Origin of the sequence: Paraburkholderia sp. GAS32, from assembly GCF_050434225.1 — a bacterium.
GTDB classification, from domain to species: Bacteria; Pseudomonadota; Gammaproteobacteria; order Burkholderiales; family Burkholderiaceae; genus Paraburkholderia; species Paraburkholderia madseniana.
In genome coordinates, this window is the sequence record NZ_JBNPVS010000007.1 from 173,015 (window position 1) to 230,685 (window position 57,671).

The 57,671-nt window shown below is 62.5% G+C and carries 54 protein-coding genes, 1 pseudogene and 1 riboswitch (2 of these 56 running past the window's edge); of the genes and pseudogenes, 33 read left to right on the forward strand and 22 right to left on the reverse strand.

What is annotated here, in order from left to right:
* A protein-coding gene (locus P3T25_RS11420; RefSeq protein WP_429358118.1) for a hypothetical protein crosses the window boundary here: on the forward strand, positions 1-7 show its end. It extends 296 nt beyond the left edge of the window; 7 of the gene's 303 nt are visible here — the last part of the coding sequence; its start codon lies beyond the left edge, outside the window; its stop codon occupies positions 5-7.
* 59 nt (positions 8-66) lie between these two features.
* On the opposite strand, the gene P3T25_RS11425 is transcribed toward P3T25_RS11420, so the two are convergent.
* Positions 67-1,086, reverse strand: coding sequence for an NADP-dependent oxidoreductase (locus tag P3T25_RS11425; protein WP_154566462.1), 1,020 nt, complete (start codon positions 1,084-1,086; stop codon positions 67-69).
* A gap of 164 nt (positions 1,087-1,250) precedes the next feature.
* A riboswitch (yybP-ykoY riboswitch) is annotated at positions 1,251-1,422 on the forward strand.
* Between the two features lie 100 nt (positions 1,423-1,522).
* Between P3T25_RS11425 and P3T25_RS11430 the strand changes: the two genes are divergently transcribed.
* Positions 1,523-2,533, forward strand: a complete 1,011-nt coding sequence (locus tag P3T25_RS11430) for a sodium:calcium antiporter (RefSeq protein ID WP_154566461.1) — start codon at positions 1,523-1,525, stop codon at positions 2,531-2,533.
* A 69-nt stretch (positions 2,534-2,602) separates the two neighbouring features.
* Here the strand turns inward: P3T25_RS11430 and P3T25_RS11435 are convergent, their stop codons facing one another.
* On the reverse strand, positions 2,603-3,664 hold the full coding sequence (locus P3T25_RS11435) for an HAD family hydrolase (protein ID WP_429358119.1): 1,062 nt from the start codon (positions 3,662-3,664) through the stop codon (positions 2,603-2,605).
* A 794-nt stretch (positions 3,665-4,458) separates the two neighbouring features.
* Between P3T25_RS11435 and P3T25_RS11440 the strand changes: the two genes are divergently transcribed.
* The 6 genes and pseudogenes from P3T25_RS11440 (at position 4,459) to P3T25_RS11465 (ending at position 12,823) form a co-directional block, all read left to right on the forward strand.
* Positions 4,459-5,028, forward strand: coding sequence for a hypothetical protein (locus P3T25_RS11440; protein ID WP_429358120.1), 570 nt, complete (start codon positions 4,459-4,461; stop codon positions 5,026-5,028).
* Between the two features lie 105 nt (positions 5,029-5,133).
* On the forward strand, positions 5,134-5,346 hold the full coding sequence (locus tag P3T25_RS11445) for a hypothetical protein (protein WP_199203090.1): 213 nt from the start codon (positions 5,134-5,136) through the stop codon (positions 5,344-5,346).
* Positions 5,347-5,373: 27 nt separating this feature from the next.
* On the forward strand, positions 5,374-8,073 hold the full coding sequence (locus P3T25_RS11450; protein WP_429358121.1) for a DUF1254 domain-containing protein: 2,700 nt from the start codon (positions 5,374-5,376) through the stop codon (positions 8,071-8,073).
* A 101-nt stretch (positions 8,074-8,174) separates the two neighbouring features.
* Positions 8,175-8,447, forward strand: a complete 273-nt coding sequence (locus P3T25_RS11455) for a hypothetical protein (RefSeq protein WP_429358122.1) — start codon at positions 8,175-8,177, stop codon at positions 8,445-8,447.
* Between the two features lie 25 nt (positions 8,448-8,472).
* Entirely contained in the window at positions 8,473-10,248 is a 1,776-nt protein-coding gene (locus P3T25_RS11460; RefSeq protein WP_429358123.1) for a SphA family protein, read from the forward strand.
* A 222-nt stretch (positions 10,249-10,470) separates the two neighbouring features.
* A pseudogene (locus P3T25_RS11465) lies at positions 10,471-12,823 on the forward strand (carbohydrate-binding family V/XII).
* A gap of 30 nt (positions 12,824-12,853) precedes the next feature.
* Here the strand turns inward: P3T25_RS11465 and P3T25_RS11470 are convergent.
* The 10 genes from P3T25_RS11470 to P3T25_RS11515 form a co-directional block, all read right to left on the reverse strand.
* Positions 12,854-13,585: a class I SAM-dependent methyltransferase gene (locus P3T25_RS11470; protein ID WP_429358124.1), complete on the reverse strand. Its 732-nt coding sequence runs from the start codon at positions 13,583-13,585 to the stop codon at positions 12,854-12,856.
* Between the two features lie 4 nt (positions 13,586-13,589).
* The gene (locus P3T25_RS11475; RefSeq protein ID WP_429358125.1) at positions 13,590-14,375 is read right to left on the reverse strand and encodes a phytanoyl-CoA dioxygenase family protein; all 786 of its coding nucleotides are present in this window, start codon (positions 14,373-14,375) and stop codon (positions 13,590-13,592) included.
* 43 nt (positions 14,376-14,418) lie between these two features.
* A complete protein-coding gene (locus P3T25_RS11480; RefSeq protein WP_429358126.1) occupies positions 14,419-14,940 on the reverse strand; it encodes a GNAT family N-acetyltransferase in 522 nt (173 codons plus the stop codon).
* Entirely contained in the window at positions 14,937-15,914 is a 978-nt protein-coding gene (locus P3T25_RS11485; protein WP_429358127.1) for a hypothetical protein, read from the reverse strand. Before P3T25_RS11485 ends, P3T25_RS11480 begins: the two co-directional genes overlap by 4 nt.
* Positions 15,911-16,609 carry a WbqC family protein gene (locus P3T25_RS11490; protein ID WP_154559883.1) on the reverse strand — a complete coding sequence of 233 codons (699 nt, stop codon included), beginning with the start codon at positions 16,607-16,609 and terminating at the stop codon, positions 15,911-15,913. The genes P3T25_RS11485 and P3T25_RS11490 overlap by 4 nt, the downstream gene beginning before the upstream one ends.
* A 5-nt stretch (positions 16,610-16,614) precedes the next feature.
* On the reverse strand, positions 16,615-17,760 hold the full coding sequence (gene vioA, locus P3T25_RS11495) for a dTDP-4-amino-4,6-dideoxy-D-glucose aminotransferase VioA (RefSeq protein WP_429358128.1): 1,146 nt from the start codon (positions 17,758-17,760) through the stop codon (positions 16,615-16,617).
* Between the two features lie 24 nt (positions 17,761-17,784).
* Positions 17,785-20,178 carry a tetratricopeptide repeat protein gene (locus P3T25_RS11500; RefSeq protein WP_429358129.1) on the reverse strand — a complete coding sequence of 798 codons (2,394 nt, stop codon included), beginning with the start codon at positions 20,176-20,178 and terminating at the stop codon, positions 17,785-17,787.
* A gap of 335 nt (positions 20,179-20,513) precedes the next feature.
* Positions 20,514-20,813 carry a flagellar protein FliT gene (locus P3T25_RS11505; protein ID WP_429358130.1) on the reverse strand — a complete coding sequence of 100 codons (300 nt, stop codon included), beginning with the start codon at positions 20,811-20,813 and terminating at the stop codon, positions 20,514-20,516.
* Positions 20,814-20,833: 20 nt separating this feature from the next.
* A complete protein-coding gene (gene fliD, locus P3T25_RS11510) occupies positions 20,834-22,342 on the reverse strand; it encodes a flagellar filament capping protein FliD (protein WP_429358131.1) in 1,509 nt (502 codons plus the stop codon).
* A 144-nt stretch (positions 22,343-22,486) separates the two neighbouring features.
* Positions 22,487-23,908, reverse strand: a complete 1,422-nt coding sequence (locus tag P3T25_RS11515) for a flagellin (RefSeq protein ID WP_429358132.1) — start codon at positions 23,906-23,908, stop codon at positions 22,487-22,489.
* A 267-nt stretch (positions 23,909-24,175) separates the two neighbouring features.
* Between P3T25_RS11515 and P3T25_RS11520 the strand changes: the two genes are divergently transcribed.
* Positions 24,176-25,117 (forward strand): aldo/keto reductase, encoded by a 942-nt coding sequence (locus P3T25_RS11520; protein ID WP_429358133.1) that lies wholly within the window; start codon positions 24,176-24,178, stop codon positions 25,115-25,117.
* 359 nt (positions 25,118-25,476) lie between these two features.
* Positions 25,477-25,689 (forward strand): 30S ribosomal protein S21, encoded by a 213-nt coding sequence (gene rpsU / locus P3T25_RS11525; RefSeq protein WP_006050883.1) that lies wholly within the window; start codon positions 25,477-25,479, stop codon positions 25,687-25,689.
* A 130-nt stretch (positions 25,690-25,819) separates the two neighbouring features.
* On the opposite strand, the gene P3T25_RS11530 is transcribed toward rpsU, so the two are convergent.
* Together P3T25_RS11530 and P3T25_RS11535 are read right to left on the reverse strand one after the other, a co-directional pair.
* Positions 25,820-26,245: a hypothetical protein gene (locus tag P3T25_RS11530; protein ID WP_429358134.1), complete on the reverse strand. Its 426-nt coding sequence runs from the start codon at positions 26,243-26,245 to the stop codon at positions 25,820-25,822.
* A gap of 148 nt (positions 26,246-26,393) precedes the next feature.
* A complete protein-coding gene (locus tag P3T25_RS11535) occupies positions 26,394-26,990 on the reverse strand; it encodes a DNA-3-methyladenine glycosylase I (RefSeq protein WP_429358135.1) in 597 nt (198 codons plus the stop codon).
* 152 nt (positions 26,991-27,142) lie between these two features.
* On the opposite strand from P3T25_RS11535, the gene P3T25_RS11540 reads away from it, so the two are divergent.
* Positions 27,143-28,024 (forward strand): BadF/BadG/BcrA/BcrD ATPase family protein, encoded by an 882-nt coding sequence (locus tag P3T25_RS11540; RefSeq protein WP_429358136.1) that lies wholly within the window; start codon positions 27,143-27,145, stop codon positions 28,022-28,024.
* 86 nt (positions 28,025-28,110) lie between these two features.
* Complete coding sequence (locus P3T25_RS11545; RefSeq protein ID WP_171927647.1) at positions 28,111-28,932, forward strand: Cof-type HAD-IIB family hydrolase; 822 nt, start codon at positions 28,111-28,113, stop codon at positions 28,930-28,932.
* Between the two features lie 82 nt (positions 28,933-29,014).
* Here P3T25_RS11545 and P3T25_RS11550 read toward each other — a convergent pair whose 3' ends face one another.
* From P3T25_RS11550 to aqpZ, 3 genes are all read right to left on the reverse strand, one after another.
* Entirely contained in the window at positions 29,015-29,317 is a 303-nt protein-coding gene (locus P3T25_RS11550; RefSeq protein ID WP_429358137.1) for a PXPV repeat protein, read from the reverse strand.
* Between the two features lie 284 nt (positions 29,318-29,601).
* Positions 29,602-30,297 (reverse strand): histidine phosphatase family protein, encoded by a 696-nt coding sequence (locus tag P3T25_RS11555; RefSeq protein ID WP_429358138.1) that lies wholly within the window; start codon positions 30,295-30,297, stop codon positions 29,602-29,604.
* Between the two features lie 172 nt (positions 30,298-30,469).
* On the reverse strand, positions 30,470-31,210 hold the full coding sequence (aqpZ, locus tag P3T25_RS11560; protein WP_171927644.1) for an aquaporin Z: 741 nt from the start codon (positions 31,208-31,210) through the stop codon (positions 30,470-30,472).
* A gap of 290 nt (positions 31,211-31,500) precedes the next feature.
* Between aqpZ and P3T25_RS11565 the strand changes: the two genes are divergently transcribed.
* The gene (locus P3T25_RS11565; protein ID WP_054038506.1) at positions 31,501-31,803 is read left to right on the forward strand and encodes an H-NS family nucleoid-associated regulatory protein; all 303 of its coding nucleotides are present in this window, start codon (positions 31,501-31,503) and stop codon (positions 31,801-31,803) included.
* A gap of 302 nt (positions 31,804-32,105) precedes the next feature.
* Here the strand turns inward: P3T25_RS11565 and P3T25_RS11570 are convergent, their stop codons facing one another.
* Entirely contained in the window at positions 32,106-33,170 is a 1,065-nt protein-coding gene (locus tag P3T25_RS11570) for a glycosyltransferase family 4 protein (protein ID WP_154559871.1), read from the reverse strand.
* Between the two features lie 704 nt (positions 33,171-33,874).
* Between P3T25_RS11570 and flhD the strand changes: the two genes are divergently transcribed.
* The 20 genes from flhD (at position 33,875) to P3T25_RS11670 (ending at position 56,122) form a co-directional block, all read left to right on the forward strand.
* Complete coding sequence (gene flhD / locus P3T25_RS11575; RefSeq protein WP_006050893.1) at positions 33,875-34,195, forward strand: flagellar transcriptional regulator FlhD; 321 nt, start codon at positions 33,875-33,877, stop codon at positions 34,193-34,195.
* A 51-nt stretch (positions 34,196-34,246) separates the two neighbouring features.
* Complete coding sequence (gene flhC, locus P3T25_RS11580; protein WP_171927643.1) at positions 34,247-34,807, forward strand: flagellar transcriptional regulator FlhC; 561 nt, start codon at positions 34,247-34,249, stop codon at positions 34,805-34,807.
* A gap of 238 nt (positions 34,808-35,045) precedes the next feature.
* A complete protein-coding gene (gene motA / locus P3T25_RS11585) occupies positions 35,046-35,906 on the forward strand; it encodes a flagellar motor stator protein MotA (RefSeq protein WP_006050895.1) in 861 nt (286 codons plus the stop codon).
* A 21-nt stretch (positions 35,907-35,927) separates the two neighbouring features.
* Positions 35,928-36,935 carry a flagellar motor protein MotB gene (gene motB, locus P3T25_RS11590; RefSeq protein ID WP_154559868.1) on the forward strand — a complete coding sequence of 336 codons (1,008 nt, stop codon included), beginning with the start codon at positions 35,928-35,930 and terminating at the stop codon, positions 36,933-36,935.
* An 84-nt stretch (positions 36,936-37,019) separates the two neighbouring features.
* Complete coding sequence (locus tag P3T25_RS11595) at positions 37,020-37,397, forward strand: response regulator (RefSeq protein WP_154559867.1); 378 nt, start codon at positions 37,020-37,022, stop codon at positions 37,395-37,397.
* A gap of 98 nt (positions 37,398-37,495) precedes the next feature.
* Complete coding sequence (gene cheA / locus P3T25_RS11600) at positions 37,496-39,826, forward strand: chemotaxis protein CheA (RefSeq protein ID WP_429358139.1); 2,331 nt, start codon at positions 37,496-37,498, stop codon at positions 39,824-39,826.
* A gap of 51 nt (positions 39,827-39,877) precedes the next feature.
* Positions 39,878-40,414, forward strand: a complete 537-nt coding sequence (gene cheW, locus P3T25_RS11605; RefSeq protein WP_097390704.1) for a chemotaxis protein CheW — start codon at positions 39,878-39,880, stop codon at positions 40,412-40,414.
* A gap of 49 nt (positions 40,415-40,463) precedes the next feature.
* On the forward strand, positions 40,464-42,350 hold the full coding sequence (locus P3T25_RS11610; RefSeq protein WP_154559864.1) for a methyl-accepting chemotaxis protein: 1,887 nt from the start codon (positions 40,464-40,466) through the stop codon (positions 42,348-42,350).
* 204 nt (positions 42,351-42,554) lie between these two features.
* Entirely contained in the window at positions 42,555-43,496 is a 942-nt protein-coding gene (locus P3T25_RS11615) for a CheR family methyltransferase (protein ID WP_171927657.1), read from the forward strand.
* A complete protein-coding gene (gene cheD / locus P3T25_RS11620; RefSeq protein WP_154559862.1) occupies positions 43,493-44,263 on the forward strand; it encodes a chemoreceptor glutamine deamidase CheD in 771 nt (256 codons plus the stop codon). The genes P3T25_RS11615 and cheD overlap by 4 nt, the downstream gene beginning before the upstream one ends.
* Positions 44,264-44,268: 5 nt before the next feature.
* A complete protein-coding gene (locus P3T25_RS11625; RefSeq protein ID WP_168435652.1) occupies positions 44,269-45,357 on the forward strand; it encodes a protein-glutamate methylesterase/protein-glutamine glutaminase in 1,089 nt (362 codons plus the stop codon).
* Between the two features lie 117 nt (positions 45,358-45,474).
* On the forward strand, positions 45,475-45,870 hold the full coding sequence (gene cheY / locus P3T25_RS11630; RefSeq protein ID WP_093640812.1) for a chemotaxis response regulator CheY: 396 nt from the start codon (positions 45,475-45,477) through the stop codon (positions 45,868-45,870).
* Between the two features lies 1 nt (position 45,871).
* The gene (gene cheZ / locus P3T25_RS11635) at positions 45,872-46,582 is read left to right on the forward strand and encodes a protein phosphatase CheZ (protein WP_168435651.1); all 711 of its coding nucleotides are present in this window, start codon (positions 45,872-45,874) and stop codon (positions 46,580-46,582) included.
* Positions 46,583-46,861: 279 nt separating this feature from the next.
* Positions 46,862-47,407 (forward strand): DUF2844 domain-containing protein, encoded by a 546-nt coding sequence (locus P3T25_RS11640; RefSeq protein WP_429358140.1) that lies wholly within the window; start codon positions 46,862-46,864, stop codon positions 47,405-47,407.
* Between the two features lie 15 nt (positions 47,408-47,422).
* Complete coding sequence (locus tag P3T25_RS11645) at positions 47,423-48,712, forward strand: DUF3443 domain-containing protein (protein WP_171927637.1); 1,290 nt, start codon at positions 47,423-47,425, stop codon at positions 48,710-48,712.
* Between the two features lie 207 nt (positions 48,713-48,919).
* Entirely contained in the window at positions 48,920-50,143 is a 1,224-nt protein-coding gene (gene flhB, locus P3T25_RS11650) for a flagellar biosynthesis protein FlhB (protein WP_429358141.1), read from the forward strand.
* Positions 50,140-52,242: a flagellar biosynthesis protein FlhA gene (gene flhA, locus P3T25_RS11655; protein WP_154559859.1), complete on the forward strand. Its 2,103-nt coding sequence runs from the start codon at positions 50,140-50,142 to the stop codon at positions 52,240-52,242. Before flhB ends, flhA begins: the two co-directional genes overlap by 4 nt.
* 350 nt (positions 52,243-52,592) lie before the next feature.
* On the forward strand, positions 52,593-54,497 hold the full coding sequence (gene flhF, locus P3T25_RS11660; protein WP_266258889.1) for a flagellar biosynthesis protein FlhF: 1,905 nt from the start codon (positions 52,593-52,595) through the stop codon (positions 54,495-54,497).
* On the forward strand, positions 54,490-55,359 hold the full coding sequence (locus P3T25_RS11665; RefSeq protein ID WP_429358142.1) for a MinD/ParA family ATP-binding protein: 870 nt from the start codon (positions 54,490-54,492) through the stop codon (positions 55,357-55,359). The genes flhF and P3T25_RS11665 overlap by 8 nt, the downstream gene beginning before the upstream one ends.
* Before the next feature lie 28 nt (positions 55,360-55,387).
* Entirely contained in the window at positions 55,388-56,122 is a 735-nt protein-coding gene (locus P3T25_RS11670) for an RNA polymerase sigma factor FliA (RefSeq protein WP_054038479.1), read from the forward strand.
* A gap of 57 nt (positions 56,123-56,179) precedes the next feature.
* Here P3T25_RS11670 and P3T25_RS11675 read toward each other — a convergent pair whose 3' ends face one another.
* The 4 genes from P3T25_RS11675 to flgM form a co-directional block, all read right to left on the reverse strand.
* Positions 56,180-56,590, reverse strand: a complete 411-nt coding sequence (locus P3T25_RS11675; protein ID WP_429358143.1) for a type II toxin-antitoxin system HicB family antitoxin — start codon at positions 56,588-56,590, stop codon at positions 56,180-56,182.
* Positions 56,587-56,769 carry a type II toxin-antitoxin system HicA family toxin gene (locus P3T25_RS11680; protein ID WP_429358144.1) on the reverse strand — a complete coding sequence of 61 codons (183 nt, stop codon included), beginning with the start codon at positions 56,767-56,769 and terminating at the stop codon, positions 56,587-56,589. The genes P3T25_RS11675 and P3T25_RS11680 overlap by 4 nt, the downstream gene beginning before the upstream one ends.
* A 308-nt stretch (positions 56,770-57,077) precedes the next feature.
* Complete coding sequence (locus tag P3T25_RS11685) at positions 57,078-57,524, reverse strand: flagella synthesis protein FlgN (protein ID WP_154559855.1); 447 nt, start codon at positions 57,522-57,524, stop codon at positions 57,078-57,080.
* A gap of 94 nt (positions 57,525-57,618) precedes the next feature.
* Positions 57,619-57,671, reverse strand: partial view of a flagellar biosynthesis anti-sigma factor FlgM gene (gene flgM, locus P3T25_RS11690; RefSeq protein ID WP_168435649.1) — the 3' portion only. 304 nt of this gene lie beyond the right edge of the window; the window shows 53 of its 357 coding nt (coding positions 305-357); its start codon lies beyond the right edge, outside the window; it ends in the stop codon at positions 57,619-57,621.

Below are 57,671 nucleotides of genomic sequence, written 5' to 3' on the forward strand. Positions count from 1 at the left end.
GAAATAAACAATCCACAAACGACAACCCCGGCCAGCGTCGGGGTTGTCGTTCAGGAACTCACACCTTCATACCCTCACCAGCAGCTTCCCAAGATTCTTCCCCTCAAACAGGCTATTCAGCGCGTTCGGCAACGCGTCAAACCCATCGACGTAAGTCTCCTGATAAACGATTTCACCGTTCTTCACCCACGGCGCAACCGTCTGCAGCATCTCATCCATCCGATGCGTAAAATCGCGCGCCAGAATCCCCTGAATCGTCGCGCGCTGAAACAGCATGTGCTGCAGGAAGCGCGGCGCGAGGTCCGGCGTGTCGAGACCGCCGTCGTATTGAGCGATCGCGCCGCAGATCACGATCCGTGCGCGGCGCTTGATGAGCGGAATCACCGCATCTGTGACCATGCCGCCCACGTTGTCGAAATAGACATCGACGCCGCCGGTCGCCGCCTGCAGCGCTGACTGCAAGCCTTCAAGCGTCGGATGCGCCCGATAGTCGACCGCGCCGTCGAGCTTCAGCGTGTCGGTCAGAAACGCGCACTTGTCCGGACCGCCCGCTATCCCAATGACGCGACATCCGGCGCGCTTGCCGAACTGCGCGACCAGCGAGCCGACTGCGCCCGCCGCACCGGACACGACCAGCGTGTCGCCCGGACGCGGCTTGCCCGCTTCCATCAAACCGAACCACGCAGTGCGTCCCGGCATACCGAGCACGCCGAGCGCGGTCGAAACCGGCGCCGCGGCGGGGTCCAGTTTGGTCAGTTCGCTGTGATGGCACTTGGCATACAACTGCCAGCCGCTATAGGCCGACACCCAGTCGCCCTGCTTGAACAGCGGGCTCGCCGACGCCACCACTTCACCCACCACGCCCGCTCGCTGCACGATGCCGAGTGGATGCGGCACATCGTAGGTATTGCGTTCGTGCTGCTGGATGCGAATGTATGGATCGACGCTGATAATGCGCGCCCGGATGAGAACCTCATTGGATGACAATTTGTCGTCGAGTTCGCTTTCGCGTAACTCGTAATGCTCATCGCCAACGCGTCCTTCAGGACGCTTGACGTAAAACCACTGGCGGTTTTGATAACTCATGTGAACACTCACTGCGGTCGTAGACGGTGAGTGATCTTACCAGTGGGGCCATCGCACGCTTGCGAGGCTGATGTCGCATCACTGGACGGCCGTAGCAAAACCAGAGGGCGCCGGCGCACGCGCCCGATTCCAAGCTTGTTGAAAGCCTCCCGTCCCGCTAGAATCCTCCGGTCACTGGGGAGTAGCCTTCCTTCATCCATTGAAGGAGAGCGCGTCAACATACTTGACCTGCGGGTCATGGCGCGTTCGACCGGGTCGGTTTGGCGAGACCATTGGCGCACTGCTTCGTTCTGGTCGGACGGGGCGCGGTGCGTCATTGGTTCGTTACTTTCGTCCGACCGCGGAGTTGCCCTGTGAAACATCGTTGTGCCCTGCCAGTCTCCCCACTTGCCGGTCCGTTGTGCCGCTTCCCCTTTGCATTTGCAGTGAGGCGCGCATGACCGGTCTCCTGTTCCAACTCGCCATCATGCTGGTCGTCATTCTCGTGTCGGCCGAGCTCTTCACCAATGCCCTCGAGCATCTCGGCGAGCGCCTGAAAATCTCCGAGGGCGTGACGGGTTCGCTGTTCGCGGCGGTCGGTACCGCCCTGCCCGAAACCCTCGTCCCGCTGCTCGCGATTGCGGGCGGCACGACCGATAGCGCGGTCAATCAGGAGATCGGCGTCGGCGCGATTCTCGGCGCGCCGCTCATGCTCTCCACCCTCTCCACTTTCCTGATGACGCTGGCGATTCTCGGTTCGCGCGGTGCCGGCGGCTGGGTCACGCCGGAACGCACGGGTTTCACGCGCGATCTGAACTACTTCCTGTGCGCCTTTGTGCTGGCGGCCGCGGCGATGTACGTGCCGCATGAAGAGATGATCGTACGGGGGCTGTTCAGCGCGGCGCTGGTCGGTGTGTACATCACGTATGTGGTGATGACGTTCCGTGCATCGAACAAACTGGTCGACGCCGGTCACGGCACTGAAGCGCCGGGCAGAATGCTGCTGTCGCGTCTTGGCTTGCCCACCAATCTCGCGACCATCGCGGTGCAACTGGCGCTGGCGGTTGCGTTGCTGGTGTGGGGCGCGGAAGGCTTCATCCACGGTGTGCGGGGCGTGTCGCAAGTGCTCGGCGTCTCGCCGCTGCTGCTGTCGCTGCTGATCATTCCGATCGCCACCGAGTTGCCGGAGAAGGTCAACAGCATCCTGTGGATTCGCCGTGGCAAGGACACGCTGGCGTTCGGCAACATCACCGGCGCGATGGTGTTCCAGGGCACGCTGCTGCCCGCAATCGGGATTCTGCTGACGCCGTGGGCGCCGCGTATCGAAGTGGTGACCGGTATCGTGATCACGCTCGCTGCCGCCGCGTGGCTGCGGATCAACGTGCGTGCGCGCGGCGTGCCGGTGTGGGCGCTGCTGGTGTGCGGCGTGCTCTACGCCACTTATCTGGCGATCACGCTGAGCCGCTGAGCGAGTGACGAAAGACCGGGAAGGCCGCGACAAAAGCCGCCGAAGCGCGGCCTTCCCAACCAGCCGCCCTTAATTGGACGGCGCCGCCGCAGCCGTTGCTGTGCTATCCGTCTTGAACACCGTCTTCCAGTCATCCTTCACATCGACGACGAGCCAGCCTTTCCCGCTGGCTTCGTCCAGCCCCTTGTCGAGCTTGCCGCTTTTCGCCGTTCGGTCGTACGCGTACTCCCGTTCGCCGTCGGTGTGATGCAGCAGCGCCGCGAGGCGCGGACCGTCGCCGGCCGAGGTCCATTCGAGCATCGGCACATCGCCGTCGGCGTTGCCGAACGCGATCACCGGACGCCGGCCGATCACGCGGTCGATGGCAAGCGGTTTGGCCGCGCCATCGACGAGATTGTCGACCTGCGCAAGCCGGGTCAGCGACACTGCGCCGTTCGTCTGGTTGTACTTGTATTTGACGGTGCTGCCGATCACCTGCTCGGGCGGAATGCCGTACACGCGCTGCGCGATGTCACGGACGAACTCGACATCGCTGCCCGTCACCAGATAGGTCCTGAAGCCATTGGCGCGCAGATAGGCGAGCAACTCGAGCATCGGCTGATAAGCGAGGTCGGCGTACGGGCGATTGAAGCGCGGGTCGCTCGCGGAGTCGAACCATTCGTGCACGAGCGCGGCGAATTGATCGCTGGTCATGCCGGCATGCGCCGCCGCCAGCAGCCTCGTCGAACCGGCGTCGCCGCTCGCCGCGATGCTCTTCAGATTGCCTTTCAGAATCGAGCGGAACGGGTCCTGCCGTTTCCATTCCGGATGCCGCCCGGCCACCGTCTTCACCCGTTGCAGCGCGAACACCAGTTGTACCGAGGCGGGTTGCTCCGGCCACAACGTGCCGTCGTTGTCGAATACGGCGATCCGGTCGGCGCGCGGGATGAAGTCTTTCGACTCTGGCGTCGTGACCAGCGTGACGAAATCGACAATCGAGCGTTTGCTCGCAGTATCGTTCCACGACGCGAGGGTTGCGGCGGTCGACGCGCCGGCCGGCGACTCGCTTGCGTCGTGGTGCGGCGTAACGGTACAAGCTGAAAGAACCATAACGGTCAAAGCAATGCAGTACCGGTGCATCGTGCGAATCATAAAAGCCTCATCAAAAGCGGTGGGTCAAACTTTAAGCGAGCGCAAGTCTAATGGGACACGGCGATTGTTGCAGCCCGTTTTGTTGCTTTTTTGGGACGACGGCGTGAATGCCGGTAATTGTCAAATGGCGTATGCCGCTATGCAGCTTTTTATGCAACAAGCAAACAAATGCTCAACGTAGTGGCAAAAGTGTGGAATAAGAATGGCGGCCAAAATCTAACTCCGTCCGAAATTGCGTAGATTTCTATCGCGTTACAAATTTATCTCTGTAATCTCCTGAAACGTTTGCTACTATTCCGCCACAACACTCCCGGATTGTGAATTTTTTACCTCCGCATGCGTCGTTTGGTGCGGCGTCTCTTGAGTCTGAAAGGAGCGTCCATGCAAGCCCTGCATCCGGCCGTACCGTCTTTCCAGCTTGCCCGAAAGACTTAGTGCGAATTAATCGCGCATCTTATCCGCTTTGCATATTTCCCCGGTTGCGCGTGGCCACTGGGTGAGGTGAACTTACGCCTGCGATTAGTTTGCGTTAGTTCGACCTAATTCGAAAATACGAATGCCATTGCTCCTGCTTTATTTGCATCGGGCAAAAGAATGCGTTCGCCTATAAGAAATGCCCATAGACGAGGTGCGCGAATGGGTTGTAAAAGCGTGGTTGGGTCGGTAGCGTTATACGCCGCCTCGGTGGTGTTGTCGCCGGCGTTCGCTCAGGCATCGGCCGACGAAGCCAATAAGAGTAATAACCCGCTTAATCTGGCAGCCTCATTCAACATCAGAATTACTACACGCCGAGCGTGTTCGGCGCGAGCGCGCACACCAACGATCTGCTCTTGCGCCCCACCGTGCCGATCGGCCCGAACAGCCTGATCGGCGTGCCGGAAATTTTCCGCGCCACGGTGCCGGTCAGCACGCGGCCCGATCCAAGCGGCGGCTATAACACCGGCCTCGGCGACCTGAACCTATTCGACATCTTCCTGCTCTCGCAAGGCGACGTGCAGGTCGGCGTCGGCCCGCTCGTGACGATGCCGACCGCCACCGACCCGAGCCTCGGCACCGGCAAGTGGCAGGCCGGTCTTGCCGCGGTCGCCGTCAGCGCGACGAAGGCGCGGCTCCTCGGCGCCCTGGTGCAGTGGCAACACTCGTTCGCGGGACAAACCAGCCGGCCCACCACGCAATCGCTCACCGCGCAGCCGTTCGGCATCTTCAACCTGCCGGGCGGCGCTGGTATATCCGCTCGACCGGCACCTGGACTTTCGACCTGCAGCATGGCAGCTATTACATCCCGGTGGGTCTGGGTGCGGGCAAAGCGTGGAAAGGCGGCTCGACCATCTACAACGCGTTTATCGAGCCGCAATACTCGGTAGCGCATTCCGGCGCCGGCGTGCCGAAGTTCACCATCTTCGCCGGGCTGAACATGACGTTCGGCAAATAAGCACAAAAAACTGAGCACAGAAACAGAGGACTTAACCATGACCTTATTCAAACGCCTGCCGACCTGCGCAGTCATCGCGGCCTTGTCACTGACCACGTTACCGCATACGCAAGCCGTCGCTCAAGCGAGCGCCCCCACGGCGGCGACAGCGGCCGTCACCGCCTCGCCTGAAGAAGCGCGCGCGATCGCCAAAGACGCGTTCCTCTACGCGTATCCGATGCTGTTCAACTACAAGACGCTTTACGAGTAGGCGCTCGATTCCGGCTCGAAGTCTTATGTGGGCGGCTTCGGCAAGTTCCGCAACTACTCGCATCCGTACGGTCCCGAGAACAAGGACATCGTCACGCCGAACAACGACACGCCGTACTCGTGGGCGTGGCTCGATCTGCGTCGCGAGCCGTGGGTGCTGACGGTGCCCGCGGTGCCGAAAGAGCGCTACTACGTCTTCCAGTGGATCGACCTGTACACCTACAACTTCGCGTACGTCGGTTCGCGCGCCACGGGCAACGGCGCGGGCCACTATCTGTTCGCCGGTCCGAACTGGCACGGTGATACGCCCAAGGGCATCGACAAGGTGTTCCGCTCCGAGACGGACCTGATCCTGACGCTCGGCCGCACGGCGCTCAACGGCGCGAGCGACGTCAAAAACGTCGAGGCGATCCAGAAGCAATACAAGCTCACGCCGCTGTCCGCCTTCGAACATACGGCTGCGCCGCCGTCCGTCGCGAAGCTCGATTTTCCGAAGTGGGATGAAGCGAAGGCGACTTCGGTCGACTTCATCGCCTATCTGAACTTCATGCTGCAGTTCACGCAGCCGCCGGCGCCGTCCGAGCAGGAATTGATGGCGCGCTTCGCGAAGATCGGCATTGCGCCGGGCGCGCCGTTCGATCCGGCCGCCTTGACGCCGGAAACGCGCGCCGCGCTCGAAGCTGGTGTCGCAGACGGCAAAGCCGCATTGGCCGACGCGGAAAAACACACCACTGGCTCGTTCAGCCTGTTCGGCAGCCGTGCGGATCTGAAGGACGACTACACCACGCGCGCCGTCGCGGCGGCGATGGGGATTTACGGCAATACCAAGGAAGAAGCGGTGTACGTCGGCACACGAGTGAACGGCGAACGCGCGCAACTGCTCGGCTCAGTGCCGTACGTGCTGCACTTCGACAAGAAGGACCTGCCGCCCGCGAAATTCTTCTGGTCGATGACGCTGTACGACCTGCCCGCGCGCCATCTGGTTGCGAATCCAATCAACCGTTACTCGATCGGCGATCGCACCAAAGGCCTGAAGTACGGCGCCGATGGCTCGCTGGATATCTACGTGCAGAACACGTCGCCGGGTGCGGACAAGACGTCGAACTGGCTGCCGGCGCCCACCGGTGCGTACACCCTCGGCATGCGCATCTATGGCCCGGATGAGACGGTGCTCAACGGTAGCTGGAATCCCCCGAGCCCCAAAAGCGCTAAGCCGCGCATGGACGAACCTGAGGACAATATGAATAAGAAAACAGCGACATGGGTCACGGCCGCCGTGCTGGCGTCGGTTGCTGCACCCAGTCTGGCGAAGACGCAGCAGGATCAGCCGGCGCATGCGACGGCCACCACGGCGTCCGTGCCGGGTCCAGTGGCCGGCTATGCGATCTCTGAAGAATACGCGCGATTGGTGGCGCGCCAGACCTACTTCTGGGCGTGGCCGATGGTGAACGTCTACGGCCGTCTGCTGGCGATGAAGCAGGTCCCACAGCCGGGTCTGAACGGCGGCATCGTGCCGGTTGCGCCGCCCAATCATCTGTCGATGCTGCGCGACTACATTCAGCCGCAGGAGCGATTTGTTGCGTGTCCGAATCAGGACGTGGTCTACGGCTCCTCGATCCTCGATCTGAATCAGACGCCGGTGGTCGTGCAGGTGCCCGATTTCGGCAAACGCTTCTGGGTCTATCAGGCCGTCGATCTGCGTACCGACGGTTTCGCGAGTCTCGGCAAGATGTACGGCACACGTCCGGGCTTCTATCTCCTGGCGGGCCCTGACTGGCACGGCCAGGTGCCGAAGGGCATCCGCCAGGTGTTCCGCTCGTCGACCGGAGTCGGCAGTTTTATTCCGCGCGTTTTCATGGACGACACGCCTGAAGATCGCGTGGCCGTGCAGTCGGTGATTGCGAAGGTTGGCCTGTATCCGCTCGCCGAGTACGACGGCAAGGTCAAGGAGACCGACTGGTCGAAGCTGCCGAGCTTCGGCGAGGCCGGTGGTGCCGCGGGCGGCAACGCCGAAGAAATCAAGTGGGTCGATCCAAACCGCTTCTGGGACATGCTGCGCACCGTGCTCGACGTGACGCCGCCGCAACGCGGCGAAGAGGCGCTCTACGCGCAGGCGCGCGCATTGATCGTCGCGGCGCAGAAGGATCCGGCAATCAAGACCGCGATTGTTGAGGAAGGGACGAAGGCCGAAGCGGATCTGGTCACGCCGCTGTTCAACTTCAACACCTTTGGCAAGCGGCTGCCGGCGAACTGGAACACCATCAGCAACGGCGCCGCGTTCGGCACGGACTACTTCACACACACGGCGGTGGCGAAGTCGAACATCTTCGTCAACAAGCCTAACGAGACCAAGTATTTCTACGCCGACGCCGACGCATCCGGTCAGCGTCTCGATGGCAACGCACGCTACACGGTGACGTTCGCCAAGGATCAGTTGCCGCCGGTCAGGGGGTTCTGGTCGCTGACGCTGTACAACTCGCACCACTTCTTCTCGCCGAACCCGCAGAACCGCTACTCGCTCGGCACCAAGAACAAGGACCTGAAGTTCAATGCGGATGGCTCGTTGACGCTTTACGTGCAGAACACGAGTCCCGGTGACGACAAGGTCTCCAACTGGCTGCCGGCGCCGGCCAATGAAGCGTTCTCGCTGTATGTCCGCGCCTATTGGCCGCAGCAACCGGCGCTCGACGGCAGTTGGACGCCGCCGCCGGTCAAGCGTGAACCGTAAGAAAACACGCCGATGTGCACGCGTGCGGCTTGCCGCCGCGGTGTGTCAAAACCTTGTTCCGCAAAGTGGAAGTGCGGAAAGTTAATTTCATGAGGATGACTATGAGTCGCACAAACCGTTTGTCCGCAAGCCGGTCACTCGCCAGGTTGTGCACGGGTGCGCTTCTTACCACCGCCGGCGTGGGTCTTTCGCAACAAGCGTGGGCTACTGAAGGTGGCATCGGCAGGCCGATCACCGGCATGCAGGTCACGCCGTACGCAGGCGTCGTGCCGCCCACCAGCGACTGGATCGTGTCGGCCAACACGATTTACTACGAAGGCTCGCTCGGTGCGAGCAAGACGATCCCGATCGCCGGTACTGTCACCGCCGGGTAGGACTATTCGATCGTGTACACGCATTGTGAATGCGATCAAGACCTGGGGCATTACGGCGGGCGGCTGGAACTTCGCTTCTTCGTTCGGCGTACCGATCCAGTACACCGACGTGTCGTCGTTTCATGGCCGCTTGCCGAACGATCATGGCACCCAGTTCGCCGACCTCTTCTTCACGCCGGTGGTGGCCGGCTATCACCTGACCAGGACCGACCACATCGCATTGAGCCTGCAGATCTATGCGCCGACCGGCGCGTACACCTCGAGCCGCCTCGCCAATGCCGGGCAGAACACGTGGACCTTCACGCCGACGTTCTCGTACACGAAGCTGTTCCCGAAGGAAGAGATCGAGTTGTCGTTGAACTATGGCGTCGAGTTCTATACGCCGAACGGCGACACCCACTATCACAACGCACCGGTCAGCGTGCTCGACCTGCTCGCGCTCAAGCGCTTCGGCAGCGGCTGGGGCGTGGGCGTGGTGGGCGGGTATATCCAGCAGATCGGTCATGATAGCGGCGGCCTGGCCGATGCCACCGGCGGCAATCAGGGGCATTCGGTGGGTATCGGGCCGATGGTCACGTGGCCTGGCAAGGTCCAGAAAACGCCGGTGTCGGCGTCGCTGCGTTGGGTCAATGAATTCAACGTCAGTAACCGGCCTAAGGGGAATGCGGTGGAACTGTCGGTCAGTGCCACCTTCCAGGAACGGAGCATGCATCTGGTGATCCGTCGCTCCTCGTGTGTGCCGTTTCCCGCCGACGCCGCTCCACCGGGCGAGTCCGAGGTGCCCCGCAGACGATCGCTGCGCGCCTCGGCGGTGGTCGCGGCGTTGCTGCTCGTGTCGGTCCACGGCCGCGCGGCGTCGAGATTCACCGATCCCGAAGACGGTGCTTTCGACTTGAGCAATCTGTTGCTGACGCATAGGGGCGTCTTGCCTGTGCCGACGCTGATCACCGAGCCGGCGGTCGGCTACGGCCTAGGCCTCGGCCTGCTCTATTTCTCGCTGCCGAAGAAAAGCGCCGGTGCGCGCGACGACGCCAAAGCGCCGCCGAACATCACCGGCCTCGGCGGCTTCGTGAGCGGTACGCATAGCTGGGGCGCGGGGTTGATGCATTTCCACACCTGGGACGACGACCACATTCGCTATCTCGGCGTGATCGGCAAGGTGGGGCTGCATCTGAACTACTACGGCATCCAGAACCAGCCGCGCGCCTATCAGCTCGACGGTATCGCGCTCGTGCAGCAGGTCCTGTTCAGGCTCGGCAATAGTCGCTGGTATGTCGGCCCGCGCTATACCTTCTTCGACGCGAGCACGCGTTTTGACGCGACCGTTCCGGCGGGGATTCGCGGGTTCGAGAGAGATCAGCGCGTCGCCAAGGGCGGCGTGGTGGTCGACTACGACACGCGCGACAACATGTCTATCCGTCGAGCGGCACCTATGCGGAGCTGGAAGCCGACCTCGCGCGCGGCGGGCTCGGCAGTTCCACCAACTTTCAGGAGCAGACGGCACGCGGCTACCAGTGGATTCCGCTATCGAAGAGCTGGGTGCTCGGCCTGCGCGCCGACACCGGCTTCTCGCAAGGAAACATTCCGTTTTTCGCGCAGCCGTATGTGTCGCTGCGTGGCGTGTCCGATGCGAAGTTCCAGGACAACAACCAGCTTACCGCGGAAGCCGAAATCCGCTGGAACGTCACGCCGCGCTGGTCGGTGCTCGGCTTCGGCGGCGTTGGTAAAGCCTACGGCCATCTGCATTCGTTTTCGGATGCGCCCACCGCGTTCGGCTTCGGCACAGGGTTTCGCTATCTGATTGCTCGCAAGCTCGGCGTGACGATGGGGATCGACGTCGCGCACGGGCCGGGGCAGAACGCGTTTTATGTGCAGGTGGGCAGCGCATGGCGGTGACGAGAATCAATCAGTCCAGTTGAGTTCGCTGAAGGGGCACGGCAACAGGTTGCATGCACGGCGCGAGCGCTGTCTGCAGTCTACGTGTTTTCGCACACCGATTTTCACGTTGAAGGAATCACGCACAATGAAAACTACGATGAAGCGATCCTTGCTGTTGCTTGCCGGCGTCTGCACGTCGCTTGCGGTGACAGTCGCTACGCCCGGGCAGGCGCTTGCCGCGGCCGCCGTGCAGCCGCTGCCGACGGCCTGGCCGCGCGACTTCGATAGCGCGCAACAGCGCATCGAGTTGTATCAGCCGCAGGTGGAAGTGTGGCAGGGCAACCGGATCGAAGGGCGCGCGGCTTTTGCGGTCGGTGCGAAGAGCGCCACACCCAACTACGGCGTCGCGCATTTCACCGCGCGTGCTGAAGTCGACAAGACCAGCTCGACTGTTCAACTGCCCGATATCGTCATCGACCAGGTCGATATGCCGGCCACGCCGGGTGCCGCGGCTGGGGTGAACTGCCTTGCAGGCACGCATCCCGAAAGACGGCCTCACCACATCGCTCGAACAGTTGCAGGCCAGTTATGCCAGCACCCACGAAGGCAGTGAACCCGGCCTCGCGGTGCAGAACAACGTACCTCACATCCTCTTTGCTGAACGCCCCTCGCTGCTCGTGCTGGTCGACGGCGACGCGAACTGGCGTGCGCTCGGCGACACGCACTATCAACGCCTGATCAACACGCGGGCGATGCTGATCAAGGACGCGAGTAGCACGCTGCATCTGAATGCTGCGGGCTACTGGTACGAGGCGACATCGCTCGACGGTCCGTGGCATCTGACCGCGACGCCGCCGCATGAGCTGGTCGCCGCGGCGAACAAAGCGCAAACGAATCTGAAGTCCGACCCGCTGTTGCCCGCCGACGGCAAGAAACCGGCGCAGGCGCCGGACGTTGTCGTCGCCGCGCAGCCGGCCGAGCTGGTGGTGATGACCGGCAAGCCTTCGCTGCAACCGGTGAAGGGCGTGAGCTTACTCTCCGTCGCCAACGCCGACCACGCGCTCTTCGTCGAGCCGTGCGACAACCATTACTACTTGCTGCTGTCGGGCCGCTGGTTTACCGCAGCGGGTCTGAATGGACCTTGGACCTTCGTCGACGGCAAGAGTCTGCCCGCCGATTTCGCAAAGATCGCTGCCGACGACCCGCACGCGAATGCGCTCGTCTCCGTGCCCGGCACGCCGCAGGCCAAAGAAGCGGCGATCGCCGCAACCATCCCGCAGACAGCGACCGTATCGCGCAAGTCCACCACGCTGAAGGTGGTCTATGACGGCACGCCGAAGTTCGTGGGCATTGCCGGCACGTCGCTTTCGTATGCGGTGAACACGGCGACGCCGGTGATCCAGACGGCGCCTACGCAATTCTTCGCGGTCGCCAACGGGATCTGGTTCACCGCGAGCGCGGCAAGTGGCCCGTGGCATGTCGCCGATACCGTGCCGGCTGCGATCTATACGATTCCGGCGGCTTCGCCCGTGCATTACGTGACCTACGTCCACGTCTATTCGGCGACGCCGGATACGGTGGTGGTCGGCTATACGCCGGGCTATATGGGTGTCGTTGTCAACGCAGACGGTACCGTCGTGTACGGCACCGGCTATGTGTACGCGCCGTACGTCGGCGAGGTCTACTACGGCTATCCGGCCACCTATGGCTACGGCGCCGGCTTCGCGCTCGGCACGACGGTGGGCTTCGCCTTCGGCTTTGCGATCGGCGCCACGTGGGGCGCACCGTCGCCATACTGGGGACCGTATTGGGGCGGCAGCTGGCAATACGCGAACGTCAACCAGGCGAATATTTACGGCCGCTGGGGAGGGCAGGCCACCGTGACCCACGCGAGCGGCTGGAACGGCTGGACCGGCAACAGTTGGGCGGGGTCGTCCGTGTCCGGTTTCAATCCGTACACTGGCGCTCATTACCAAGGGAGTCGTGGCGCCGTCGAGAACGCGTACAACGGCAACTACGCGGCGGGACGGCAAGGCTCGTTCAGCGATCCGTCGACGGGACGCAGCGGTGCGGGACGTGGTGGCGTAGTGGGCAACCAGGGCACCGGCGATTACGCAGCGGGCGGGCAGCGCGCCGGCTACAACGCGCAGACCGGCCGCTACGGCGTGGCTGAAGGGGGCGTAACCGGCAACACGAATTCAGGCGATCATCAGGCAAGTTCGCGCGGCGTGGTGGGCAACAAGAACACCGGTAACGCTGTCGCGTGGAATAACGGCAATGTCTATGCGGGCAGCGACGGCAACGTCTACCGTCATGATCAGGGTGGCGGCTGGGAGCAGCACAGCGCCAACGGCTGGCAGCCGGTTCAGCCAAGCGCCAGCCAGACGCAGCAGCTCGATTCGCTCAAGCAGGGGCATGATCTCGGGAATGCGCGAGCGAGTGGGCAGTTTCAGGGGCAGGGGCACTTCGGCGGCGGGGGCGGGCGGTTCAGGCGGTGAGTACAGCCGCGGCAGCCACCTGCCGCGGGTTCAGGCACTGCGTTCGCAGATCGCGTATACGCTGGAGCACAAGTCGGGGTAAATGCGCCCCAACTCAAAACAGCCGTCCAGATATGCTCTGGATATGATGCCGGCCTGTAAAGCTGCGTCGATCTGGAAGTTGGCAAGACCCTTGAAAAAGACTCCGCCTTCCGTGACCGGGCGGAGTTTCGCCGCACGCAGATCGGCCCGCAGTGTATCGATCGAGTAGGTGACCCGGTGGCCATGGGCCGCTTCCGCCGCCGTCACGGCCGCGTGATGATCGATCAACCCCATGTTGACCGCGATCTGCCTCGATCCGGCACGCGCATTCGGTGCCGCCACGAACAGGCGGCCACTCTCGGACAGCCAGCTACCGATCCGGCGCAGCACCTCGACCGGATGGTCGAGGTGCTCGAGCGTATGGATCAGAAAAATATTGTCGTAACGCTGCGCCGGTTCGAACGTCTCGAACGTCGAGTGATGAAACTTGACCGAATCTTTTACCTTCTCCGACGCAATCGCGATGCAGTCCGCCGATGCCTCGACGACTTCCAGCGAGTCGAAGCGTTGAGCGAGCAGGCGCGTGAAATTGCCCTCGAAGCATCCCAGTTCAAGCGCGTTTCCGTTGCTGAGGAGCGGCGTAAAGGTCCGAAGCATATATTCATGCATCAGATAGTCGAAGTCGTAGGCGTAGCGATGTTCGGGATGATCTTTCGCTTCCGCGTTGTAGTCTCTGCTCATGCAATCAATCCTGTCCACGTTGATAGAAACGCTGCTCGACCGGCACGTAAAACTCATCGAGCGACTCCGGCACCCGCGCGTTGAAGCCGAGTACCTGACGCATCCATGCATTGCACTGGTCGAGATTGCGGTAGCCGAACAGCCGGGCGTAGTCGAGCTGCGGTTTGAAGAAGGGGCTCGTGAAAGTCAATGTCAAAGCACGGCGCGGCGCAAGTGTGGCGTTCTGTCCGGTCGCGTGCCACATGCGTGAATCGAACAACAGGACCGAGCCACGCTTGCCTGTCGCACGTGCCGCTTGTGCATAGAACGCTTCGTCGGCGGGTTGCTGCTGGATGTTTTGCGAGTGCGAAAGGACATGCGTTGCGCCATTCTCCAGGGTGAAATCGTCGAGCATCACCAGCGCGTTCAGCATGAAGCGGCGACTGTCCGAGCCGAAGCGGATATCCCGATGCACGTTCTGGACATAGGAGCGCGAGTCGCGCTCGTTGATGACGCCGCCGTACGAATTGAGCACGAAGTTGCCATCGAAGTACCGTTTGAAAACCGGCTCCAGGACTGAGAACTCCGCCAGCAGTTCGACATAACACTCGCTATCCATCAACAGGTGGTGCAAGGTGCCGGCGCTGTTGTCCAGCACGCCGTTGCGTTGCCTGATCTCGTTGCGCAACGCGAGGGAGGGCTGCAGCGCCTCGACCAGCGAGTCGAGCAAATTCATGCGAATCAGCTGGGGGATGATGGTCCAGCCTGCCGTCGCAAGTGCGGTGTCGTGTCGAGCGTCGATCGTATTCATGAAGGGGCGAGGCAACGGGAACAGGTGAATGGCTCAGGAGCGGTCAGCAGTCAGTAGTCAGCATGGCCATCGGAATAACGTCGAGATAGTGGCCGCCTTTAAAGGCCGCCTGCCGCATCAGACCTTCGGCGCGGAAGCCCACTTTTTCGTAGAGCGCAATGGCGCGCGCATTGGACGCGAGCACGGTCAACGAAACACGGTGCAGATTGAGGTCGCTGAATGCATGCTCGAGCGTCAAGCGCGTTGCGGCCTCACCGATCCCACGGCCGCGCGCCGATTCCGCGCCGATCTGGATCGAGAACTCCGCACAGCGGTTCACCCAGTCGATTCCCAGCAGATACGTCACGCCAACCAGTTCCCGAGTAGATGTGAGACAGACCGCGAGACGAACGCTATTGGCGCGGGAACTGAGGTAACTATCGAACCATTTGCCGTCGATCTCGGGACCTACATGCCGGAAGGCGCCGCCGAGCAAACCGACCAGCGCCTGATCGGCGCGCCATGCGTTGATGGTCGGAAGGTCGCTGCGTTCGATCTCGCGCAGGAATATCGTGTTGTTGATCATGCGAGGCGGTCCAGTATGCGTTGCACTATCGGCGCAAGATCGGCGCGCGTGAGCCGCTGATCGCACGGCAAGAACAGCGTCGAGTCAGGAAGATCGCTTTCGAAATCCGGCACGCCTTCGGCGGCCGCGACGTCCGGCCAGTAGCCAGGCGTGTAGACACGTTGCGCCCGAAGCGCTTCGCGAAGTCCTGAAGGCGCGCCGAAAAAGGGGTAGCAGAGCGGCACCGCCGTTTCGCTATCGTGAAACGTGAAACGGTTGTAGCGCTGCAGCTTCTCGTGAAGATAAGTAAAGTTCGCGACTCGCCTTGCACGCACGGAATCGTAGTCGACACTGGCGAGCATGCGCCGCGTCAGTTGCGACATCTGCAGCGGTTCCTGATTTTTCAGGCTTTCTTCGGCTGCCGCATAGTCTGCATAACCTGCTTCAGCGTCTTGCGCGAGCCGGCTCAGAAGATGCGCGCAGCGTTGCACCGAGGTTTGGTCGGTCGCATTCGGCATATCGATCGGCTGCTGTGTGACGAGGTACCCGCCGTCGGGCACACCGAGAAATTTGCGCGGTGAGTACAGCGTGGCCAGGCAATCGCGCGGCTGCGCGAACAAGGCCTGTGCATTGTCGATCACGACGCGTTCGCGTGGAAACCGGCTGAGCACGTCGTTGACCTGGTACTCGCACAGACCAAAGTAATTCACGTAGACAAGCCACTCACCCTGTGCGAGGTCGACGGATTGCACGCGCAAATCCGAATCGAGCCGATAGCGTTTGACGGCCGTGCCGGCCATGCGCAGCGGTTCGATCATGGCGTCGCAAATGTACCAGGGCATCCAGACGGCGGTAGGGCGCAGCGGGCGAAGCAGCGCCAGAAACGCCGCACGCGACGACTGAAAACACAGTGCGCCGTCGTGAAGGGGCGACCCGACCGGCGGCAGTTCCAGTTCGAAATATCCGCCAATGGCGCGCGGCTCAACTGCGGTCATGCATACACCTGTGCGGAAAGCATGTCTCTGACGTTGTCTTTGCCGTTGAACATCAGTACGTCGAGAATCGATAAAGCAGGATGAAATACGTCGTCGAACTGCGAATAAGGGCACAGGTTCGGCTCGATGAAGGCGAGCTCTACACCGCGGGCGGAGAACGCCTCGCCGTCGTAAAGAGCGCGGCCGCCAGGCAGGTTCACGTAGATGAGCGCTTGCTCTCTTGCGCAGATATCGATTACCCGATGGGTCCCCTTGAGTTGCGCATTGCCGTACCGGGTCGACGAGGCGACGAACTCGGTGTCGATCTCCAGGTACCTGCAGATTTCCGTGACGGTGTGCGACGCGAGCAGCGAAATATGGTCGAAAGGCGCTGTCAGGATCTGCTCGATCAATTCGCTGATGCGCGGATACTGAGGTGCTTTCGCGTAGGCGTGACGAATCGATTCGAGCAGCTTGCGCAGCCAGCGCTCGCGTGGCTGGATCAGGACGTCGTTGATCTTTAGCATTGGGCTCGCACCGGCAAGCGGTACGGTCAGGTAGCGAATCTGATCGCCCAGCAGTATCCGGTTGCGGTTAATCCAGCCGTTCTTGATAAAGTTCACGTCGTCGTAAAAGACAAATTTGTCGACTGCGGCCACCAACTGAAAATATCCGATATACGGAAACAGGTAGGGCTGCATGATCGCGAGCTTCATGGCGTTCAGCAATCCGCAATGAGTCCGACGATGCGATCGAGCATATTGTCCGTCAATGCCGGGAAAATCGGCAGACACAGTACCTGCTGTGCGGCGGCATGTGCGACCGGTAGGTTTTCGCGGCGCGCGGAAGGCAGGCCACGATAGATCGGGAAGTCCGAAATCAATGGGTAGAAATAGCGGCGCGCATAGATGTCGTGGTCGCGAAACTTCTGATACAGCGCGTCACGGCTGATCGGATATTCCGGGCCGACGAGAATCGGAAAGTACGAATGGTTCGCCACCTTTTCGCCCGTCTTTGGCAGGCAGCGGATGCCGGGCACGTCGCGCAGACGTTCGCGATAAATCGCGTCGATCTGTGCGCGCCGAGCCAGCGCTTCGTCGATATGCTGAAGCTGAAGCAGCCCGAACGCGGCGTTGATTTCACTCATCTTGCCGTTGATGCCGGAAGCGACCACCGTCGTTTCATCCACGAAACCGAAGTTCTTCAGATGATCGATGCGCTGCTTCGTTTTCGCATCCTGACAGATGATCGCGCCACCTTCGAACGTGTTGAAGACCTTGGTCGCGTGAAAACTCAACACGGCGAGGTCGCCGTGTTCGAGCACGCTGCCCGCTTCGGTCTGCACGCCAAAAGCATGCGCTGCGTCGTAAATCACTTTCAGGTTGTAGTTATCCGCGATTTTCTGAATCGCTTCGACGTCGCACGGCTTACCGTAGCAATGCACCGGCATGATCGCCGTGGTTTGCGGCGTAATCGCCGCCTCGATCTTGGCAGGGTCGAGGTTCAGCGTTCCCGGGTCGACATCGACGAATACGGGCTTGATACCGTTCCAGACCAGCGAGTGCGCAGTCGCGACGAAGGAGTAAGGCGTTGTGATCACTTCACCGGTCACGCGCAGTGCCTGCAGCGCGGTGAGCAGCGCCAGCGTGCCGTTGGTGAACAGCGCCAGGTGGCGCACGCCGAGGTATTTGCATAGCGCCGCTTCGAACTGCTGGTGAAACGGACCGCCATTGGTCAGCACCTTGCTGTCCCAGATCTGCTGAAGATAGGGAATGAATTCTTCGAGCGGCGCGAGATGCGGCTGGGTGACGTAAATTCTTTCATCCAGTTGAGGCTGGATCACGCGGACAGTGGCGCTGGCGCTCATGCTTTCCTCTATGTCTTGTGCCTGTCAGGCGTCGTGCGGTGCAGCGACCGGCTGTGCTTCGCGGGTATCGGCGGGGTGGCCGGGAGGGGGCGCGTCGAATGAAACGGGGGACTCTCCCGCGCACCAGCGTTGCCACATCACCCGCAGTGCACCCACCAGTCCGGCGGCGATAGTGGCCGGCTGGAACATGGCCGACTGTGCGCAACGCTCGCGCAAGCTTGTCCTGAGTTCCGCGAGTTCGGAGAGGTTGGACGCCCAGTACAAGCCTTTCTGCACGAAATCCTCCTTGTCCTGCGCGATGAAGGCGTCGAGTCCGACCTGGGTGAGCGACATGGGGCCGCCGCGGCTGGCTGCGGTCGAGCCAGGCAGCGTAATCGTGGGCAAGCCCATCCACAACGCGTGAAGGGTGGTCGTACTGCCTGCATAGGGGAACGTATCCAGACAGATGTCCACGTGATGGTGCTGCTGCATATACGCGGCCAGCGCGGCGCGGGGACGGAAATCGAGCCGTTCCCGCGCTATGCCCTCGGCGGCGAACCACTCGCCGAGTCCCCCGTCGCTGCCGTCCTCGGGCATGCCGCCGACCACCATTCGGGCATCGGGCAGCGCCCGCAGCAGTTTTGCCCACAGGGCGATCACGTCAGGGTGAAGCTTGTTCAAACGGTTGAAGCTGCCGAAGGTCACATAGCCGTTACGGAGCGCCGGAAGCAGGTTGATCGGCGGCGACACGGCCGGCGGCTGGAAAGGCGCGACGGCGGGCAAACGGATAATTTTCTCGGTGAACTGGTCTTCGAAACCGGCGGGCACCATGAATCGGTCCGCCAGGTAGTAGTCGACTGCTTGCAGGCCGGTGGTGCCGGGGTAGCCAATCCAGCTTGCCTGGATCGGCGCGGGCTTGCGGGCAAACGTCAGCAGGCGGTTGCGTGCAGTGTGCCCGGAAAGATCGATCAGAATATCGATGCCATCCGCGCGAATTTTTTCTGCCAATGCTGCGTCACTCATCCCCCATACCGATTGCCATGTCGAGACGTATCCGCGCAGACGTTGCGTGATCTGATCTTCGCGGGTGAAGTTGTAATAGACGTGCAGCGACAAATGCTCGTTGCCCGCGAGGTGAGCGAGCACGGGTTCGACAAATGTCGAGACGGCATGATGGAACAGGTCGGCGGAGACGAGGCCGACCCGCAACTGGCGTGCCGGATCGCGCGGGTTGGTGTATTGAGGCCAGAGCGGGCGCAGCGGCGCTTCACACTGTTGCGCGAAATGGCAATGCTGAGCGAACAGCGCCGCCGCGTCGATCTCGCGGTTGTGACTCAGGCAAAACAATATGTTGTGGTGTGCAAACGCATTGTCTGGCTGGATTTCCAACGCGCGTCGAAAGCGGGCTTCCGCATCCAGGGTGCGCCCCTGCTCGAGATGCACTGTGCCTAACGTGTTGTGCATCTCGCTGACGTTGGGGCGCAGTTCGATCGCGCGGCGGCAACTGGCTTCGGCTTCGCCGAGCCGGCCTTGTGCCTGCAGGATCATGCCTAGCACACGGTGGGCTTCAGCGTAGTCCGGATTCAGTGCGAGAAGCCGTCTGGAGAGGGCTTCACTCTCGTCGAACGCACCTTTCATTCTCAGAATATCGGCGAGCACGCCCCCCGCCTGGATGTCGTCGGCGACGAGTCCAATTGCCTTTCTGAGTGGTTCGATGGCGTCTTCGTAACGCCCTAGGGCATGCATCGCAATGCCCAGTACCCGCCAGCCCATCGGATGCGCAGGAGCGCGTTGCGTGAGCGATTGCGCGATGGCGGCCGCCTCGGCAACGCGTCCGCTGTTGAACAGCATCACGACTTCTTTCGCTTGTCGTGGACTTGGTGCGTTGTTATTGACGGCCCTGCCGACAGCTTTCTGCTTGTTCGGTTTTTTTGCGGAGGCCGGTGTCGATTCGGAATGGTGTGAGGTACCGATGTCGCAGGGTTGAGTTTGCGCGGCGATCGGAACGATGGAAGCGGGCGGTAGCGAGGGCGGCGTTTCCGCCACGGTCTGAGCCATCAGGTAGACCAACGTATCCACCGCTGAACCTCTCAGGCCGCGCTGCTGAGCCATCTCCAGCATCAACCATGCGGCACTGGTTTGGCCTGCTCGCCGCAAGGCGTCGATATAGCTTGCCCAGTATTGACCCTCATCCGGATTCGCGCCCACGGCCGCTTCCAGATGCGGTATCGCGGCCTCGAATTGCCCCCGTTGCATCGAGAGCAACCCAAGGTTGTAGTTGGCGTCGCCGTGGTGCGGACGAGCCTCCAGAATGGTCCGATAGAGCATTTCCGCGCTATCGAGCGCGCCATTTTGATGTTCCGCGGTCGCGGCCCGCATGACCATCTGCAGGTCCTGCTCGAACTGGAGTTCATCGGGCGAAGCGGTGTCTGCAGGCATTACTGGTGAAGGCGTCATGGGCGTCGAATCAGGATTGGCGATCTGAGCCCGATTATGCGGGGCGTCAAGCGCGCCTGAATCGGCGAGATGAGCCGTAAAGCCGTGCCAGTTTGCGAGATCGGCGCGACGCAGGGCGCCGCGGCGTAGCGCGGGCGCACACGCCGGCCAGTCTTTGCGGCAGGTTGTTGAAGATGTATCGGCTGTGGAGGCGGTTCCTTCGGCACGCGAAAAAAAGCCCGCGCGAGGCGGGCCTGAGTTGAACGAGCGCACCCTGACTTCAGCGCGTTGTTCTAATTATCCGTTCTGACGGGTGTATTGCGCGGACCCCGCCGTATTCAGAATTGCGCGACCTGCTGATACTGGCCGGCCGCGTCCACGCGCGCCATCGCCGAGCGGTACTCGGCTTGCAATTCGATTTGGGTTGTTTGCGCATTGGCGAGAACGGCTGCGTCGATCGCCTGAATCATGCGGATCATTTCGAGCGCGGCTGGATCCTGCTCCGCGCTCAGCGATACGAGCAGCGGCGAGCGTTCCTCGGTCAGGCGCGCGGCCTCGGGCCAGTTCGCCAGCGCCACGGCGTCTTCGATCGCATGCGTCAGCGAAAGCAGGCGTTCAATCAGTGTGGTCTGGTTCACGTCGAATCATTCCTTGTCGATCAGGCCTTGTTAGCGGACAGCGAGCCCTGACTGTTCGTGCCGCCGAACAACTGCGTCAGATACTGGGAGTTGTTGTTCATCGTCGCCATCAGGGTGTTCAAAGCGGTGAACTGAGCCTGATACTGGTTCGTCAATTGCGTGGTGTAGTCGGCCAGCGTGGTCTGCTGGGTCGCGATGCTCTTCAGGTCGTTGTTGAGCGCGGTCGTGCGCGTATCGATGACGCCGCCCGTCTGGACGAACGACGTGATGCTGTTGTTCAGCTGCGCCGCGACGCCGTTCGTGGAATTGAACAGTGATGCGACCGTCGAGGCATTGTTCTGCAGGGCGCTGTTCAGCGTTGTCGAGTCCGCTTGCAACGTGCCGTCCGCTTGTAGCGTGATGCCGATCGAGGCGAGGCTGATGCTCGACGTTCCGGTGCCAACGCCGGTGCTAACGATCGTACTGAGGGTGTTCTTGATTGTGTTCAACGTAGGATCGCCCAGCAGCGGACCTTGTGCGCTCGACGACTGCGTGCTGTCAAACGAAGTCAACGTACCCATTGTCGTAACGAGCGTGTTGTAGAGGCTGACGAAGTTCGTGATCGCGGTCGCTTGCGAGGTGGTGTCCTCCGCCACGGTCAGCGTTTGGGTCTGCGCGGCGCCAACTGCCGCGGAGGTCAGGTTGAGCGTCACGCCGGCGATCGCGCCAGTGACCGTATTGCTCGAGCTGCTCGCGGCGACGCTGCCGATCGTGAACTCCGCATCCTGGGCGGCGGTGCTTTGCGTCCAGGCGATGCTGCCGGAGGACGTGATGGTCGAGGCAGCGCTGCCCGTGCCGGCGGTCGACGTCACGCCGAGGCTGGACAGTCCGTTGTCGTTCTTCAGGTTGCCGACCGACACGCTGATTGTGTTCGCGGCGCCTGTCGTCGCCGAGTTCAATACAAGGTGTGCACCGCCGGTGCCAGTGACGATCGTGGCAGTCACGCCCGGGTTGCCGCTGGCGGAATTGATCGCTGCGGCGATGCCGCTCAGCGTGTTGTTGGTCGAATTCACGTCGACGTTCATCGACTTGCCGCCGACCGACACCGTCAGCGTGCCGGTGCCGAGTGTCTGCGTTGCGCCAAACGCGCCGGACGTCAGCGATTGCGCCGTCGCGATTTGCGTCACGTTGACCGAGTAAGTGCCCGCCACCGCGCCTGTGCCGGCCGTCGCGGTGAGTCCGGTGCCGCTTGCTGTCGCGCTAAATTTGGAGAGCATCGTGCCGTCCGACAACGACGTCAGACCCGCTTGCAACGCGGTCAGAGCCGCTTTCAGCGTGCCGATAGCCGACAGTTGCGTGTTGTCCGATGTAGTCTGGGCGGTAAGGGCCGAGGACTGCCCAGCCGTCTTCGCGTTGACGAGCGCCGTCACGAGCGACGACACATCCATCGACGAATTACCGGTCGAGCCGCTGATGATTGACTGGGCGGCTTGCTGAAGCGCGGAGTTGGCGCTCGCGGTGGACGAGGTGGCGGACGAGATCGTTGACATGCGGTTGCTCCGTGCGTCGGTGAATCTGTTGGGCTTGCGTCGTTTTCAAATGCACTGCGGGAGGCAAGCCTCCCGTTGAATCGAAACTTCCGCGTACGCGCCGCGCATGGCGCGCAGTGCGTACGCGGTTACAACATGAAGCCCTTATTGCAGGAGCTTCAGGACTTGCTGCGGCAGCGAGTTTGCCTGTGCCAGAACCGAAATACCAGCTTGTTGCAGCACTTGCGCCTTGCTCAGGTTGGCCGTTTCTTGCGCGAAGTTGGCGTCCTGGATTTGCGATTGTGCTTGCGACAGGTCGGTCGACTGAGCTTGCTGGCCCGTGGCGATTGCCGTGAAGCGGTTCTGCACAGCACCCAGTTGAGCCTGGATGTTGTTCACAGTGCCCAGCGCGTTGTCGATCGATTCGATCGCCTGGTTCGCGCTGGTAACTGAGCTGACGTTGACGTTCGCAACCGTAGAGAGCTGGTTGTTGTTGTCGACGTTGGCGAACTGGCTGGTCGCCGGCGTTGCAGTAAAGGCAAGCGTCTGGCCGTTCGTCGGCCCCGCGCCTGCTGCGGTCGTGAACAGTGCAGTTTGTGCCGCTGCGGACAATGCGTTGCCGTTCTGGTCAGAGAACGTGTAACCGCCGCTGCCGTCGGACTTAACGGTGATCGACGTGATCGAACCGGCGGTGCCCGGCGCAACGTTGGTGCCGTTCGTGGCGGCGACGTTGATGCCCTGAATCGTGCCGAGCACGACGCCCGTAGCGGTCGGCGGGTTGGTGTTGGCGGTCGAGATCGCAGCGATTTGCGTTGCCGGATCGAGCGCGCTAGCACCCACTGCGGACAGCGTCAGTGCGCCGCCAGCGCCCGCCGCAGTCTTGAACAGCGCTGCAGAAGCCGTCGCCGAGATCGTCTGGTTGTTCTGATCGGTGTACGTGAAGCCGCCCTTGCCGTCGGCAAGAACGTTGATCTGCGTGATCGCCGGCGTTGCGCCAGCGGCCGCTGCCGAGCCGGTGGCCGTCAGGCTCAGGCCGGTGAACGAGCCAAGCACGTTGCCCGCTTGCGCGAAGCCGCCGCCGATCGACGCTGCCGACAGGCTTTGCGTCAGGTTCAGGCTCATCGACTGGCCGACGTTCGCGCCGACCTGGAAGTTGACCACGCCGGCCGAGCCGTCGAGGATGTTCTTGCCGTTGTACGTCGTTTGCGATGCGATACGGTTCACTTCGGCGATTTGCTGCGAGACTTCCTGTTGCAGTGCAGCCTGGTTGGCCGACGTCAGCGAACCGCTCGATGCCTGCACAGCCAGTTGGCGGATACGTTGCAGGCTCGACGTGATCTGTGCGAGACCGCTCGATGCCGTTTGCACCATCGACACGCCGTCGTTCGCGTTCGACACGCCCTGATTCAGGCCGTTGATCTGCGTTTGCATACCGGTTGCGATGGCCAGGCCTGCTGCATCGTCAGCCGCGCTGTTGATGCGCTTACCCGACGACAGACGCGTGATGGCTTGCGAAAGGGCGCTTTGCGAGCCACTAAGATTTTGCTGTGCAACCAGCGAGTTGATGTTGCTATTGATTCCGAGCATGAAAATCTCCTAAATAAGCCTTGAGCCCAATACGCCACGTTGGCATCGGCGGAAGCACTCGTTCATTGCTGGCCGCCTCAGTGAAGGTTGACGGCGCGTCTAAAAAAAACTTGAGGAACTTTGTGCAATAACGATCCAATTGTTTTTCGGGCCGGTTGGGCTGCGACCCGTCTGTAAGCCGCTTGCAGCCTTGTTCGGGACATCCGCTGCAGGTATTGAAAAGACGGCGTATTCTCCTTTTCTCTTGTGACAAACCCTGGAGAAATCATGCAAAAGCGCCGGATTGGACGTTCCGAATTAGAGGTCGCGCCGCTTATGTTCGGTGGCAATGTATTTGGCTGGACGGCCGATGAAGCGACCTCGTTTTCGATCCTGGATGCATTTGTCGATGCGGGGCTCAACTTTATCGATACCGCCGATGTCTATTCCGCGTGGGTGCCGGGTAACCAGGGTGGCGAATCGGAAACCATCATCGGCAAGTGGTTCAGGCAGAGCGGCAAGCGCGACAGAATCGTGCTTGCCACCAAGGTTTCGAAGCACCCGCAGCGCACGGGCTTGTCGGCGGCGAACATTCAGGCGGCCGTGGAGGATTCGCTGCGGCGCTTGCAGACCGACTACATCGATATCTATTTTTCTCACGACGACGACACCGAAACGCCCCTGGCCGAAACCCTCGGCGCGTATCAGAAGCTGATCGAGGCGGGCAAGGTGCGGGTGATCGGCGCGTCGAACTACAGCGGCGCGCGCGTCGAGGAAGCGCTCGCCGTGTCCCGCCAGCACGGGCTGCCCGAGTACCAGTTGTTGCAGCCGGAGTACAACCTGTACGACCGCGCGGAGTATGAGCGTGACATTGAGCCGGTGGCGCTCGCCAATCAGCTCGGCGTGGTGGTGTACTGGAGCCTTGCAAGCGGCTTTCTGTCCGGCAAGTACCGGTCGCAGGCCGATCTGGCCAACAAGGCGCGTAGCAGCCGGGTCGAGAAGTATCTGAACGAGCGCGGTTTGCGGATTCTGGACGCGCTCGACCGGGTCGCCGGGCGGCACGGCAGCACGCCGGCCACGGTCGCGCTGGCATGGCTGATCGCCCGCCCGAGTGTAACGGCCCCAATTGCCAGTGCGACCTCGGTCGACCAGCTCAAAAGCCTGGCCGCCGCCGTCCATCTGATGCTGACCGGTGCCGATATCCGTGAACTGGACGAGGCGAGCGCCTGACCCGCGCAGGAGACCTGGCGCGATCGCTAAACCCCTGGTAGGATGGGGAGTTTCCTGATATCATCGGGAGTGAATTGAGATCTTTGCCTGTTTCGTCAATGTTTTTCATTGATGAAAGGTTGGCGAAACGGCAACAGACGCGGCTTCGGCTTTACGTCTGTCCGCGTTCCGCGGTGAACTCCCCACCTCTCTTTTCCGGCCTCCGTGGCCGTTATGCCTCTCGTTTCATTCGTGGTTTGGCCGGGATTTTTCCCGCGTTTGCCTGTTACTGGCCATGAATCGGAACGACCGGAGGGCCGGCGCGTGAGCGGTATCCGCCACGCAATTTACCCCTATCAAGTGATTGAGTTAGGAATTACATGACGACGATTCTTCTGAAAGAAAACGAGCCGTTCGAAGTGGCGATTCGCCGCTTTCGTCGCGCAATCGAAAAGAATGGCCTGATCGCAGAACTGCGTGAGCGTCAATCGTACGAAAAGCCGACTACGGCACGTAAGCGCAAGAAGGCTGCTGCTGTGAAGCGCCTGCACAAGCGCCTGCGCAGCCAGATGCTGCCGAAAAAGCTGCACTAAGCACGTTTTTTCGCGCTGTATTTAGCGCACTGCACGCCGAACGGCGGTGTGAGCTTCGAAAGAAGCCACATCGCCGTTTTGCTTTTGGGGAGTCGATTTACGTTGGGCTTTGCCGCCGTACCGAGGCTCGTTACGCGGCGCTCTTCAGGCGCTCGGCGGACAGGCCGAATTGCCGGGCAATCGAGCTCAGACGCTCATGCCATTCCCACGTGCCGAACACGTCGTGCACGTTTTGCAGGCAACTCAGCAGAGCGATTGTGGCCGGGTCGTACACATTGAGGCGGGCGCGCAGGAGCGCCTTTTTGAGCGCAGATATGCCGGCATCCATATAAGCAGGCACCTCGGTGGCCGCCTTGCCGATGTAGCGCACCGGAACGCCTTCCATCGCGGTCATATAGTCGTTCGGCTTGATGAAGCTGCCGACCGGGCAGCCACCGCAGTAGCCGCGGTATGCGCCGCCGCCGCGCGGCAGCAAGGCGGCGCGTTTCTGGCCGAGCAGATGGTCCACGGCCTGATCGAAAATCTCCTGATGGGTCAGGAAGCTAAGGGTTTTCATGGTTGGTCTCCCATGCATTACGCAGCGGTTATTCGTTGTTCGAGCGCATGAACGGCAGTATCGGACACGCGCCAATTGACGAAACCCGGACTAGCACGGCGAAAAGCCTTCAATTCGCGGGTTTGGCTCGTTTGCCCCTTATGCGGCGTCAACCGGCCTTGCGATTGCGTCCCTTCTTGCCGAGCGCCGCGCATCGCGCGCGGCACATGCAGCTTGCCTCGTGGTCGTTCACCATGCCGACCGCCTGCATGAACGCATAGCAGATCGTCGAGCCGACGAACTTGCAGCCGTAACGCTTCAGCCCCTTGCTGAGCGCGTCAGAAATTTCGGTCGACGCAGGCGCCTGTTTATACGTTGCCCAATCGTTCTGGATGGGCGTCTGATCGACGAACGACCATACGAAGTTGGCGAACGAACCGTGCTCGGCCTGAATCTGCTGCACGGCGCGCGCGTTGGTAACTGCCGATTCGATCTTGCCGCGATGACGCACGATACTTTCGTCCAGCACCAGCGCATCGACATGTTTGGGCGTAAAGCGCGCGACCTTGTCGATGTCGAAGTCGGCGAACGCGCGGCGATAGCCGGTTCGTTTGTTGAGAATCGTCGACCATGACAAACCTGCCTGGGCGCCTTCCAGTACAAGCAGTTCGAACAAATGCTGATCGTCGCGCGAGGGCACGCCCCACTCGGTGTCGTGGTAGTGTGCGAGCGCTTCGCTCGATACCCAGTTGCATCGCTGTGTCACTTTCGCGCTCCCGCGTTGTCATGTCGTCCGTCAGCATAGCGGAAGCAGTGCGCGCCGCAAGCCGGCCATTCGGCCGATTGCGGGATTGAAACTGACCTGCCACGCTATGCCTTATTCACCACCTGAATCACCACCTGAACTCACTCGATTCGATGAATAAAGACCTCTTTCTGATCGGCATTGACGGCGGCGGCACTGGTACGCGAGTCGTACTCGGCGACGCGCAGGGCCGTGAACTGGCGCAGGCGGCGAGCGGGCCCTCGGGGCTGGGCCTCGGCGTGGAGCGCGCGTGGCAGGCCATTGAGGCGGGCTGCGCCGATGCATTCGCACGTGCCGGCGTGCCGCTGGACTGGGCGCGCTGCGTACTCGGTTGCGGGTTGGCAGGGGTCAACAATCGCGACTGGCTGGCCGCGTTTCGCGCGCAGGCGCCGGCGGTTGCCGGGCTCGCGGTGGAAAGCGATGTGTACACCACCTTGCTTGGTGCGCACGGCGGCGCACACGGCGTGGTCGTCGCGCTTGGCACCGGCAGTCAGGCGGCCGTGCTTGACGGCAATGGCGACTGCCGAACTGCCGGCGGCTTCGGTTACCCGTCGGGCGACGAAGCGAGCGGCGCCTGGCTTGGGCTACGAGCCATCGTGTATGCCCAGCAAGCGCTCGACGGCCGTGTGCCCAATGACGATCTGGCGCAGGCGCTGCTCGCCCACACCGGCGCACATGACAGCGACAGCCTCGTGGTCTGGCTGTGCGAAGCTAATCAGACCGCTTATGCGAGGCTCGCGCGGATCGTCATTGCGCATCGCACGCATCCGTTCGCAGCGCATTTGCTCGATGAGGCCGGCGTGGAGGTGGGCAAGATGATTGCCGCGCTCGACCCTTCGGCGAGCCTGCCGGTCGCGCTGTGCGGCGGTCTCGGCGCGCCCCTGCGCGAGTACGTGCCTCAGATCTATCAAGCCCGCTTGCGCGAGCCGTTGGCGGACTCGGCACACGGCGGTTTGCAATTGGCGCAGCGCGAAGCGGCTCGCATCGGCGGTTGAGAATCGTCTGGCGCGCCGGGTGCGATCTCGCGGATGCGCGCGCAACGGTAAAATGCGATCTTTGACGCTGCCCGGCTGCTCACACTATGTATAAAGTCATTGCCACGGATCTCGACGGCACGCTGCTCAACGCCGATCACCAGGTGGACCCGTTCACGATCGCCACCGTGCGTAAGCTGGAAAGCGATGGGCTGCACTTCGTGATCGCCACGGGGCGCCACTACTGCGACGTTGCGGGCATTCGCGACCTGCTGGGCATCAAGGCGTACCTGATCACGTCGAACGGCGCGCGCATTCACGCGCCGGACAACACGGTGATCCACGCCGACGACCTGCCGCCGGCCATCGTGCAACGACTGGTGCAGCCGGAAATCGCCGGCGCGCACGGTCGTGTGATCGTCAACCTGTTCGCCGACCAGGCGTGGTTGATCGACCGCGATGCGCCGGATCTGCTGAAATTCCATCAGGATTCCGGCTTCACCTACGAGGTCACCGATTTGCCGAAGCACGACGGCGTCGACATTGCCAAGGCGCTCTACATCGGTGAGCCCGCCGATCTCGCGCAAATCTCGGCCAACCTGGCGCGCGAATTCGGCGACGCGCTGTACGTTACCTATTCGCTGCCGGATTGCCTGGAGGTGATGACGTCGAACGTATCGAAGGGGCGTGCTTTGCAGATCGTGCTCGAGCGCCTCGGCGTCGATGCCTCGCAATGCGTGGCGTTCGGCGACAACATGAACGATATCGACCTGCTGGAGACAGCCGGCCATCCGTTCATGATGAACAACGCCAATCCCGATCTCATCACGCGTCTGCCGAACGTGCCGCGCATCGGCAACAACTTCGAAGCGGGCGTCGCGCAGCATCTGCGCAAACTTTTCTCGCTCGACGGCGAACTGATGTCCTGAAAACGGACCGGCCCGCATCCTCTTTCGCGGATGCGGGCCGGTTGTTCGCGTTCCTACGCGACCTTACGAGCCAACGCTACGATCAGCCGTGCCATCCGCCACGGCGATCGCCACGGTCATCGTGACCCCAGTGGCGGTCGTTGTGATCCCAGCCGCGGTTATCCCGGTGGTCGTCGCGATAGTAGCCGCCGCGGTCGTAGCGATGGTCCCAGCCGCCGTTGCCGTAGTACACCGGCTGCGGCGCTGCGTAGACGGGGGCAGGCTGGGCATAAACCGGTGCGCCGAGCGACAGGCCGATATTCAGATCCGTATGCGCTTGCGCGACACCGCATGCGCCCGCCGCGAGTCCGGCAGCAACCAGCAAGTGAGTGACGATGCGTTTCATGTTGTTCTCCTGTGAGGCGACGTATGTTTGTCGCACAGGACCAATCTACGCATTCCGGTCTCTGGTTAGTGAGACGAGATGTTACGGACTGCAAGCATCGTCGCAGGGTTTGAAAGGCGGTAGAAGGAACCTTCGAACGCAACGCGCGACATGTGCTTTCCGCCCGAAGCCCCGTCAATAAGGTCTCCAGGCTCCTTGGACCGAGCCGGCATCCAGTTCCCCCCGCCTATTGCCGCAATTGGACGGCCGCGCTCGTAATCACGGCTTACATCTGTATTACCCAATTAATCAGCCGAGCCAGCGGAAGCACCCGCCGCAGCCGCGGAAGGCGCTCCCGGCAGTGCCGCGCATGGGCAGTCCGCGGCGCGGCCGTTCAGTCCCTGGCGGTCAAGCTTGAACGTAGCGTGGGCCGTGCCGTTTTGCCAGTTGAGGCGAACAATATAAATACTGTCGAAGTCGTCGCTTTGCCAGTTGGGGACATCGGCGGCATTGCCGCCATGTGTGCTCATCACCTGGCGCAGCAACTTCACGATCAGCTTGTGCTCCCACGCAACGACAATCAGCTTGCTGCGATTGGCGGGATTGACGAGCGCTGTACCGAGCTGGTCGATCTGGGCGAAGCCGTACGGCGTTTGCACCGGCATCTGGAACTGGATGGCGGTTGGCTCGATGGTCGCCAGCGGCCGGACATAGTAATAGGGATGGCCGCTGTCGTCCTTTTGCTGGCCGGGATCGGGCGCGTAGATCGCATCCGGTTTGCCGAACTTGGCGGCGATCACCGCCGGCAGGGCCAGCGCGCGGTTAAGCCCCTGACAATCGAGCTGGCCGTAACCCTTGGCGGGCTTCTCGCCGTGGCGCACGAATACGAGCGTTTCGGTATTGCTGTCCGCCGCATGGGCCGCAGGTAACGCCAGTACGCCTGCACACAAACCGCCGATGGAGAGTGCGACGCCATGCAGGAATCCGCGGAAACGGGTCATCGGTAGCACCTGTGCGAGCTTGGGAAGTCGCACGATTCTAGCAGCGGGTTATCGGCGGGCCACGGGCCGCGCGCGTTGTACGCAAAAACGAAACGGGCGCCGTAGCGCCCGCTTTGACTGCCTGGAATATGCACATCCGAGCACACCCGGGCACACCCGGCGCACTCGCTGATCAGTCGAGCGCCAGTTCCTGCGAATTGCTGCGGCGGCTTTCGGCGACGAACGGGTACAGCACGCCTGCGATCACCGCGCCGATAATCGGTGCGACCCAGAACATCCATAGCTGATCGACCGCTGCGCCGCCGACGAACAGCGCCGGACCGGTGGAGCGCGCCGGGTTGACCGACGTGTTGGTAACCGGAATCGAGATCAGGTGAATCAGCGTCAGGCACAGGCCGATGGCGATCGGCGCGAAACCAGCCGGCGCGCGCTTGTCGGTCGCGCCGAGGATGACGAACAGGAAGAAGCCGGTCATCACCACTTCGCAAATGAATGCGGCGGCGAGCGAGTATTGGCCCGGCGAGCGCTCACCGTAGCCGTTGCTGGCGAAACCGCTGGCAACGAGGTCGAAGCCCGGCTTGCCCGAGGCGATCAACGACAGCACCAGCGCACCCAGCACCGCGCCGATCACTTGCGCGACGATGTACGGCAGCAGGTCGCGGGCCGGAAAGCGGCCGGCGACGGTCAGGCCGACGCTCACCGCCGGATTCAGGTGGCAGCCGGAGATGTGGCCGATCGCATACGCCATTGTCAGCACAGTGAGGCCGAATGCGAGCGAGACGCCCACGAAACCGATACCCAGGCCGTGGACCGGGCCGGCGAAGTTAGCGGCGAGGACGGCGCTGCCGCAGCCCCCGAGCACGAGCCAGAAGGTGCCGAACAGCTCGGCAGCAAGGCGCTTTGACAACTGCATGATTTGTAATCCTAAAATGTTTGACGCTTGGAGTGGCATGAGTGCTAAGCGCAGGTGCATGCCATTGAGCGCGCAATTCTAGGGAAAGACAGCCGGATTAGGTGTCAAGAATTGTCAAAGTGGAGTCGCCTTTACCTATTATTACCAGATAAAGATCTCGTTTTACAATTCATCGACGCTTAATAATTATCAGATGATTTCTTCCTAAATCGGTATTATTGTCCATTGCGAATTTTTATAATTGCAGCTAGTCTGCGAGCGAATGAGTTCTAAAAAAGGGGAGAACCGATATGTCTCAATATGCAGACCTTAAGGCACAGATTGCCAAATTGCAGGCACAGGCAGACGAAGCCCGGCGTACTGAAGTCGACAATGTTGTCGCCGACATCCGCCAAAAGATCGCTGAATACGGTCTGACCGCGCAAGACCTCGGCTTTGCGGTGGCCGCCAAGCGTGGGCGCCCGCCGAAGAAGGCGCCGCTGCCGGCCAAGTACCAGGATCCGAAATCGGGCAATACCTGGAGCGGACGCGGCAAACCGCCAAAGTGGATTGTCGGCAAGAATCGCGAGCGCTTTCTGATTGGCGCGGTCTGAATGCCCTGCGGTCCGGGCGAAAGCCAACTGAAGGTTGATCGGTACCGGGTTGTTTATTCGCGTCGAGCTAATCCTGGATGGAAGCGCATCCATGGCTGTATTAAAAAAGCCGCCCTTGAGAGGCGGCTTTTCCGTAGTAGAAGCGGGTTAACTCTAGCTAACCGCTCGCGCAAACGATTCACCAGGCAAATTTACTCATGATTGGCGTGCAAATCGGAAAACGGCGGGAAAACGGCGTAAGCGGCAGAAGCACGACTTAAGCGGCTGAGCGGATAAAAACCTCAGTCGCTTAAGCACGCCGCTCAACCCACCGCTACCCGGCGCAACATTGGGCGGCGCGTCGCTTCGATCAGTGCCGAATAGCCGTCGACGTAATTCTGGGCCATTGTTTTCGAGCTGAAGCGGCGTTCGAACTGCGCGCGAATCTCGGTGCGCGACAGTTCGTCCAGACGCTGCAGCGCGGCGACCGCGCCTTGAACGTCTTCGACAATGTAGCCGGTCACGCCGTGGTCGATCACTTCCGGCACCGAACCGCGGTTGAAGGCGATCACCGGCGTGCCGCACGCCATCGATTCGATCATCACGAGGCCGAACGGCTCCGACCAGTCGATCGGGAACAGCAGCGCCTTGGCGCCCGACAGGAACTCGGGCTTCTGCGCCTCGTTGATCTCACCGACGAACTCCACGTGCGCCATGGAGAGCAGCGGTTCGATTTCCTTCTTGAAGTATTCCTGGTCGACCTTGTCCACCTTGGCGGCGATCTTCAGCGGCAGACCGCTTTGTGCAGCGATCTTGATAGCTGTATCGACGCGCTTCTCCGGACAGATACGGCCGAGGAACGCCAGGTATTCCGGCTTCTTGTGCGCCTGCGGTGTGAGCAGTTGCTCCGGCAGACCATGGTAAATCGTGTTCAGCCAGTTGGCCTGGGGCAGCGGCACGCGCTGCGAATCCGAGATCGACACCACCGGCACATTCGAGAACGCGTCGAACACCGGTTGCAGCTCCGGCAAGTCCAGACGGCCGTGAAGCGTTGTCACGAACGGCGTGTCCATGGTGGTGAAGAGCGGGAACGGCATGTAGTCGAGGTGAAAGTGCAGCACGTCGAACTCATGCGCGACCTTGCGCACCTTCTCCATCATCAGCACATGCGGAGCCAGCGCATCGCGAATCGTCGGGTCGAGGCGCAGCGCACGCGGCCAGCAGGCGTCGAGGTTCGCGGAGGTGACCGAGTCGCCGCTCGCAAACAGCGTGACGTCGTGGCCGAGATCGACCAGGGCCTCGGTCAGATACGAGACGACGCGTTCGGTGCCACCGTAGAGTTTCGGCGGGACAGCTTCGTACAACGGCGCAATTTGTGCGATTCGCATGCGTTTCTCCTGTTCAAAACGGCTTCGCACAACGGCGCTCGGGTCGAGCGAGGAGCGAATGCCTGACGGACGGTTGGGCGCGGTAAGCCGCCGCCCGGGGGTGTTCCGAACCTGCATCGGGTAATCCCTTAGCGTCATTATCAGGATCGGCCGCGCTAATTCGAGTTATTTTTCAAACACTTAATGTTGTTACAGCGCGAAACATGATGCGTTACAGGTCGGCAGGAGGCTGGCCCGATGGTCGGCAAGCACGACTGGATGGGCATCCAGACGCTGAAGGAACAGTAGCAAGGGGCGGTCCCGGAGACTGAAGCGCGCCCCTACACCAGGCGCGTTGCGCAGAAGTGAAAACGTCTTATAATTCTTCCTCACCGCTGCAAGGTGCGGATCGTGAGTCACTCAGGACTCACCATTTGGTTCACATTTCCGCTGAAGAATTAGCCAAAACGCATCGCCAGCCCCAAGCTGCGCGCCACTTCGCCTGCTTCAGCCTTCTTTCTAACCCCGCCGTGTAGGAAAAATTCCTACACGAATGACGGATTAATCCGTCAAACAGGCAGGGTGTCTGTCCGATTTTCGTCCGCTCCCCCTTTCGCCACAATGCTCGCAAGACCAGAAACGAGCCGATTCGTGCGGTTTAAGTGCGCGCGTTCGAGCAAACGTTTCCGTAACGGCCTGACCAGCCAGATACACCCGGGGGAATCATGAGCGCGACAAGCGAAATGCTCAATGAGATCAGAGAAGTCAACCTTTCTTATCTCCTGCTCGCCCAGCGTCTGCTGCGCGAAGACAAGCCGATGGGCATGTTTCGCATGGGGATTTCGGACCAGTTGGCCGACGTGCTCGCCAATCTGTCTTTGGCGCAGACCGTGAAGCTGGCGGCGTCCAATCAGGTGTTGTGCCGTTTCCGTTTCGATGACCATGCCGTGCTGTCCGCCCTTGCGGACAAAGGCAAATCCAGCGCCGTGGCCCAGGCGCATTCCGCGATCCTGATGGCAAGCCAGCCAGTCGAGCAACTCGGCTGATGGCAGCTTTTAGTTCAAATAAAGCGATCAGGTCGGGGGAAATGCGAGCGGATGGCATATAAAAGTGTTGTGCAGGAAGTCAGGGAAATTACCCTGGCCATCGAGCTGATCGAACTCGGCGCGCGTTTGCAATTGCTGGAAGCGGAAACCAGCCTGTCGCGCGACCGGCTTATCAAGCTGTATAAGGAGCTGAAAGGGGTGTCGCCGCCCAAGGGCATGTTGCCGTTTTCGACCGACTGGTTCATGACCTGGCAGCCGAACTTTCACTCATCGCTGTTCTACAACATCTACCGTTTCATGGCCGGCCACGGCGGCTGTCTGACGATCCAGTCGATTGTGAAGAGCTACCGGCTCTATCTGGAACATGTCCAGTTGCACGACGACGAGCCCGTGCTCAGTCTCACGCGCGCCTGGACGCTGGTGCGTTTCTTCGACTCCGGAATGCTGCAAATGACCACCTGTTGCCGGTGCGGCGGACATTTTGTCGCGCATGCGCACGATCCGCAGCACGCCTTCGTCTGCGGGTTGTGCCAGCCGCCGTCGCGCGCGGGTAAGACAAAGAAATTTGCCGACGCCCGGGCCCGCGAAAGCCTCGCCGCGCTCCAAATTTGAGCTGCAGGGCGATGCCGGCCCATGGTTCGCAACCCGGCGCGCAGCTCGTTACAACGCCCACACCCCCATTCGACAGGCCTTCCAGCCCGATCGGCCAACACCGGACCCGGCCGGGCCGGTTTAACCCGCCTCTGGTTTACACCGGAGCGACGAGCCGCTTTTCCGTCAAAGTTTTCTGCTCCGTTGCCGTAAACCAGATTAACGACGGTCACCGTCGCTTCTTTGTGAGGGCTCGGCAGTGCTGATTTTCGTGGGAACACTCGTGACGCTTCTGTCCGTTTTCGGCGGTTACGCGCTGGAAGGCGGCCATCTTGGCGCGCTGCTGCAACCCGTCGAAGTGCTGATGATTGTCGGCGCTGGCGTCGGCGCGTTCATTCTCGGTAACGGGATGAAGACGATCAAGGCGACGCTGCGCGTCATTCCAACCCTGTTCAAGGGCGCCAAGTACAACAAGGACGTGTACATGGAGCTGATGGCGCTCCTTTACGTCCTGCTGGCCAAGGCGCGCAAGGAAGGCACGCTGACGCTGGAAGCCGACATCGACGATCCGTCGAAGAGTCCGATCTTCACGCAGTATCCGAAGATCCTCGCCGACCATCACATCATCGAGTTCCTGACCGACTACCTGCGTCTGATGGTCGGCGGCAACATGAACGCGTTCGAGATCGAAAGCCTGATGGACGAGGAGATCGAAACGCATCACCAGGAAGGCGAGGCGCCCGCGCACGCCCTGAACAAGGTCGGCGACGCCATGCCGGCGTTCGGGATCGTGGCCGCGGTGATGGGCGTGGTGCACACCATGGCCTCCGCCGACAAGCCGCCCGCGGTGCTCGGCGAAATGATCGCCCAGGCGCTGGTCGGCACTTTCCTCGGGATTCTGCTTTCGTACGGGCTGATCGGACCGCTCGCGAGCGTCGCCGAACAGCGCGTGACCGAGTCGACCAAGATGTTCCAGTGCATCAAGGTGACTATTCTCGCCAGCCTGAATGGCTATGCGCCGGCGATTGCCGTCGAATTCGGCCGCAAGGTGCTCTTCTCGACTGAACGCCCGTCGTTCGCCGAGCTGGAAGAGCATGTGCGCCGCGTCAAAGCCAAGTAACGGGCGCCGGGAACCGATTCGATGAGCAAGGACAAAGACCGCGCCATTGTCGTCAAGCGCTCCGCGCCGGCCAAGAAAGGCCACCACGGCGGCGCGTGGAAGCTCGCATATGCGGACTTCATGACCGCGATGATGGCGTTCTTCCTGCTGATGTGGCTGCTGAGCTCGGCTTCCACCGTGCAGTTGAAGGGCATCGCCGATTACTTCAACCAGCCGTTGAAGATCACGCTGTGGGGCGGCGATCGCAGCGCCGAGGACTCGAGCATTCTGAAGGGCGGCGGCCGCGACATTTCGACCGACGCGCAGGGCGTGACGCGCTCGACCGATGGCACCAACAATCGCGCCGAGCGCACGGTCTCCCACAGCAACGACGACTCGGTCAAGCAGTTGCAGGGTGAGCTGGAACGCCGCGAGCAGGTCCGTCTGCACGATCTGCAGGTCAAGCTGATGGCCGCGATCGAAGCGAACCCGGTGCTGCGCCAGTTCAAGCAGCAGATCCGCATCGACTCGACGCTGACCGGCCTGCGCATCGAAATCGTCGACTCGCAGAAGCGGCCGATGTTCGCGACCGCGAAAGACGTGGTTGAGCCATACATGCGCGACATCCTGCGCGAAATCGGCCACACGCTGAACGACGTGCCAAACCGCATCATCGTGCAAGGTCACACCGACGCCGCGCAATACGCGGGCGGTGAGAAGGGCTACAGCAACTGGGAACTGTCCGCGGACCGCGCCAATGCGTCGCGCCGTGAGCTGATCGCCGGGGGCATGGACGAAGCGAAGGTGATGCGCGTGCTCGGCCTCGCGTCGACGCAGAACCTGAACAAGGCGGACCCGATGGACCCGGAAAACCGCCGCATCAGCATCATCGTACTGAACAGGAAGTCGGAGGAGGCGCTTGACCATGACGACTCCACCACGACCACCTTGTCGGACGACGCGGCCGGCTCCAAGCCGCTGCTGCAAAGACTTGCGCAACCGGTGACGGTTGCACCGAAGGTGCCGGCGGTAGCGCCGGCGGCCCAGTAACAGACAGCGATCGGCAGGCCGGTCCATGCGCCCAGGTGGCGCGGACGGCGGGCCGGTCCATAGCGTAAGTGCAGCGAGGTTTTCATGATCAGGCACATCCTGGCAATCGACGATTCGGCATCGATGCGGCAAATCCTCGCCGCAACGCTGACGACGGCCGGCTATGAAGTGACGCTCGCGGCGGACGGCAATGAAGGGCTCGAAAACGCGCTTGCCATGTCGTTCGACCTCGTGCTGACGGACCAGCACATGCCAGGCAAAACCGGCCTCGATCTGATCACGGAACTGCGCGGCAATCCGGCTTACCAGGCGACGCCCATCCTCGTCCTCACGACGGAATCGGGCGAGCCGTTCAAGGCGGCGGCGCGGGCCGCGGGAGCAACCGGCTGGATCGAAAAGCCGCTCGACCCCGACATGCTGACCGAACTGGTCGCGGCATTGGCCGAATCGGACAACGCATGAACGCCCCATAAGCGCCACCTTTACACAAGTTATAGAAGCTCTCGACGCGGCGGCACGACAGCCCAAGCGTAGACAGGAACTCTCGCGGTGACCCAGGCATGACACTCGACATCACTCAGTTCTATCAGACCTTCTTCGACGAAGCGGACGAACTGCTCGCGCAGATGGAGCAGTTGCTGCTCAATCTGGATATCGCGCACCCGGACCCCGAAGACCTCGCGGCGATTTTCCGCGCGGCGCATTCGATCAAGGGGGGCGCGGCGACGTTCGGTTTTACCGCACTGACGGAAACCACCCACATTCTCGAATCGCTGCTCGACCGCGCGCGCAATAACGAACTCGTGCTGCGCAAGGACATGATCGACACGTTCCTCGAAACCAAGGACGTGTTGTCGGGCCAGCTCGCCGACTACCGTGCGAGCGCCGAGCCGGATACGGCTGTGGCCAAGGCGATCTGCGCGAAGCTCGAACAGTTGCATGCGGAAAGCCGCCTGGGCGCCGAAGCGGCCGCGGCACCGGCAGCGGCCGTACCGGTGGCAGCCGTAGCATCAGTAGAAGCACAAACAGCAGGACAAGGCGGGACCCCGCCCGAGCACGTCGTCGAACAGGCGGTGCAGGCGGCGGGTGAATGGACTGACGGCGAACCGGCACAGACCGGACAAGCCGCGGGTACCGGTGATGCAGCCGGCCCCCATCTGAAAATTACGCTACGGGGCGTAGGTGAGAAGGACCAGGAACTGCTGTCCGAAGAGCTCGGCAACCTGGGCAACATCGTCGGGCAGGTCAAGAGCGGCGGCGATCTGACGCTGTGGCTCCAGACCGATGTGACCTCCGACGACATCATCGCCGTGTGCTGTTTCGTGATCGACGAAAGTCAGATCTCGATCGGCCGCGGCGCCGCACCGGCGGACGAGACGCAGCAAGGCGAACCTGGAACGCCCGACGCTGCCGATTCGACCCCGGCGCAAGCAGCACAGACGGCACCAGCACACCAGGCGGAGCAGGCAGCATCGTCGGCACCGGCGGCCCACACCGCTGCGCCCGCTCAAGCCGCCTCCACGCACGGACTATCCGACGCGCCGGCGTCGCCAGCGACTACGCCGGCGCCCGCCGCGGCTGCACCCGCAGCAGCGAGCAGCGCACCGGCGGCAGGCGTGGCAACAGGTGTGGCAGCAACCACGACGGCGACCGCCGAACAGGATCGCAAGGCAGCGCGGCCGGCCGCGGCGGCAGGCGGCGCGGAAGGCAGCTCGATTCGCGTCGGCGTCGAAAAGGTCGATCAACTAATCAACCTGGTCGGCGAACTGGTGATCACGCAGGCGATGTTGGCCGAGACCACCAGCACGTTCGATCCGGCGCTGCACGACCGGCTCTTCAACGGCATGGCGCAACTCGAGCGCAACGCGCGCGATCTGCAGGAAGCGGTGATGTCGATCCGCATGATGCCGATGGATTACGTGTTCAGCCGCTTCCCGCGTCTGGTGCGCGATCTGGCGGCGAAACTCGGCAAGGAAGTGGAACTCGTCACCTTCGGTCAGGCGACCGAACTCGACAAGAGCCTCATTGAACGGATTATCGATCCGTTGACTCACCTCGTGCGCAACAGTCTCGACCACGGTATCGAAACCGTGGAAGCGCGGCGTGCGGCGGGCAAGGATTCGACCGGCCAGTTGGTGTTGTCGGCGGCACACCATGGCGGCAACATCGTCATCGAAGTGAGCGACGACGGCGCCGGTCTGCGCCGCGACAAGATTCTCGCGAAGGCCGCCAAGCAGGGCATGCAGGTCAGCGAATCGATGTCCGACGAAGAAGTCTGGAACCTGATCTTCCTGCCGGGCTTCTCGACGGCGGAGCAGGTCACGGACGTCTCCGGCCGCGGCGTCGGCATGGACGTGGTGAAGCGCAACATCCAGTCGATGGGTGGTCACGTGGAAATCACCTCGCATGCGGGCAAGGGCAGCACCACGCGCATCGTCTTGCCGCTCACGCTGGCGATTCTCGACGGCATGTCGGTCAAGGTCGGCAACGAGATCTTCATTCTGCCGCTGAACTTCGTGATGGAGTCGCTGCAACCGCGTGCCGAGGACATCTACACGGTGGCCAACGGCGAGCGCGTGGTGCGCGTGCGCGGTGAATATCTGCCGCTCGTCGCGTTGCATGAAGTATTCACCGTCGACGACGCCAAGCAGGAACCGACGCAAGGCATCGTCACCATCATGCAAACCGAAGGGCGCCGCTTTGCGATGCTGATCGACGAGCTGGTGGGGCAGCAGCAGGTGGTCGTGAAGAATCTGGAAACGAATTACCGCAAGGTGCACGGCATTTCCGCCGCAACCATTCTCGGCGACGGCAGTGTCGCGCTGATCGTGGACGTGGCGGCGCTGAATCGCGAAACGCGCCATGCGCACGGCGCGATGAGCCTCGCATGACATTCGCAACACTCACTCAACTTATTTCATCCCAACCGTTTGGGGGCTAACGTGGCAGAAGTCCAATCCATCAATTCGAGCGTCGCGAACGCGAGCGGTACGAATGGCCGCCGCGACTCGCAGCAGGCGGACGCCGGCGGTCAGGAATTCCTCGTCTTCACGCTCGGCGCCGAAGAGTACGGCATCGACATTCTCAAGGTGCAGGAAATCCGCGGCTACGACAACGTGACGCGGATCGCCAATGCGCCTGAGTTCATCAAAGGCGTGATCAATCTGCGCGGCATCATCGTGCCGATCGTGGACATGCGCATCAAGTTTCATCTGGGCCGCGTCGAGTACGACCACCAGACCGTCGTGATCATCCTGAATGTCGCGCATCGCGTGGTCGGGATGGTGGTGGACGGTGTGTCGGACGTGCTGACGCTCGCCACCGACCAGATCATGCCGGCGCCGGAATTCGGCGCGACGCTGACGACCGAGTATCTGACGGGTCTGGGCACCGTCGACGGCCGCATGCTGATTCTGATGGACATCGAGAAGTTGATGACCAGCCGCGAAATGGCGCTGATCGAAACGCTGAGCGCGTAAGCATCACTACGCGCCAGTACGAAAGACAGATCGAACAGGGAGCATCAAGATGCTGAGCAGGTGGTCGATTCGCACATCGTTGACGATGGTGGGGATCATTCTGGTTGCGCTGACCGTCGTGGTCGGCGCGCTTGGTCTGACCGCGCTGAACAGCGCGAGCCAGTCGCTCGACCGTATCGCGCGCGGCGATCTGGTCGCCATTCACGCGCTCGACGATGCGTCGGCGTACCTGTTGCGTTCGCGCGTGACGCTGGACCGCGTCACCGCGTTGAGCACCGCTGGCGACACCGAGCAGGCGAAGACGGCGCTTGATCGTGCGCAAGTGCTGCTCGCCAAGTCAAGCGAAAACTGGCAGCTGTTTCTCAACGCACCGAAGAACGGCGTTGACCAGACGCTGCTCGACGATCTGACGGCGCGCCGCACGACTCTGACGCGAGACGGCGTCGATCCGGAGTTCGCCGCGCTGCGGGCGAACGATCCAGCGGCCTATCACGCGATCGCCGATACCAAGATTCCCCCGATGTTCCTTGCGTACGACAACGTTGCGTCCAATGTGATCAAGGCGATGCAGCAGCATGCGGTGGATCAGCAGTCGAGCGCGCAATCGAACATTTCGCTGATGACCACGCTGATCATCGGCGTCACCGTGATCGCGCTGCTGCTGGTGGTGGGCATCCGCCTTGCGCTGCGCGGCCTGATCGTGCAGCCGCTGAACGATGCGACGGCGTGCTTCGAACGGATCGCCTCGGGCGATCTGTCCGAGCAGATCAACGTGTTCAGCCGTAACGAAATCGGCCGCCTGTTCGCCGGCATCAAGCGCATGCAGGAAAGCATGGCGACGATGGTGACGGCGGTTCACAGCAGCACCGAATCGATCGACACCGGCGCGCGTGAAATCGCGATGGGCAACACCGATCTGTCGCAACGCACCGAGCAGCAGGCCGCGTCGCTTCAGGAAACCGCTTCGAGCATGGAGCAACTGACCGGCACCGTGCGCCAGAACGCCGAGAACGCGCGCCAGGCGAGCCAGTTGGCTGTCAATGCGTCGGATATCGCGACGCGCGGCGGCGACGTGGTGAGCCAGGTCGTCACGACCATGCAGGACATCGCGACCAGTTCGAACAAGGTCGTCGACATCATCGGCGTGATCGAAGGCATTGCCTTCCAGACCAACATTCTCGCGCTGAACGCGGCGGTCGAAGCCGCGCGGGCCGGCGAGCAGGGCCGCGGTTTCGCGGTGGTCGCGGGCGAAGTGCGCAGCCTCGCGCAGCGCAGCGCCAGCGCCGCGAAGGAAATCAAGGAACTGATCGGCGACTCTGTCGACAAGGTGCAAAGCGGCTCAGCCCTGGTGGGCCGCGCGGGCACCACGATGGACGAGATCGTGCAGGCGGTGCGCCGCGTGACCGACATCATGGGCGAAATCAGCGCGGCTTCCGAAGAGCAGTCGGGCGGCATCGAACAGGTGAATCGCGCAGTCGTGCAGATGGACGAAGTGACGCAGCAGAACGCCGCGCTGGTCGAACAGGCCGCGGCTGCGGCGGCGTCGCTCGAAGACCAGACGCGTCAGTTGCAAGCGGTGGTGAGCGGCTGGAAAGTAGCCGGCGGCCAGACGCGCAGCGTCGCCACTGCAGCGCGTCCGCAAGCGGCGGCACGTTCGAACGGCGGCAAGAGCGGCAGCCAGCGCGTGCAGCCCGCAAAAGCCGCGCCGCAAGCGACCGCACACGCCGCAGCGCATCCGGCAGCAGGCAAGGCGGCCGGTGCGGCAAGCTCGGCAGCGCATGCAACACCGGCTTCGGCCACCCAGGGTGCCGACACCGCGCGTGTGGAACCGGCTCTCAAACCGAAGACGGCCCGCGCCGCATCCGACTCCGCAGCACGTCCGGCCGCAGCAGGCGCCGCGTCGGCAGGATCGGACGCGGACTGGCAAACGTTCTAGGAAGTGGCACAAAGACATGCGGTCATTCGGCATCTCGCTCCGTGAGGGGCGAATCATCGAAGCACGCTTAAGAGGCGTGTCGCGGGCCGACCGCGTGTTGGCAGAACTCGCGGGCGGGCGCGACCCCGCGAACACAACCCCTTTCGCCAGAAGCAATGCAGTTGGCGAAAAGCGGGATGGCTCGTATTGCAGGCAGGAACTTTCATAATGGCAACGCGCGCACAGCAATCTTCGCAACCGGCTAGATCCGGCGAGCAAGGACGGGATTTCGAATTCACGTCGGCGGATTTCGCTCGCATTCGCGATCTGATTCATCGCAGCGCGGGCATTTCGTTGTCGGATCACAAGCGCGATATGGCGTACAGCCGTCTGGCGCGCCGGCTGCGTGCCCGTGGCCTCGAGAGCTTCAAACAGTACCTCGATCTGCTCGAAGCGGAAAACGATCCGGCAGAGTGGGAAGCGTTCACCAATGCGCTGACCACCAACCTGACCGCGTTCTTCCGCGAAGCCCATCACTTTCCGATCCTGGCCGAGTTCGTGCCGCGCCGCGCGCAGCCGGTGTCGGTCTGGTGCTCGGCGGCCTCGACCGGTGAGGAACCGTATTCGATCGCGATGACGCTGATCGAAGCGCTCGGCGACAGCGGCGCACGTCAGGCCAGCGTGCTCGCCACCGACATCGACACGCAAGTGCTGGCGAAAGCCGAAGCCGGCATGTATCAGTTCGACCAGGTGAAGCACCTGTCGCCCGAGCGGCTCAAGCGCTTCTTCCTGAAAGGCACCGGCGCGCACGCCGGCATGGTCAAGGTGCGCCCGGAAGTGCGCGCGATGGTGCGCTTCGAACAACTGAATCTGACCGACCGCGATTACCAGTTGCGCTCGCAGTTCGACGCGATCTTCTGCCGCAACGTGATGATCTATTTCGACAAGCCGACGCAGGCGCAGGTGCTCGGGCGCTTCGAGCCGCTGATGAAATCGGGTGGTTTGCTGTTCGCCGGCCACTCGGAAAACTTCACCTATGTGACGCAGGCGTTCAAGCTGCGCGGTCAGACCGTCTATGAACTGACGCGCGACACAGGCGCCGCACGCACGCCGGCACGCGCCACGAGCCATGCCGGCAGTGCAACGGCGAGCGGGGTGGCCGCATGAGCAGCAGCCTGCCGATCGCCTCCAATCTGTACTTCGACAACCACTTCCAGCGCCCCGGCGTGAAGCTGTTGCCGAACGAGTTTTACACGACGAGCGAAGATATGGTGCTCGTCACCGTGCTCGGTTCGTGTGTCGCGGCCTGCATTCAGGACCGCACGGCCGGCATTGGCGGCATGAATCACTTCATGCTGCCCGACGACGGCGCCGACGCCGGCCAGCCCGCGTCGGATTCGATGCGCTATGGCGCGTACGCCATGGAAGTGCTGATCAACGAGCTGATCAAGGCCGGTGGCCGGCGCGAGCGATTCGAAGCCAAGGTGTTCGGCGGCGGCGCGGTGCTGGCCGGCATGACGACGATGAACATCGGCGATCGCAATTCGGAATTCGTGCGCCGCTATCTGGCGCTCGAAAAGATCCGCATCGTCGCTGAGGATTTGCAGGGCAATCATCCGCGCAAGGTCGCTTTCATGCCGCGCACTGGCCAGGTGATGGTGAAGAAGTTGCGCCTGCAGCAGGAAGCGGGCGTGGCCGAGCGCGAACAGGCGCTGATGCGGCAAAGTGCCGAAGCGCGTACCGAGCGGCTCGCGGCGGCACGCAAACGGGTCGAGTTGTTCTCGACGCCGGCCGCCACGCGGCCCAAGGTCGAACTGTTCGGCGCGGCGGGCGGCGGTGCGGGCGCAGGTGCTACGAAGCCGCGCATCGAACTGTTCGGCGCAAGCCCGCGCCCGATTAACTCAAACAACGCCAGAACTACAGAGGAGGCGTGAGCGCTGTGCAAAAGATCAAAGTACTGTGCGTCGACGATTCGGCGCTGATCCGCAGCCTGATGACGGAAATCATCAACGGCCAGCCGGACATGACCGTCGTGGCGACCGCGCCCGACCCGCTGGTCGCGCGCGATCTCATCAAGCAGCACAATCCGGACGTGCTGACACTCGACGTCGAAATGCCGCGCATGGACGGTCTGGACTTCCTCGAGAAGCTGATGCGCCTGCGGCCGATGCCGGTCGTGATGGTGTCGTCGCTGACCGAGCGTGGCAATGAAATCACGCTGCGCGCGCTGGAACTGGGGGCGGTCGACTTCGTCACCAAGCCGAAGGTTGGCATTCGCGACGGCATGCTCGACTACTCGGAAAAGCTCGCCGACAAGATTCGCGCCGCGGCCCGTGCACGGGTGCGCCAGGCCGCGCCGGTGCAGCACGCGGCCGCGCATGCGGCGCATGCGCCCGCTGCCGCCGCGCCGCTCTTCAACAATCCGCTGCTCAGTACCGAGAAGCTGATTATTGTCGGCGCGTCGACGGGCGGCACCGAAGCGATCCGCGAAGTGCTGGTTCCGCTGCCGCCGGATGCGCCTGCCGTGCTGATCGCGCAGCATATGCCGCCGGGTTTCACAAAATCTTTTGCGCAACGCCTTAATGGTTTGTGCCGGATTACCGTTAAAGAGGCAGAGCACGGCGAACGCGTGCTGCCGGGACATGCGTATATCGCGCCCGGCCACGCTCACCTGTTGCTGGCCCGCAGCGGCGCGAACTATATTGCGCATCTGTCGGACGAGCCGCCGGTGAACCGGCACCGTCCGTCGGTGGACGTGCTGTTCCGTTCGGCTGCACAGCACGCCGGCAAGAATGCGGTAGGCGTGATCCTGACCGGAATGGGGCGCGATGGCGCCGCCGGACTACTGGACATGAAAAAAGCAGGGGCGTATACCCTTGCACAGGACGAGGCGAGCTGTATCGTATTCGGCATGCCGCGCGAAGCCATTGCGCTCGGCGCCGCGGACGAAATTGCATCGCTGCCGGAAATGAGCCGACGCGTGATGGCGCGTCTGTCGTCAATGGGCGACCGCGTGCAGCGGGTATGATGCGCGGGCCTGACGGCGAGCGCCAGGCATGGGACCGGAACACGTAACTCCGGTCGACGCGAATCGGAATGAACCGGCGGTCATGCGCCGCATCATGGATCAAGCAAAGGGAATGAAATGGATAAGGGAATGAAGATTCTGGTGGTTGACGACTTTCCGACGATGCGCCGGATTGTTCGCAACCTGCTCAAAGAGCTCGGCTACTCGAACGTCGACGAGGCGGAAGACGGGCAGGCCGGCCTCGCGCGTTTGCGCAGCGGGGCGTATGACTTCGTGATATCCGACTGGAACATGCCGAACCTGGACGGTCTGGCCATGCTCAAGGAAATCCGCGCCGACGCCCACCTGACGCATCTGCCGGTGCTGATGGTGACGGCCGAGTCGAAGAAGGAAAACATCATCGCGGCGGCTCAGGCCGGCGCGAGCGGTTATGTCGTCAAGCCGTTCACGGCCGCGACGCTCGACGAGAAGCTCAACAAGATTCTCGAGAAGATGGCGAAAGCCGGGAGCTGATGTGACTCTGCCGACCAACGCGCACGGAGCCGAAGCGGCGACCGAGAGCGGCGACCTCGCGTCTGACCGCATCCTCGCCCGTATCGGACAACTGACGCGCACGCTGCGTGACTCGATGCGTGAACTCGGGATCGACAAGCATGTCGAGCGCGCTGCGGAAGCCGTGCCCGATGCTCGCGACCGTCTCAAGTACATCGCGAACATGACCGAGCAGGCCGCCGAGCGCGTGCTGTCATCGATCGATATCGCCAAGCCGATCCAGGAGCAACTGCAGAAAGATGCTGGCGAACTCGACGCGCGCTGGGAGCAGTGGTACGCGGCGCCGATCGAGCGCGAGGAAGTGCGCGCGCTGATGAACGACACGCGCACCTTTCTGCGCGGCGTGCCCGAGGCGACCACCGCGACCAACTCACAGTTGATGGAGATCATGCTGGCGCAGGACTTCCAGGATCTGACCGGGCAGGTCATCAAGAAGATCACGGATGTCGTGTACCTGATCGAGCAGCAACTGCTCGGCGTGCTGGTCGAGAACATCGCGCTCGAGCGGCGCGAGCAGTTCGCGGCGAATGCGGCGGCACTGGCGGCCGAGCCGTCGTCCACCGGCAGCCCCGAGCATCTGCTGAACGGTCCGCAGATCAATCCGGAAGGCAAGACGGACGTGGTGCAGGATCAGTCGCAGGTCGACGATCTGCTGGCGAGCCTCGGCTTCTGACCTGCCGGCCGCCCGCAAGGGCGCGAGGCAGGATCGCCGGACCGGTTATGGGTGGCGAGCCATGCTCCGGCGTGCGCTTGCTGTCTGTCGACACAAACCACAGGCATACTACGGACTCAAGCAGCGGCATGGCATTCCGGTGAGAGACAGTCACCGGACGGTGGCACGGCGAGGCAACTCCCCGGAGTGCGACCGCAGCGGTGCCGTATGATCTGCATACATGCGGCCGGTTCGCACGAGGTGCGAGCCGAGCAGCAGCAGCTCGGGAGGAGCCTTGTCATGTGGAGTCGCGTACGCCGCGCCGGGTTCGTTATGGCGCTTGCATTACCCTGTTCGTTGTCAGCCGTGCAGTCCGCGTATGCGGGATTGGGCGGCGCCCCGATGACACCCCCTACGGATGCGTCGGTTTCTTCTCGCACCGTGCAACCCGGCACCAGTTCGGCAACGGCGGCTCAAAGCGTGATGCGTTCTGCATCGAGCGCTGCTTCTTCCGCCTCGGCTTCGGCGTCCTACACCGTGCGTGAAACGACGCTCGGCAACGGCACGGTGGTGCGCGAATACCTCGCCGCGGACGGTTCGGTCTTCGGCATCGCGTGGCGTGGTCCGCAAATGCCGGATCTCAACGATCTGCTCGGCAGCTATTTCCCGCAGTACGTCGCCGGCGTAAAAGCCGTGCGCGCGGCGCGCGGAGGCGCTCGTGGCCCCGTTGCGGTCGACCAGAGCAACCTCGTGGTCCGCTCCGGCGGCCACATGGGCGGGTTCAACGGTCAGGCCTGGTTGCCGCCGGCGTTGCCGGCCGGCGTCAGCGGTTCCGACATCCAGTAAGGGCGAGGACGAACGATGCGAACCATGCAAAGTCATATTGCTGGGAAGTTCAGGGGCTGGGTGCACGCCGTCGTGGCGGTGATGTTGGTGTCGGTGGTGGCCGCCTGCGGCGGTGGCGGCGGCGACAGCTCCAGCAGCAATTCGTCGAACACGCTGAACGGCGGCTCGCTGCCGGCCAGCCCGACCCAGCAACCGATCGCCGCGAACGCGGCGAACACCGTGCCGATCACGGTCGGGCGGGGTGTAAACGGCGTCATCAATATTCCGACAGTTAGCGTGACCGTCTGTCCGCCGGGTACGACATCCAATTGTCAGGTCATCAGCAACATCCAGGTCGATACTGGTTCCTTCGGGCTGCGTCTGGTCAGCTCGGTGCTGAATACTTCATTGCTTGCTGCGTTGCCGGTCAGTACTCTGTCCGGCGGCGCGCAGCTCGCCGAGTGCGCGACCTTCGCCGACGGCTTCACATGGGGCACGGTGCGCACCGCGACCATACAGATCGGCGGCGAAACGACCGCGGCCATCCCGATACAGATCATTGGTGATTCGGCGGCCGGCGCAGTGCCCAGCGGCTGCGGCAGCGGCCCGGCGGACAACACGGCCACCGCTCTCGGCGCCAACGGCATTCTCGGCATCGGCACGGCGCTCACCGATTGCGGCGCAACCTGCTCGACCCCGTCGACGGCCGCCAACTTCAGCAATTACTTCACGTGTCCAGGGGGCACCTGCGCCCGTGCCACGGTGCCGCTCAACCAGCAGGTCGCCAATCCGGCGGCCAACTTTGCGGCCGACAATAATGGTGTGATCGTGCAGATGCCGCCGGTGTCGAACACTGGTGCAGCGTCGGCCACCGGCACGCTGGTGTTCGGGATCGGCACGCAGTCGAACAATGTGCGGCAGGCGTCGGTGCAGACCTTCACCACCGATACTTTCGGCAACATGAACAACAGCGTCTTTAACGGCACGACCGTGCAGGCGTTCTTCGATTCGGGGTCGAACGCATACTTCTTCGCCGACAGCTCGCTCGCGCAGTGCGGCAGTAATTTCGCCGGGTTCTATTGCCCGTCGTCCGCGCAAACCCGGTCGATCACGCTGGGCGGCCTGAGCAGCACGAGAGCGAGCGTCAGCATCGGCATCCTGAGTGCGTCGACGCTGTTCGGCAACACCAGCAACTTTGCGTTCAACGATCTGGCCGGGCAGATCGGCGGCAGCAGCAGCTTCGATCTCGGTTTGCCGTTTTTTTATGGCCGCTACATGTACTACGGCTTCGCGACCGGCGGTCAGGCGCCTTACGTCGGCTTCTGAGGCGCATGACACACGCGTAAGAACCAGCCGGACACCCGCGCGCATCAACGCGGGTGTCCGCTGGCCGTAGCCGGTGCTAGCCGGCCCTCCATCCCTCGAAATACCCCCCTTTCTCCGCCCTTATCCGCCGATCGTCGCTTGCGTCGAGCGGGAATAATCGCTCTCACTGGAAAGAGGCGTCGTGCCTCGGCCGACTGGAGAGCGTTTGTGGCAGAGGATAGCGACCTCGAAAAAACCGAATCAGCCACTCCCCGGCGCCTGCAAAAGGCGCGCGAGGAAGGGCAGATCGTGCGTTCGCGGGAGCTGTCGACGTTTGCGCTGCTGGCAGCGGGATTCTTCGGCGTATGGGGCATGTCCGACAGCATCGGCGAGCATTTGCAGGGCATGCTGCGGGCGTCCTTCACGTTCGACCACGCCACCGTGTTCGAAACCCGCCGCATGCTGATCGGCGCGGGCGCCGCGGGCCGCGAAGGCCTGTACGCGCTGCTGCCGGTTCTGGCCTTCACCGGCGCCGCCGCCCTGCTCGCGCCGATGGCGCTGGGCGGCTGGCAGTTGTCTTCGAAAGGCCTCGAGCCCAAGTTCAACCGGCTCAATCCGATCGAAGGGCTCGGCAAGATATTCTCGATCAATGGACCGGTTCAGCTCGGCCTGTCGCTCGCGAAGACGCTGGTGGTAGGCGTCATCGGTGGCTCGGCGATCTGGAATCGCCGCGAAGAAATTCTCGCGCTGGCAACCCAGCCGCTGCACCTGGCGCTCGCCAACACCGTGCATCTGATCGCGGTGTGCTGCGGCATGACGGTCGCGGGCATGTTCGTCGTGGCTGCGTTGGATGTGCCGTATCAACTCTGGCAGTTCCACAAGAAATTGCGCATGACGAAGGAAGAAGTGAAGCGCGAACACCGCGAAAGCGAAGGCGATCCGCATGTGAAAGGCCGGATTCGCCAGCAACAGCGCGCCATTGCCCGCCGCCGCATGATGACCCAGGTGCCCAAGGCCGACGTGGTGGTGACCAACCCGACGCACTTCGCGGTCGCGCTGCAGTACACCGACGGCGAGATGCGCGCGCCGAAGGTGGTCGCCAAGGGCGTGAACCTGGTGGCCGCGCGGATTCGCGAAATCGCCGCCGAGAACAACGTGCCGCTGCTGGAAGCGCCGCCGCTTGCGCGTGCGCTGTATCACAACGTCGATCTGAACCGTGAGATTCCCGGCCCGCTGTATGGCGCGGTCGCCGAGGTGCTCGCATGGGTGTATCAGTTGCGGCGTTTCAACACCGAAGGCGGCGTCGCGCCGGTCGCACCGACCGAGTTCGACGTGCCGGCGGACCTCGACAAGGGCGGCGTGCCGGACGATGAAGCCGAGCAGGAAGCCGCCGACGTGCTTAATTCTGCCAATAAGCCAGATAACGACGACGTTTCAGGAGCCTCCGCATGAACGCTCGCGCCGGATTCCTGTCCCGACGGCCGGATGCCTTGAGCGGCACCAATTTGCGCGCCCTCGCCGGGCCGGTGCTGATCTGCATGATCCTCGGCATGATGATTCTGCCGTTGCCGCCGTTTCTGCTGGATCTGCTGTTCACCTTCAATATCGCGCTTTCCGTGATGGTGCTGCTCGTCAGCATGTACACGATGAAGCCGCTCGACTTCGCCGCTTTCCCAAGCGTGCTGCTGTTCTCGACCCTGCTGCGCCTGTCGCTGAACGTGGCGTCCACGCGGATCGTGCTGCTCGAAGGCCATACCGGCCCGGACGCCGCAGGCCAGGTGATCGAGTCGTTCGGCCACTTCCTCGTGGGCGGCAACTTCGCGGTCGGTATCGTCGTGTTTGTCATTTTGATGGTCATCAACTTCATGGTGATCACCAAGGGTGCGGGGCGGATCGCGGAAGTGTCCGCACGCTTCACGCTCGATGCGATGCCCGGCAAGCAGATGGCGATCGACGCCGACCTGAACGCCGGCCTCATCAACGAAGATCAAGCTCGCAAGCGCCGCCTGGAAGTCTCCCAGGAAGCCGAGTTCTACGGTTCGATGGACGGCGCGAGCAAGTTCGTGCGCGGCGACGCGGTCGCCGGCTTGCTGATCATGGTGATCAACATCCTGGGCGGGTTGATCGTCGGGATGGTGCAGCACGGCATGGACTTCGCGTCCGCGGGCAAGACCTACACGCTGCTGACCATCGGTGACGGCCTCGTCGCACAGATCCCGTCGCTCGTGATTTCGACGGCGGCCGGTGTGATTGTCTCGCGCGTCGCGACCAACGAGGATATCGGCACGCAGCTGACCGGCCAGCTCTTCACGAACCCGCGCGTGCTGGTGATCACGGGCTGCATTCTGGTGTTGATGGGCCTGATTCCGGGCATGCCGCACTTCGCGTTTCTGATTCTCGGGGGTGGCCTGATCCAGCTCGGCCGCACGATGAAAAAGCGCAGCGAAGCCCGCAAGAACAGCGCAACACTCGTCGACGTCGCACCGGCCACGCTCGCGCCGGTCGAGAATGCCGAAGCGAGCTGGGACGACGTGACGATGATCGACACGCTCGGTCTAGAAGTCGGCTACCGGCTGATTCCGCTCGTCGACAAGAACTCGGATGGCGAACTGCTCAAACGGATCAAGAGCATCCGCAAGAAGTTCGCGCAGGAAATCGGCTTCCTGCCGCCGGTGATCCATATCCGCGACAACCTCGAATTGCGGCCGAACGGCTACCGGATTGCGCTGAAGGGCGTCGAGGTGGGCGTCGGCGAAGCGTATCCGGGGCAATGGCTGGCGATCAACCCGGGGCAGGTGTCCGCTGCGCTGCCGGGCACGCCGACGCAAGATCCGGCGTTCGGTCTGCCGGCCATCTGGATCGATACGAATCTGCGCGAACAGGCACAGGTGTACGGCTACACGGTGGTCGATTCGAGCACGGTGGTGGCCACGCACCTGAATCACCTAGTGGTCACGCATGCGTCCGAACTGCTTGGCCGCCGCGAAGTGCAGGCGCTGCTGGAGCGGATGCAGAAGGACACGCCGTCGCTGGTCGACGATCTGGTGCCGAAGTCGCTGCCGCTCACCACGCTGCAAAAAGTGCTGCAAAACCTGCTGGAAGAAGGCGTGCCGATCCGCGACATGCGCACGATTCTCGAAGCCCTGTCCGAACACACGCCGAAGGTCACCGACGCGCACGATCTCACCGCCGCCGTGCGCCTCGCGCTGGGCCGCGCGATTACGCAGCAGTGGTTCCCGGGCGTGGGCGACATGCAGGTGATGGGCCTCGATTCGAATCTGGAGCGGGTGTTGTCGCAGGCGCTTTCCACGGGCGCCAATCCGGGCCTCGAACCGGGCCTCGCGCATACGCTGCTGAACGAAACGCAGAAGGCGATGACGCGTCAGCAGAACCTTGGGCTGTCGCCGGTGCTGCTGGTGCAGCATGCGTTGCGGCCGATGCTCGCGCGCTTCCTGCGCCGCAGCCTGCCGCAGTTGAAGGTGCTGTCTTATGCCGAAGTGCCGGATACGCGCAATATCAAGGTGGTGAATCTGATCGGGGCGCATGGCTAAACCCCGTGCGGCTAAGCCTGATAGCGAGCCGCAGCCGTTCCAGACCGATGGTTTCCGCCGGCGCTCCTCGAGCGCCGGTTTTCATTCCCGCGCCTGACTTTTCGCCCTGCAAGCGGCCGGCGGAGGTCATGCTGCGTCCGCGAAAATGCCGCCGTACGCCGCCGGAGAGCCTGTTTCAAACCGTCGCGCGTGTGAATTGATGTGCGTTTCCATCGCCCGAATTGCCCGCCTTTAACGGTCTTTATCCATCGATCGTCACTCGACAGGTTTCGCAATAATGATCTCAATGGGAAGCGGTATGTTGCCGGTCCGGTAGTCCTTAAGTCCGTATACCTCATCGGGGGTCCAGCTTGAACATTCGTAAATTTGTCGGTGCTACCAGTCGCGATGCTCTGCGTCTCGTGCGCGAAGCCTTGGGCCCGGATGCCGTCGTTTTGTCCAACCGCACGATGGAAGACGGCAGCGTCGAGATCGTTGCCCTGGCCGATAGCGACCTCGCCGCCATCACGCCGAAAGCGCCGCGCGGCAGCGCAGGCGCACCGCTGGCCACGCCGATGAACGCCATGGCCGGACAACAGCCCGCGCTCGCCGCACCGCGCGCCAATCCGATGATGCAAGCGAATCCGTATGCGAGCGGCATGCCCGATGTGTTCTCGTCGGTGTTCGGCGCAAGCCCGGAAGCGGGCGCCGAGAACATGACGCCGAACGTCGTTGGCACCGTTCAAACCGCCAACGCCGCCTCAGGCTCAGCCGCGAAGTCCGCCGTCGTCCCTGCCGCGCCGAAGGCCACGCTGCCGAACGCGCCCAAAGCAGCGCTGGCCGCTGCCGCGTCGCTGCCGCAACCGATCAACACGGAGCAACCCAGCGCCCGCGCTGCTGCAACGCGTCTCACCGAAGACATCCGCGCCGATCTGCTCAAAGCCGCCGAAGCTCAAGCGCCGCGCACGATGGCTGAATCGAATCCCTGGCTGATCGACCACGCTCGCCGCATCGCCGCCGAACAGCAACAACAAGGCGCGTACAGCGCGCGCCCCGCTGCGATGACACCCGCTGCCGCCATGGCCAAGGGCCTCGGCGCTGCGGTGGAAGCGGGCCAACAGGCCTCGCAACCGGCCGCGCAGCAAGTCACCGATACGCCCGAGTGGGCCCGTGAAGGCGCGCAACTCGCCGCGCGCCGCGCCGCTCAGAAAGTGGCCGCATCGCTGCCTGCCGCCGACGACGCCCGCACGCCCGCTTCGGTCGCCGAAGCGATCAAGACGCGCATGGAGCAAGTCGTCAACGACACCGTGATGAGCGAGCTGTCGTCGATGCGCGGGATGATGGAAGAACACTTCGCCGGCCTGTTGTGGGGCGATCGCCAGCGCCGCAGCCCGGCGCGCGCGGCGCTCACCAAACACCTGTTCGCCGCCGGCTTCTCCGCGCAACTCGTGCAGATGATGGTCGACAACCTGCCCGACGACGTCGACAACATGGAAGGCGGCATGGAGTGGGTGCGTTCGGTGCTCGAATCGAACCTGCCGGTGATGGAAGACGAAGACGCGCTGATGGAGCGCGGCGGGGTGTTCGCGCTGATGGGCCCGACGGGCGTCGGCAAGACCACGACCACCGCCAAGCTCGCCGCGCGCTGCGTGATGCGCTTCGGCGCCAGCAAGGTGGCGCTCCTCACCACCGACAGCTACCGGATCGGCGGCCACGAACAACTGCGCATCTTCGGCAAGATTCTCGGCGTGTCGGTTCACGCGGTGAAAGACGGCGGCGATCTGCAACTCGCGCTCTCCGAATTGCGCAACAAGCACATCGTGCTGATCGACACGATCGGCATGAGCCAGCGCGACCGCCTGGTCTCCGACCAGATCGCGATGCTGTGCCGCGCCGGCCAGCCGGTGCAGCGTCTCCTGCTGCTCAACGCGACGAGCCACGGCGATACGCTGAACGAAGTCGTGCAGGCCTATCAGCGCGCGCCGGATCAACAGCCGCTCGCCGGCTGCATTCTGACCAAGCTCGACGAAGCCACCAATCTGGGCGGCGTGCTCGATACGGTGATCCGCTACAAGCTGCCGGTGCACTACGTGTCGACCGGTCAGAAGGTGCCGGAAAACCTGTACGTCGCAACGAAGAAATTCCTGATCAAGAGTACGTTCTGCATCCCGCGCGACAACTCTCCATTCGTGCCGCACGACGACGACATTCCGGCGTTGCTGTCCGCGCTGTCGGCGCGTTCTACGGCCGAACTGCACGAGGTCCGCTTTGGATAAGTTCATGTCCGATCAGGCAGAAGGACTGCGGCGGCTGTTGGCTCGTAGCGGCTCGCGCGTGATTGCGGTGACGGGCGGCTCGGCCAGCGTCGGCTGTACAACGACGGTAGTGAACCTCGCCGCGGCGCTCGCGCAGCAAGGCAAGGACGTGCTGGTGATCGACGAGTGCCTCGGCGACAAATCGGTGAGCGCGATGCTCGGCGGCGTGCGCGGCGCAGGCAATTTTGCGGCGGTGATGCGTGGCGAAATGACCCTCGACGACGCTGCCGCGCGCCACGCACTGGGCTTCTCCGTGCTGGCCGCCTCGCGCAACAACCGAGAAGGCCGCACGGCCGCGCAATTCGACGTGCTGCTGCGCGGTTCCGCGGACATCGTGCTGATCGATGCGCAACTCGATGAGCACGGCCATCTTTCGCCCCTCGCGATGCAGGCGCACGACCTGATGATCGTGACAAGGGTGGCCGCGCAAGCGATCACCGAGGCGTACGCGTGCATGAAGCGTCTGCACTACGCGCACGCCACCGCGCAGTTTCGCGTGCTGGTGAACCACGTGCAGAGCGTGGACGACGCGCATACCGCGTTTGTCAACCTCGCCGGCGTGGCTGGACGCTACCTGACGGTGGCGCTGGAAGACGCCGGATGCATTGCCGCCGATGTGCGAATGGCGCGAGCCCTTGAGTTGTCGCGGTGTGTCGTCGATGCGTTCCCATCGACACCGGCCGCGCGCGACTTCCGGCACCTTGCCGCCGAATTGCAGTACTGGCCGATGCGGCCAGCGATGTCGTCGCAAACGCCCTGGATGGCGCCTGCGACAGTTACAGCGGCGCAACACGCCGACCAACCGTCCGCGCAGCACGCCTGAGAGGCGGCACATGGACAAGGGGAGCACGATGTATAACGCTCAGGGAAAGATTTCCCAAGCCGAAGTTCTGACGAAGTACGCGCCTCTCGTGCGTCGCCTCGGCTTGCAGCTCGTTGCCAAGATGCCGGCAAGCGTCGATCTCGACGACCTGATCCAGGCCGGCATGATCGGACTGCTGGACGCGGCGAGCCGCTACAAGGAAGACCAGGGCGCGCAGTTCGAGACGTATGCCAGCCAGCGGATTCGCGGCGCGATGCTCGACGAGTTACGCAGCAACGACTGGTTGCCGCGCAGCTTGCGGCGCACGTCGCGCGAAGTCGAATCTGCCGTGCACAAGGTCGAACAGAATCTGGGCCGCTCGGCGAGCGAAACGGAGATCGCCGAGCATCTGCAAATGCCGCTCGACGAGTACCAGTCGATGCTCCAGGATCTGCACGGCAGCCAGTTGATCTATTACGAAGACTTCGATCGGTCCGCGGACGACGAACCGTTTCTCGACCGTTACTGCGTCGATCATTCGGACCCGCTGTCGGCGCTGCTGGACGACAGCCTGCGCTCGGCACTCGTTGAAGCGATCGACCGCCTGCCGGAGCGCGAGAAGCTGCTGATGTCGCTGTACTACGAACGCGGCATGAACCTGCGCGAAATCGGCGCGGTGATGGAAGTCAGCGAATCGCGGGTGTGCCAGTTGCACAGCCAGGCCGTGGCGCGCTTGCGCACGCGCCTGCGCGAAATGGCCTGGGCGAACGCCGAGGCGACTTGAGCTGAGACGGATGGCTGACCGGCGGTGCGCGAAACGTCCGCCTTGTTTTCCCTCCTGTTACGCGTCCGCCATCTCATGCTCCGCGGCCAGCGCGAGAAACGCCGAGCGCGACATGCCGCGCGCTTGTGCGTAAGCGTCGATATCGTGCACCAGCGCCTCGGGCAGCGAGATATTGATACGCACCGCTTTCTTCAACGCCGGAATATTCCGCGTTGTCACGAAACCCCACGTGAAACCCGTGTAGTCCGGATTGCGCCGATGCTCGTCCAGCGTCAGCCGTTCGGGAATCGGCAACCCTTCGTCGAGCAGCGTATCCAGATGCGCCTCGATCGCTTCCTTCGCGTTCGCGTAGGCTTCTTCCAGCGAATCGCCCGCCGAATGGCAACCCGGAATATCGGGAACGACCACGCCGAACGCTTGATGCGTGTCACCAGGTTCGATCGCGATCGGGAAAATCAGGTTCTTCATTTCAGGCCTGCCTGTTTCAAGATGCTGTTCAGTGTGCCGGGCGGAAGATTTTTCTTCGGATGCGGGATGGTCACGAGACCGGCTTTTACCGCGTGCCGGAAATGGTGGTGGCTGCCCGATATGCGGATCAGCCGCCAGCCATCGGCTTGAATCACTTTGACGACCTCGGCACTGTTCATATTGCACTCCTCGAATCATACACACGATTACACAACCTCGCTAGTGGGTAACGCTCCGCCAGGTTCGTCAAAGGCAGCCTCGAAAGCTGCACGTGACCGCGGATAGGCCCAGTGGGGGAAGCCGTGATTTCAACGTGGCGGAGAGTTTCGCGCTACCTCGCCGGATGGCTAACGCGCGTTGGCGGCGGGCTTGGGCGCCCAGTGCGGGAAGGGAAAACAAAAAGGGCTCGTCAAAGACGAACCCTTTTTGTTCAAAGCAAGCTACTCAATTGCGTCGGCGCGTGAAACGCGCCGTTCCAGCGAAATCTTCAGGCCGCGGGACGCGCGGGAATCCGGCCATCCGGTCCATAGAAACCGGCCTTCTGCGGCACGGCCACCTGCAGCGCCGTCAGCGCGCGCTGGTTGTAGTCCATCCGCACGCGGATCAGTTCACCGTTACTCGTATTGAAGCGCCGCGCTCGCTCGGCGGCCTTTTGCAGCAGCGCCCATTGATCGGCCAGCCGCGCATCCGCGCTTGCTGCGAGCTCCATGCCTGGCCAGCCGGCCGGAAGGCCCATTTCCGCGAGCAGCGTGTCACGGGTGGTCTCGAGCCTGGCGAGCAGGCCGATCAGTTCGGTTTTCTTCTCGACGATCGGCGGCAGCAGTTCCAGCGGCGACAAGGCAGTCAGCGCCTTGGTCTCGAGCGTCAGAATCGAGGCGAACGCCTCGACGGCCGAATATTCTTCGATGAGGGTGGCAAGCAGGGCGTCTTTCATCTCAACAACTCGCTGAACACGACAGCTCGCGCATGATTCGCGAGCCGGGTTTGTCGAATGCCGCCCGGCAATTCACCGTATTTCGATGCGTCGATTAGTTGCCGGTCGACGAGGTTTTGCTTTGCAACAGTTCGCGCGCGGTATTCA

Excerpts from the sequence above, each read along its gene's own strand:
- P3T25_RS11595 (WP_154559867.1), top strand. The coding sequence starts at position 37,020 with ATGATCAGGCACATCCTGGCAATCGACGATTCGGCATCGATGCGGCAA.
- P3T25_RS11490 (WP_154559883.1), bottom strand. The coding sequence starts at position 16,609 with ATGAAGCTCGCGATCATGCAGCCCTACCTGTTTCCGTATATCGGATAT.
- flhA (WP_154559859.1), top strand. The coding sequence starts at position 50,140 with ATGAACGCTCGCGCCGGATTCCTGTCCCGACGGCCGGATGCCTTGAGC.
- P3T25_RS11480 (WP_429358126.1), bottom strand. The coding sequence starts at position 14,940 with ATGATCAACAACACGATATTCCTGCGCGAGATCGAACGCAGCGACCTT.
- flhD (WP_006050893.1), top strand. The coding sequence starts at position 33,875 with ATGAGCGCGACAAGCGAAATGCTCAATGAGATCAGAGAAGTCAACCTT.
- P3T25_RS11610 (WP_154559864.1), top strand. The coding sequence starts at position 40,464 with ATGCTGAGCAGGTGGTCGATTCGCACATCGTTGACGATGGTGGGGATC.
- flhC (WP_171927643.1), top strand. The coding sequence starts at position 34,247 with ATGGCATATAAAAGTGTTGTGCAGGAAGTCAGGGAAATTACCCTGGCC.
- rpsU (WP_006050883.1), top strand. The coding sequence starts at position 25,477 with ATGACGACGATTCTTCTGAAAGAAAACGAGCCGTTCGAAGTGGCGATT.
- cheA (WP_429358139.1), top strand. The coding sequence starts at position 37,496 with ATGACACTCGACATCACTCAGTTCTATCAGACCTTCTTCGACGAAGCG.
- P3T25_RS11540 (WP_429358136.1), top strand. The coding sequence starts at position 27,143 with ATGAATAAAGACCTCTTTCTGATCGGCATTGACGGCGGCGGCACTGGT.
- P3T25_RS11435 (WP_429358119.1), bottom strand. The coding sequence starts at position 3,664 with ATGATTCGCACGATGCACCGGTACTGCATTGCTTTGACCGTTATGGTT.
- P3T25_RS11675 (WP_429358143.1), bottom strand. The coding sequence starts at position 56,590 with ATGAAGAACCTGATTTTCCCGATCGCGATCGAACCTGGTGACACGCAT.
- P3T25_RS11685 (WP_154559855.1), bottom strand. The coding sequence starts at position 57,524 with ATGAAAGACGCCCTGCTTGCCACCCTCATCGAAGAATATTCGGCCGTC.
- P3T25_RS11445 (WP_199203090.1), top strand. The coding sequence starts at position 5,134 with ATGACCTTATTCAAACGCCTGCCGACCTGCGCAGTCATCGCGGCCTTG.
- cheD (WP_154559862.1), top strand. The coding sequence starts at position 43,493 with ATGAGCAGCAGCCTGCCGATCGCCTCCAATCTGTACTTCGACAACCAC.
- P3T25_RS11430 (WP_154566461.1), top strand. The coding sequence starts at position 1,523 with ATGACCGGTCTCCTGTTCCAACTCGCCATCATGCTGGTCGTCATTCTC.
- P3T25_RS11565 (WP_054038506.1), top strand. The coding sequence starts at position 31,501 with ATGTCTCAATATGCAGACCTTAAGGCACAGATTGCCAAATTGCAGGCA.
- P3T25_RS11515 (WP_429358132.1), bottom strand. The coding sequence starts at position 23,908 with ATGCTCGGAATCAATAGCAACATCAACTCGCTGGTTGCACAGCAAAAT.
- P3T25_RS11670 (WP_054038479.1), top strand. The coding sequence starts at position 55,388 with ATGTATAACGCTCAGGGAAAGATTTCCCAAGCCGAAGTTCTGACGAAG.
- fliD (WP_429358131.1), bottom strand. The coding sequence starts at position 22,342 with ATGTCAACGATCTCGTCCGCCACCTCGTCCACCGCGAGCGCCAACTCC.
- cheY (WP_093640812.1), top strand. The coding sequence starts at position 45,475 with ATGGATAAGGGAATGAAGATTCTGGTGGTTGACGACTTTCCGACGATG.
- P3T25_RS11645 (WP_171927637.1), top strand. The coding sequence starts at position 47,423 with ATGCGAACCATGCAAAGTCATATTGCTGGGAAGTTCAGGGGCTGGGTG.
- P3T25_RS11470 (WP_429358124.1), bottom strand. The coding sequence starts at position 13,585 with ATGAGCAGAGACTACAACGCGGAAGCGAAAGATCATCCCGAACATCGC.
- P3T25_RS11555 (WP_429358138.1), bottom strand. The coding sequence starts at position 30,297 with ATGACCCGTTTCCGCGGATTCCTGCATGGCGTCGCACTCTCCATCGGC.
- P3T25_RS11425 (WP_154566462.1), bottom strand. The coding sequence starts at position 1,086 with ATGAGTTATCAAAACCGCCAGTGGTTTTACGTCAAGCGTCCTGAAGGA.
- P3T25_RS11570 (WP_154559871.1), bottom strand. The coding sequence starts at position 33,170 with ATGCGAATCGCACAAATTGCGCCGTTGTACGAAGCTGTCCCGCCGAAA.
- vioA (WP_429358128.1), bottom strand. The coding sequence starts at position 17,760 with ATGAGCGCCAGCGCCACTGTCCGCGTGATCCAGCCTCAACTGGATGAA.
- P3T25_RS11530 (WP_429358134.1), bottom strand. The coding sequence starts at position 26,245 with ATGAAAACCCTTAGCTTCCTGACCCATCAGGAGATTTTCGATCAGGCC.
- P3T25_RS11485 (WP_429358127.1), bottom strand. The coding sequence starts at position 15,914 with ATGACCGCAGTTGAGCCGCGCGCCATTGGCGGATATTTCGAACTGGAA.
- P3T25_RS11500 (WP_429358129.1), bottom strand. The coding sequence starts at position 20,178 with ATGCCTGCAGACACCGCTTCGCCCGATGAACTCCAGTTCGAGCAGGAC.
- P3T25_RS11640 (WP_429358140.1), top strand. The coding sequence starts at position 46,862 with ATGTGGAGTCGCGTACGCCGCGCCGGGTTCGTTATGGCGCTTGCATTA.
- P3T25_RS11520 (WP_429358133.1), top strand. The coding sequence starts at position 24,176 with ATGCAAAAGCGCCGGATTGGACGTTCCGAATTAGAGGTCGCGCCGCTT.
- P3T25_RS11475 (WP_429358125.1), bottom strand. The coding sequence starts at position 14,375 with ATGAATACGATCGACGCTCGACACGACACCGCACTTGCGACGGCAGGC.
- P3T25_RS11545 (WP_171927647.1), top strand. The coding sequence starts at position 28,111 with ATGTATAAAGTCATTGCCACGGATCTCGACGGCACGCTGCTCAACGCC.
- aqpZ (WP_171927644.1), bottom strand. The coding sequence starts at position 31,210 with ATGCAGTTGTCAAAGCGCCTTGCTGCCGAGCTGTTCGGCACCTTCTGG.
- motB (WP_154559868.1), top strand. The coding sequence starts at position 35,928 with ATGAGCAAGGACAAAGACCGCGCCATTGTCGTCAAGCGCTCCGCGCCG.
- P3T25_RS11550 (WP_429358137.1), bottom strand. The coding sequence starts at position 29,317 with ATGAAACGCATCGTCACTCACTTGCTGGTTGCTGCCGGACTCGCGGCG.
- P3T25_RS11455 (WP_429358122.1), top strand. The coding sequence starts at position 8,175 with ATGAGTCGCACAAACCGTTTGTCCGCAAGCCGGTCACTCGCCAGGTTG.
- P3T25_RS11680 (WP_429358144.1), bottom strand. The coding sequence starts at position 56,769 with ATGAACAGTGCCGAGGTCGTCAAAGTGATTCAAGCCGATGGCTGGCGG.